The organism is Pantoea sp. LS15 (assembly GCF_012241585.1).
Taxonomy (GTDB): Bacteria; Pseudomonadota; Gammaproteobacteria; order Enterobacterales; family Enterobacteriaceae; genus Enterobacter.
Genome location: NZ_JAAVXA010000002.1, coordinates 402,315 through 459,985 on the forward strand (window position 1 = coordinate 402,315; position 57,671 = coordinate 459,985).

Sequence of the window (57,671 nt, forward strand, 5' to 3'; positions counted from 1 at the left end):
TTCAGAGGGTTTGTGGCACACTGCGCCTTTCGCACGGTTTGGCCGAGATCTTCCGGCGGTTATTGATGAGAGAGTATAACAACATGAAATGGCTATGTTCTGTAGGTGTTGCCGTCAGCCTGGCGCTGCAACCCGCGCTGGCAGAGGATTTGTTTGGCAATCATCCGCTTACGCCTGAAGCCCGGGACGCGTTTGTGACGGAATTGCTCAAGAAAATGACGGTCGATGAGAAAATCGGCCAGTTGCGTCTTATCAGCGTTGGCCCGGATAACCCGAAAGAGGCCATCCGTGAAATGATTAAGGATAGCCAGGTCGGGGCGATTTTTAATACCGTCACCCGTCAGGATATCCGCAAAATGCAGGACCAGGTGATGGAACTCAGTCGCCTGAAAATACCGCTGTTCTTCGCCTATGATGTGCTGCACGGTCAGCGCACCGTCTTCCCTATCAGCCTTGGTTTAGCCTCCTCCTTTAACCTCGACGCAGTGAAAACCGTGGGACGAGTTTCCGCGTATGAAGCGGCAGATGATGGCCTGAATATGACCTGGGCACCGATGGTCGACGTCTCCCGCGATCCGCGCTGGGGCCGTGCGTCCGAAGGCTTTGGTGAAGATACGTATTTAACCGCCACGATGGGTAAAACCATGGTGGAAGCGATGCAGGGCAAAAGCCCGGCAGACCGTTACTCTGTCATGACCAGCGTTAAGCATTTCGCCGCTTACGGTGCAGTGGAGGGCGGTAAAGAGTACAACACCGTCGATATGAGCCCGCAGCGCCTGTTCAATGACTATATGCCGCCTTACAAGGCTGGTCTGGATGCGGGCAGCGGTGCGGTGATGGTGGCGCTCAACTCGCTGAACGGCACACCTGCGACGTCTGATTCCTGGCTGCTGAAAGACGTATTGCGCGACCAGTGGGGCTTTAAGGGCATCACCGTTTCTGACCACGGCGCCATTAAAGAACTGATCAAACACGGTACCGCATCCGATCCGGAAGATGCCGTGCGCGTGGCGCTCAAGTCCGGCATTAACATGAGCATGAGCGACGAGTACTACAGCAAATACCTGCCGGGGCTGGTAAAGAGCGGCAAGGTAACGATGGCGGAGCTGGACGATGCCACGCGTCACGTGCTGAACGTGAAATATGACATGGGGCTGTTTAACGATCCGTACAGTCACCTGGGGCCAAAAGACTCTGACCCGGTAGATACCAACGCCGAAAGCCGCCTGCATCGTAAAGAAGCGCGTGAAGTCGCGCGTGAAAGCCTGGTGCTGCTGAAGAACCGCCTCGACACACTGCCGCTGAAAAAATCCGGTACCATTGCCGTGGTAGGCCCGCTGGCCGATAGCAAGCGCGACGTGATGGGGAGTTGGTCCGCAGCGGGCGTCGCTGAACAGTCCGTGACCGTGCTGACGGGTATTAAGAACGCGGTCGGTGAAAACGCCAGGGTGGTCTATGCCAAAGGGGCTAACGTCACTAACGATAAAGACATCGTGACGTTCCTCAACCAGTATGAGGAAGCGGTGAAGGTTGACCCGCGTACGCCGAAAGAGATGATCGACGAAGCGGTTAAGACGGCAAAACAGTCTGATGTCGTTGTGGCGGTTGTGGGAGAAGCGCAGGGGATGGCGCATGAAGCTTCCAGCCGTACCGATATCACCATTCCGCAAAGCCAGCGCGATTTGATCGCTGCCCTGAAAGCGACCGGCAAGCCGCTGGTGCTGGTACTAATGAATGGTCGTCCGCTGGCGCTGGTAAAAGAGGACCAGCAGGCTGACGCCATTCTGGAAACCTGGTTCGCCGGTACCGAAGGCGGTAACGCGATTGCCGACGTACTGTTTGGCGATTATAACCCGTCGGGCAAATTGCCGATGTCCTTCCCGCGCTCCGTTGGTCAGATCCCTGTTTACTACAGCCATCTGAACACCGGTCGTCCGTACAACGCCGACAAACCGAACAAGTACACGTCTCGTTACTTCGACGAAGCTAACGGCCCGCTGTATCCGTTTGGTTATGGCCTGAGCTACACCACCTTCAAGGTCTCTGACGTGAAAATGTCGTCCCCGAGCCTGAAGCGTGACGGTAAAGTGACAGCCAGCGTTGAGGTGACTAACACCGGTAAGCGCGAAGGGGCTACGGTGATCCAGATGTACGTCCAGGATGTGACGGCCTCCATGAGCCGTCCGGTGAAGCAGCTGCGTGGCTTTGAAAAGGTCAACCTGAAACCTGGCGAAACCAAAACCATCAGCTTCCCAATTGACGTGGACGCGCTGAAGTTCTGGAATCAGCAGATGAAATACGATGCTGAGCCTGGCAAATTCAACGTGTTTATCGGCGTGGATTCTGCCCGGGTGAATAAAGGCGAGTTCGAACTGCTGTAATGGTGTTTACCGTCCCTCTCCTCAATGGGGGGAGGGACGGAGGGACTTATCAGAGGAGTGGATCATCACCCGCTCTGGGAAAGAAATACTTAAAGAATGGGAAAAGTTGTACGGTACAGTACTGAAGCTGTGAAGCTGCTGAATATCATATAAAAAGAATAAGTATATGATATTCAGTGCAAAGCGAGGGTTAGTTATTGACGCTCAGTATACCAGGAGTCAGAATAGGAAACATTACCGGGTAAATAGTTAACTGTAATTTTGGTTGAGCGTAACCCAATAATTTCATTCATATTGGAATGAAGAGAGCCTGAAGTAAAAGAATGGCCAAATTTAAATGAACATATCCCAGCCTCTTCCATTTCAATATTAAATGTTTCCATTTCTATTCCTGCTGTTGAAACTTCATAATATTTAAATACAACTTTTTTGAAACGCCTGTTTTGACAAACAGAAATGAACATGTAAGGAGTTAGTTTATCAATTTCTTTTCGGAAAACAAATGGATCGTGCTGCCGTGTACCATTGTAACGACCTGTGAAGGAATCCATTGCCTGAAAAACACCAAATTGTGAGCTTGCTACTTCTGTAGAGCCAACTCTTCCTGTGGCGGTACAATCTCCTGGAATTAAAATTCCGTTTTCATCATATAAAAACATATAAGATGGTAATGACATAACAATCCTTATTTATCAGTGTAATGGCGTGAATAGATATTAGCGTGGCTATCAGTTATAAAATCTACTGTATATGGTTTATTATCCAAACGATAAAAAAGAGTGTAACCCATGAGTGATTCAACTTTTAATTTAAAACAATATGGCGTTTGTGACTGTATGAGTTTAGAGACCATCATAGTACTACCATCGTGCGGTGAACGAAGTTTTCTGGCTTCTACGCTGTAGAATGATAGATTTTTCCCCCTTGATGAAGAGATACAAACAGATTCATTTGAAATGTTGGCATCACCGGGATAAATTGCAATTTGCCGTTCCCAGCAACATGAAGAAAGCATAAGGCTACATAGCAATAGTAATATTTCATTTTTCAATTTGGGAAACTTCCTAGTATTCTTTCATATTCGGCTAATAATTTTGAGAGCGGTTTGTCAGGATTGGGTTTGAGTAATTTTAAACTTCCGGGATCATATGATGTATGGTTTTTAATAAGCCAGTAATCAGAGGTGATGGAAGCCTGTTGTTCCATCGAATAATCAGAGAGGCGATATTTATCCAGGCTGTAGTGATAGTTTGATATACCAGAGGTGACACCTCTCAACATAACATTCATCCCCCGTTCTCTTTGCCAGACATGCATCAATTCATGCATGAAAATATGCTGTAGACTGACATTGCCGATAGAAAAGTCATCAATATATAAATATTCTTCAAACCATATTTCTCCGGCGGGAGTCATTGCAGTATGGTTCTCCTGCATGTCAAAAGGAAGAAAACTACCGTGATGAATCCAGACTTTTCCATAATGAATACTGTTCCCGTATAATTGTTGCGCTAAAAGGATTTCACCCGCTCGCATTACGCGCAAGCCATTTCTGTCGATATGAGGGAACCTGATGGGTGAGAAGTCCAGAGGTTCAAATTGAAGTGGCATAAATATAAATTCCTTTTTTATTCATACAATGAATATTTGATTTCAATTTATTTATTAAAATACACTTCTCATGTGATTAAATATTGCTCTAAATCAAAATGAAAATAAAATAGTTCACACAGGTAAATTAAGTTACTGGCAACTTAATGCAACGGATAAAATGAACAAGTGGAAACATGATTTTTCTGCATACAGAAACCTGACTGGCATCATGCCGATATTTTGGCGGCAGTAAGTAAAAAAACAGAGCGTTTGCATGCCAGTAGTTTCATGCTGCTTCTCAGTGTCAGATACTGATTGAAGATCTCGCTGGTTATGGGGATGATTCTTACCTTATGCTAAAAAGTCATTTTGACGGTTAATCGCGCCGTTTTAAGCTACGCTTTTCTCTCAAGCCTCTGAAAAAGGCAGCAAAAAATATGAGGATAGCGGAATGACGATTGCAAAGGGGATGTTGGGATCTGCGGTGCTGCTGGCGGCACTAAGTCTGCCGTTACAGGCAGCGGAGCCGGTAAAAGTGGGCTCAAAGATAGATACCGAAGGCGCGCTGCTCGGCAATATCATTTTGCAGGTGCTCGAAAGCCACGGCGTCAAAACCGTCAATAAAGTCCAGTTGGGCACTACGCCTGTCGTGCGCGGCGCGATTACCTCCGGTGAGCTGGATATCTACCCGGAATACACCGGTAACGGGGCATTCTTCTTCAAAGATGAAAACGATCCGGCATGGAAAAACGCCAAAGCCGGATATGACAAAGTCAAAAAGCTCGATGCTGAACAGAACAAGCTGGTCTGGCTGACTCCGGCTCCGGCCAACAACACCTGGACTATCGCGGTGCGTAAAGACGTGGCGGAGAAAGGTAAGCTGACCTCGCTGGCGGATCTCAGCCGTTACCTGAAAGAGAAGGGCGACTTTAAGCTTGCGGCGTCGGCAGAATTTATCGAGCGTCCTGATGCGCTACCTGCGTTCGAAAAAGCCTATGGTTTCAAGCTTGACCAGGCGCAACTGCTCTCTCTGGCAGGCGGCGATACGGCGGTGACCATCAAAGCCGCAGCACAGCAAACCTCTGGTGTAAACGCGGCAATGGCCTACGGTACCGACGGTCCGGTGGCAGCGCTTGGTCTGCAAACCCTGGCCGATCCAAAAGGCGTGCAGCCGATTTATGCCCCGACGCCGGTGGTACGTGAGGCAGTGCTGAAAGCCTACCCGGAGATTGCCGACTGGCTCAAACCTGTTTTCGAAAAACTGGATGAAAAAACGCTGCAACAGTTGAATGCCAGCATTGCCGTCGAGGGGCTGGATGCCAAAAAAGTGGCCGCCGACTTCCTGAAACAACAAGGGCTTGTGAAGTAACGGGAAAAGCTGTGCCAATAAAATGTCATAACCGCGTACTGCTGTTGTTGGCCTGTGTGACCATCGCAGCGGTCGCGTTACCGTTTGTAAATGTTGCCCCTAATCGCCTGATGTCGGGGGAGGGGCGTGCTCTCTGGGAAGTCTGGTCGTTTACGCCGTGGTTGCTGGCGGTGGCGCCGGGGGTGTGGGTTGCGCTATCGCTCTGGCAAGGTCGTACAGCGCAATGGTTGACGTTACTGCTCTCTGAAGGGCTCTTTATCACCCTTTTCTGGGGAGCAGGGCTTGCGGCAACGCATATGGCGTCAGCGGAAAGTCCGCTGGCAAGAACGACGGTGGGGAGCGGCCTGTGGCTGTGGCTGGCGCTGTGCCTGCTCGCCTGCAGCGATGCTATACGTCGCCTCATCTCTGCGTCCGTCTGGCGCTGGGTACTTAATGCGCAGATATGGGTTATTCCATTGCTCCTGCTGTTTAGTGGCGAGCTGAACAATCTCTCGCTTTTAAAGGAGTACGCCAACCGTCAGGAGGTGTTTGATGATGCCCTGACGCAACATTTGACCATTCTCTTCGGTACGCTCTTCCCGGCTCTCCTGCTCGGGATCCCGCTGGGCATGTGGTGTTATCGCCATCCTTCACGTCAGGGGGGCGTTTTTGCCGTGCTGAACGTTATCCAGACTATCCCTTCCGTTGCGCTATTTGGTCTGCTGATTGCCCCCCTGGCCGGGCTGGTGAAGTCATTTCCTGTGTTGGGAACAATAGGTATAGCCGGAACGGGATTAACCCCCGCCCTGATCGCGCTGGTGTTGTATGCACTGTTGCCGCTGGTACGTGGCGTGGTTGCGGGCTTAAGCCAGGTCGCCCCGGATGTGCTGGAAAGCGCCCATGCGATGGGGATGAGCACGCGACAATGTTTCTGGCAGATACAGCTTCCGCTGGCACTGCCCCTGCTGCTGCGTAGCCTGCGGGTAGTGGCGGTTCAGACCGTCGGCATGGCGGTCATTGCGGCGCTGATTGGGGCGGGCGGTTTCGGCGCGCTGGTATTCCAGGGGCTGCTAAGTAGTGCCCTGGATCTGGTGCTATTAGGCGTGGTTCCGACGATTGCGCTGGCGGTTGTCGTCGACGCGCTGTTTGCCTTATGGCTCGCGCTACTCAGGAGAAGAGCCAATGATTGAATTTCATGATGTCAGTAAAACTTTTGCGGGACGCCCCGCGGCAAGCCACCTGAACCTGAACTTTGCCGAGGGTGCGTTTTCCGTACTGATTGGCACCTCGGGCTCGGGAAAATCCACCACCCTGAAGATGATCAATCGTCTGGTTGAGCATGATAGCGGTTTGATCCGCTTTGCAGGAGAGGAGATCCGCAGCCTGCCGGTGCTGGAATTGCGTCGCCGGATGGGATATGCCATTCAGTCGATAGGCCTGTTTCCTCACTGGACAGTGGCGCAGAACATTGCCACCGTGCTGCAACTGGAGAAGTGGTCGCGGGCAAAAATAGCTGACAGGGTTGATGAATTGATGTCTCTGCTGGGGTTAGAGCCCTCACTGCGTGACCGCTATCCGCACCAGCTTTCCGGAGGACAGCAGCAGCGGGTGGGGGTAGCGCGCGCACTGGCGGCCAACCCCCAGGTATTGTTGATGGATGAACCCTTTGGTGCGCTTGACCCGGTCACGCGCGGGGCGCTGCAGGCGGAAATGACCCGTATTCACCGCATTCTCGGACGCACGATCGTTCTCGTGACACACGATATTGATGAAGCCCTGCGCCTGGCGGACCATCTGGTGCTGATGGATCACGGCGAAGTGGTTCAGCAGGGGACCCCGCTCGAACTGTTAAGCCATCCGAAAAGTGATTTTGTGCGTGAGTTTTTTGGCCGTAGCGAACTGGGGGTCAGGCTGCTCTCCCTGCGGACGGTCAGCGACTATATGCGTCGGGAAGATGCGCCGGTGGGTGGTGAACCGTTGCAGGAGCAGATGAGCCTGCGGGATGCGCTCTCCGCGTTTGTTGCGGGTCAGTGTGAGGTGCTACCTGTTGCGGACGCCCGCGGTGCGCCGTGTGGTGCCTTGCATTTTCGCGATCTGCTGGCCGGGGAGGTGATACGTGAAGACACTGCGTGATCCGCTTCTCTGGCTGGTAGCCATCTTTGTCGCCTTACTGTTTCTGATGCCACACAGCGCGGCGCTGTTCAGTACCCTTTTTCCCGGGCTGCCACGACCAGTCTATCAGCAGGAGAGCTTTATTAATCTTGCCCTGGCACATCTCTGGCTGGTGGCCCTTTCAAGCGCTATCGCTGTTGTGCTGGGAGTGGGGGCTGGCATTGCGGTGACACGGCCAGCAGGCCGGGAATTTCGTCCGCTGGTTGAGACGATAGCGGCCATTGGTCAGACGTTTCCACCGGTGGCGGTGCTGGCGATAGCGGTTCCGGTCATGGGCTTTGGTCAGCAGCCGGCAATTATTGCGCTGATTTTATATGGCGTATTGCCCATTCTGCAGGGCACGCTGGCGGGTATCGCGGCAGTACCTGCGTCTGTATTGAGTGTGGCTGAAGGGATGGGGATGAGTCGTGGGCAGCAGCTACGTAAGGTTGAATTGCCATTAGCCGCGCCTGTGATTATTACCGGGATCCGCACGTCGGTGATTATCAACATCGGAACGGCAACAATTGCTTCGACGGTAGGAGCCAATACGCTGGGAACGCCGATTATTATCGGCTTAAGCGGGTTTAATACGGCCTATATTGTGCAGGGGGCGGTGCTGGTCGCGCTGGCGGCAATCGTCGTCGATCGCATTTTTGAGCGGCTGGCGCTGCACCTCAGCCGACACCGCCGCGAACAATAAACGAATATCCTGCCAGCATCACGCCGCCGATACCGCTTACGGCCATCAGGACAAAAAGGGTAATAATGGCCAGTTTGGTTGCCTTCATCATCTGCTCCTGTTGTTAACAGAACAATTATACGGTGAAGCGCAGCTGTTAATGAACCATTAAATGCCGTTACGGTTCATCCGGGCCAAGTGAGTAAACCGGGTAACCATGTTCACGCCATTCCGTCAGCAGCTGTTGCTGCGAGGCGGATGGCACTTCGCCACACCAGACCAGCAGAGTCTGGCCATCGAAAAATTCGGGCCGCAGCTGCGCCAGCGAATGCGCAAGGACATCCACGCGCCAGCCCTTTTGCGTTGCAATCCAGGCTTCCAGCCACAGGCGGGTGGTATCGTGCACATTCCAGCCGACCACCAGCGCATCTTTCCCGGCCTTGTTCTTCGCGGAGGCAAGGCAGACGGCAATGTAGTTGATAAGCACACCATCAAGCATACTGAGCAGCGCCTGCAGGGTGGACTGCTGGCACTGCAGACGACGGCGAAGCGGAATGAAAAGATGTGTGATCAGCGTTTGTGCCGGATAATCGCGCCCTTGCTCTTTTATCCATGCGCGCAGGCGCTGCAGGTTGCCTGCCTGCAGAAGTCTTAGCAGGGTTTCCCGTTGTTCGCGCCAGAGGTGCTGTGTGTCAGGATCGTCCTGGCAAAGCAGAGACTTTACTTTGCCAACCTGCACACCGTTGTCGATCCAGCTTTTAATCTCACGGATCCGGTCGATATCGGCATCGTTGAAAAGGCGATGTCCGCCATCTGTTCTTTGCGGCTTGAGTAATCCATACCGCCGTTGCCACGCCCGTAGAGTAACGGGATTGATATCACAAAGGAGTGCTACTTCACCTATTGTGTAAAGCGCCATATTCGCCCCCTGGCTCACGCTTTCCCAGTTTAAATGTAGACCCACTTTGCCGAACCAGGAAGGATTGATTGATTTTTGAACAAACAATGCGAAGCATGCGCGATATTCAGAAAAAGGTGTGATAACGAACACGATTTTGCGCTTTTTTGGGGTGCTTCAAAGAAAGTAACCCCTTATCAGTGTATGTTACGCGTTTTTAGCGTGTGCGGTTTTGAGTATGTACGAGTTTAATCTGGTGCTGTTGTTGCTTCAGCAGATGTGCGTGTTCCTTGTCATTGCCTGGCTGATGAGTAAAACGCGCCTTTTTATTCCGCTGATGCAAGTCACTGTCCGTCTGCCGCACAAATTCCTCTGCTACGTCGTATTTTCCATATTCTGCATTATGGGGACCTGGTTTGGCCTCCATATCGAAGACTCTATTGCTAATACACGCGCTATCGGCGCGGTGATGGGGGGATTGCTTGGCGGTCCCGTCGTCGGTGGTCTTGTCGGTTTAACGGGTGGCTTGCATCGCTATTCCATGGGCGGGATGACGGCACTCAGTTGCATGATCTCCACGATCGTAGAAGGGCTGCTCGGTGGCCTGGTGCATAGCTACCTGATCAAACGTGGCCGTCCGGATAAAGTCTTCAGCCCACTGACCGCAGGCGCGATTACCTTTGTCGCCGAAATGGCACAGATGGCGATCATTTTGCTGATCGCCCGCCCGTTTGAGGATGCACTTCATCTGGTGAACAGCATTGCCGCCCCGATGATGGTGACCAACACCGTGGGTGCGGCGCTGTTTATGCGTATTTTGCTCGATAAACGTGCCATGTTTGAGAAGTACACCTCGGCGTTTTCCGCAACAGCGCTGAAGGTTGCCGCGTCGACGGAAGGGATACTGCGCCAGGGCTTTAACGAAGAAAACAGCATGAAGGTTGCGCTGGTTCTCTATAAAGAGCTGGATATCGGTGCCGTGGCGATAACCGACCGTGAGCGGCTGCTGGCCTTTACCGGTACCGGAGACGATCACCATTTGCCTGGTAAACCCATCTCCTCAGCCTATACGTTGCGCGCCATTGAAACCGGCGAAGTGGTTTATGCCGACGGTAACGAAGTGCCTTATCGCTGTTCGCTGCATCCGCAGTGCAAACTGGGTTCTACGCTGGTCATTCCGTTGCGCGGAGAAAACCAGAGAGTGATGGGTACCATCAAACTGTATGAAGCGAAAAATCGCCTGTTCAGTTCAATCAACCGCACGCTGGGGGAGGGGATAGCCCAGTTGCTTTCCGCACAGATCCTGGCCGGGCAGTATGAGCGCCAGAAGGCGTTGTTGACCCAGTCAGAGATTAAACTCCTGCATGCCCAGGTGAACCCGCACTTCCTGTTTAATGCCCTTAATACGCTGAAAGCGGTTATCCGCCGCGACAGCGATCAGGCCGCGCAACTGGTGCAGTTTTTGTCGACCTTTTTCCGTAAGAACCTGAAGCGTCCCTCTGAGATCGTGACCCTGGCCGATGAGATTGAGCACGTTAATGCTTATCTGCAGATTGAACAGGCACGTTTCCAGTCGCGCCTACAGGTGTCGCTCTCCGTACCGGATGAGCTGGCCCATCAACATCTTCCTGCTTTTACCCTGCAGCCTATTGTAGAAAATGCCATCAAACACGGTACCTCACAGCTTCTGGGTATTGGGGAGGTCACTATTTCCGCCAGCCGTTTTAATCATCATCTGGTGCTCGATATCGAAGATAACGCCGGGCTTTACCAGCCTTCTGCCTCAGGGGGTTTAGGCATGAGTCTGGTGGATAAACGTCTGCGTGCCCATTTTGGCGATGACTGCGGCATCACCGTCGCCTGTGAGCCAGACCGATTCACCCGTATTACCGTACGACTGCCGCTGGAGGAAAACGCATGCTAAGAGTGCTGATTGTGGATGATGAGCCGCTGGCACGGGAAAACCTGCGCGTTCTGCTGCAGGAGCAGCCTGATATTGAGATTGTGGGTGAGTGTTCGAACGCCATTGAGGCTATTGGTGCTGTCCACAAACTGCGCCCGGACGTGTTGTTCCTCGACATTCAGATGCCCCGAATTAGCGGGCTGGAGATGGTCGGGATGCTTGATCCGGAGCATCGTCCCTACATCGTGTTTCTGACCGCGTTTGACGAATATGCCGTTAAAGCCTTTGAGGAGCACGCGTTTGATTATTTACTCAAGCCGATTGAAGAGAAGCGGCTGGAAAAGACCCTGACCCGATTACGCCAGGAGCGTACCGTTCAGGATGTCACGCTGTTGCCCGAGAACCAGCAGCCGCTGAAGTTTATTCCCTGTACCGGACACAGCCGGATTTATCTTTTGCAGATGGATGATGTGGCGTTTGTCAGCAGCCGTCTGAGCGGCGTATTTGTTACCAGTGCGGAAGGAAATGAAGGGTTTACCGAGCTGACCTTGCGGACGCTGGAGAGCCGCACGCCGCTCATTCGCTGCCATCGCCAGTATCTGGTGAACATGGCGCACCTGAAAGAGATCCGCCTGGAAGATAACGGTCAGGCAGAACTGGTACTGCGCGCAGGGCAAACGGTGCCCGTCAGTCGTCGCTACCTGAAAAGTTTGAAAGAGGCGATTGGCCTGTAAAGCTGGTACACTGCGCGCCATTGCATCATCGACATTCGAAGGCTCTATGCTCAGTAACGATATACTCCGTAGCCTGCGCTACACCCTGAAAGCGAATAATAACGACATGGTGCGCATTCTTGCGCTCTCCGACATGGAGTCCACGTCGTCTGGTTTTGATATCTGGATGACCAAAGAAGATGAAGAGGGGTTTGTCCGCTGCCCGGACATTATTCTGTCTGGCTTCCTGAACGGTCTGATCTATGACAAGCGCGGTAAAGATGAGTCTGCACCAGAGCTGGCACTGGAGCGTCGCGTAAACAACAATACGGTGCTGAAAAAGCTGCGTATTGCGTTTTCACTGAAGACTGACGATATCCTGGCGATCATGACCGAGCAGAAATTCCGCGTGTCGATGCCAGAGATAACAGCCATGATGCGCGCACCGGACCATAAGAACTATCGCGAGTGCGGCGACCAGTTTATGCGCTATTTCTTGCGTGGGCTGACGAATCGCATACACAGCGCGAAACCATAAAAAAAGCCGGAGATAATCTCCGGCTTTTTTGTTATTTCACCTGCTGACCCGGTTTTGCGCCTTCGTCAGGACTTAACAGGAAGATATCTTTCCCGCCAGGGCCTGCGGCCATCACCATCCCTTCAGAGATGCCGAAGCGCATTTTGCGTGGCGCCAGGTTAGCGACCATGACTGTCTGGCGGCCAATCAGCACCTGTGGGTCAGGATACGCGGAACGAATACCCGAGAAGACGTTACGTTTCTCGCCGCCCAGATCCAGTGTCAGACGCAGCAGTTTATCGGAGCCATCCACAAACTCTGCGTTTTCAATCAGCGCCACGCGCAGATCGACTTTCGCGAAGTCATCAAAAGTGATGGTGTCCTGAATCGGGTCGTCAGCCAGCGGGCCGGTGACTGGGGTCGCAGCGGCTTTCACTTCTTCTTTAGAGGCTTCAACCAGGGCTTCAACCTGTTTCATTTCAATGCGGTTATACAGCGCCTTGAAGGTGTTCACTTTATGGCTGAGCAGCGGCTGAGCAATCGCATCCCAGGTCAGTTCAGTGTTCAGGAACGTTTCTGCACGTGCAGCAAGCTGTGGCAGAACCGGCTTCAGGTACGTCATCAGCACGCGGAACAGGTTGATACCCATGGAGCAGATAGCCTGCAGATCGGCATCACGGCCTTCCTGTTTCGCCACCACCCATGGAGCCTGTTCATCCACGTAGCGGTTAGCCAGGTCTGCCAGCGCCATGATTTCACGCACGGCTTTACCGAACTCACGTGCTTCCCACGCTTCGCCAATAGTCGCTGCGGCATCGGTGAAGGTTTTGTACAGGGCAGGGTCAGCCAGTTCGGCTGCCATCACGCCGTCAAAACGCTTCGCGATAAAGCCCGCGTTACGGGATGCCAGGTTCACCACTTTGTTGACGATGTCGGCGTTCACGCGCTGTACGAAATCTTCCAGATTCAGGTCGATATCGTCGATACGGGAAGAGAGTTTCGCGGTGTAGTAGTAGCGCAGGCTGTCCGCATCGAAGTGGTTCAGCCAGGTGCTTGCTTTAATGAACGTCCCGCGGGACTTGGACATCTTCGCGCCGTTCACCGTCACATAGCCGTGTACGAACAGGTTAGTTGGCTTGCGGAAGTTGCTGCCTTCCAGCATCGCCGGCCAGAACAGACTGTGGAAGTAGACGATGTCTTTACCGATGAAGTGATACAGCTCGGCAGTGGAATCTTTCTTCCAGTATTCGTCGAAGCTGACGGTGTCGCCACGTTTGTCGCACAGGTTCTTGAAGGAGCCCATGTAGCCGATTGGCGCATCCAGCCAGACGTAGAAATATTTCCCCGGTGCATTCGGAATTTCGAAACCGAAGTACGGCGCATCACGGGAGATATCCCACTGCTGCAGACCGGACTCAAACCACTCCTGCATCTTGTTCGCCACCTGCTCCTGCAGCGCGCCGCTGCGGGTCCACGCCTGCAGCATTTCGCTGAAGGATGGCAGGTCGAAGAAGAAGTGTTCGGAGTCACGCATCACAGGTGTTGCGCCGGACACCACGGATTTCGGCTCGATAAGCTCGGTTGGGCTGTAGGTCGCGCCGCACACTTCGCAGTTATCGCCGTACTGATCCGGGGATTTACATTTTGGACAGGTGCCTTTGACGAAACGGTCCGGCAGGAACATGCCTTTTTCCGGGTCGTACAGCTGAGATATTGTGCGGTTTTTAATAAAACCGTTCTCTTTCAGACGTGTGTAGATCAGCTCCGACAGCTCACGGTTTTCGTCGCTGTGCGTGGAGTGATAGTTGTCGTAGCTGATGTCAAAGCCAGCAAAATCAGTCTGATGCTCCTGACTCATTTCGGCAATCATCTGCTCCGGGGAAATCCCCAGTTGCTGAGCTTTCAGCATGATCGGCGTGCCGTGGGCATCGTCCGCACAGATGAAATTAACCTCGTGGCCGCGCATTCGCTGGTAACGGACCCAGACATCAGCCTGGATATGCTCCAGCATGTGGCCGAGGTGGATTGAGCCGTTGGCGTACGGCAGTGCGCACGTTACCAGAATTTTCTTCGCGACTTGAGTCATAGTAGGCATTACTTCTTTTAACTGTGAAAAGGGTTTTTGATATTACCAAAAGGGGCATTATTAAGTAAGCACAAACCACGGCCTTTCAGGTAAACTTGTTCATCTAAGGTCTTATTCACAAGAACAAAGGAGTCGGGATGAGTTCTCAATCCCAGGCCAAATCACCGGAAGCCTTACGAGCAATGGTCGCCGGGACGCTGGCTAACTTTCAGCATCCAACCCTGAAACATAATCTTACGACGCTGAAAGCGTTGCACCACGTCGCCTGGCTGGACGATACCCTGCACATTGAGTTGCAGATGCCGTTCGTCTGGACCAGCGCATTTGACGCGTTGAAAGAGCAAACCAGCTCTGAACTGCTGCGCATTACCGGTGCAAAAGCGATTGACTGGAAGCTGACCCACAGCATCGCTACCCTGAAGCGGGTGAAAAACCAGCCGGGCGTGAACGGTGTGAAAAATATTATTGCCGTGAGTTCAGGCAAAGGCGGGGTAGGTAAATCCTCCACCGCGGTTAACCTGGCGCTGGCGCTGGCGGCAGAAGGGGCAAAGGTCGGTATTCTTGATGCCGATATCTACGGGCCTTCTATTCCAAACATGCTGGGGGCGGAAAACCAGCGTCCAACCTCGCCGGATGGCACTCACATGGCCCCCATCATGGCTCATGGTCTGGCGACCAACTCCATTGGGTATTTGGTCACCGATGATAACGCCATGGTCTGGCGTGGCCCGATGGCCAGCAAAGCGCTGATGCAGATGCTACAGGAGACGATGTGGCCGGATCTGGATTATCTGGTGCTGGATATGCCACCGGGTACCGGTGATATTCAGCTGACGCTGGCGCAAAACATTCCGGTCACGGGAGCGGTTGTGGTGACCACGCCGCAGGATATCGCGCTGATCGACGCCAAAAAAGGCATCGTGATGTTCGAGAAAGTGGAAGTGCCGGTGCTCGGTATTGTTGAGAACATGAGCATGCACATCTGCAGCAACTGCGGTCACCACGAACCGATCTTTGGTACGGGTGGGGCAGAAAAACTGGCCGCGAAATATCACACCCAACTGCTGGGTCAGATGCCGCTGCATATCACTCTGCGTGAGGATCTCGACAGCGGAAAACCGACGGTTGTCAGCCGTCCGGACAGCGAATTTGCTGAGATGTATCGCCAACTGGCGGGGCGCGTTGCAGCGCAGCTCTACTGGCAGGGTGAAGTGATACCGGGCGAAATCGCGTTCCGCGCGGTGTAAGTTCCCAGCTCTGAATTGCAGGGTGGCGGCTTCGCCTTTCCCGGCCTACGAAATACGGTTTTGTAGGTCAGGTAAGCGTAGCGCCACCTGACTTTACCCAGGCAGGTAATGCATCAGATAGTACTCTCCGTCCGGAGAATTTCCCTTCGACTCAATGTGCCAGCCGTGTCGCTGGTAAAACGCAATAGCCCGCGAATTCTTCTCCAGACACTTCAGCGCCCCTGTGCTGGTAAACGTCTTCTGCACCTGCTCAAGGAGCAAGTGTCCGACCCCAAAGCTCTGGTACTGCGGGTCAACAAACAGGTTGTGCAGAAAATTATCGTTCGTCCAGACCGAAGCAAAACCCAGACGATGACCGTTCTGAACGGCGACCCAAATCACTTCGTCGCGGGTTGCCGCATCAAAGTCTTCCAGCTGCCACTGAGAATTGTCCAGCCATGGCCAGGCTTCCCGGCGGGCATGCAGGTAGAGCGTGCGCAGGAAAGGGCGATCGCTCTCCTGCCACGGGCGAATCAGGATCGAATCAGCGATGATAGAAGATATCTCCGTTATAGGCTTTGTAGATCTTGCCATCAGCATCACCGATCAGGTCGTAATTCTCGCCCATATAGGTCCAGTGTGTACCGGCATCCGGTGCCGGGAGGTTACGCAACTGGTACTGTTTGATGGTGTACTCGGGCGTTTGATACTGCGCAGGTGCGGTGTCGCCAATTTTGAACTTCGTGAAATCAGCAATGAACTCTTGTTCTTCATAGGCCTTGATGCCGGATGGTGCTGCGAATGCAGATCCCGCCAGAGACAGTAAGACACCCAGAAGCAGCAATTTACGCTTAACCATTTTTTCTCCACTTAAACCGTTACTGATACTCTCAGTCTGCTGTTGTGATGACGATGTGGCAGACAGCCTATTTTAAGTATCCCAGCAGACCCTGTTAGAAAAAAAATGTAACAAAAGTGGACGGTTTTGTGTAGATCAAACGGTTAATACCATTTTGTTTATGAATGATATTTCCTAAGATTAATTCAGTGCAGCAATGTGTTTTTTAATTAATTCTGAAAATAGGAAATTGCTCTAAGTTTGTGAACTGGGAAACATGCATTTTCTTTAAAGGCAACTTAAACTTATGATAACGGAGCGGTTTAATTTTCATTTCAACTGCTTTCCGTTTCTTAAATTCATCCTGCGCATCATTAGATGATGTGTGTTTATACTTAATTGCATGAAAAACAGAGTGTTGATGAATCTGATGATTCTTCCTGAATTATTTTCTATATGTTTTTTGCGCTCATGAATGATTAATTAATTTTAATGAAAAATACAACCGCACTATTTGTAATATTCCTGGTGATAAGTCAGTTGACTGGCTGTGTATTTTCTCCCGGGCAAGCATTAAGCTCATCAGGGAAAAACATCATCATGACGGGTGATGAAAATAATAATGTTGATAAGCGTGTGGATCTTTATCCTCTTACCCCTTCTCTGATTGAAAAATTGCGTCCTGCGGTCGTGAAATCTCAGCCAAATCCTAAGCTGGATGAGCAACTCAGAAACTGGGAGTACCGCATTGGAGCAGGTGATATTTTGACTGTTACCGTTTGGGATCATCCTGAACTGACAACTCCGGCTGGGCAATACCGCAGTGCCAGTGATGCCGGTAACTGGGTGAACGCGGACGGTACACTCTTTTATCCCTATGTAGGAAAACTCACCGTCGCGGGAAAAACGGTCTCTGAAGTCAGAGAGGAGATCGCCACACGCCTGGAGAACGTGATCGAAAGCCCGCAGGTGGATGTCAGCGTGGCGGCCTTCCGCTCGCAAAAAGCGTATGTCACTGGCGAAGTTGCCAAATCTGGCCAGCAGGCTATCACCAATATTCCAGTCACAGTTATGGATGCCGTCAACGCGGCAGGGGGGCTTTCTGCTGACGCTGACTGGCGCAACGTGGTTCTCACTCACGAGGGGAAAGATTCACGCCTCTCTCTGTACGCACTGATGCAGCACGGCGACCTGACGCAAAATAAGCTGCTCTACCCGGGTGATATTCTTTTTGTTCCACGCAATGACGCACTGAAAGTCTTTGTAATGGGGGAAGTGATCAAGCAGAGCACGCTGAAGATGGACAGGAGTGGGATGACCCTCGCCGAAGCGCTGAGCAATGCGGGTGGGCTGAACCAGAACATGGCCGATGCGACGGGTATTTTTGTCATTCGCTCTATTGCTAAAGGCAATAATGCGGGAAAAATCGCCAACATTTATCAGCTTAATGCGCAGGATGCCTCTGCGATGGTGTTGGGCACCGAATTCCAGCTTGAACCCTACGACATTGTTTATGTCACTACGGCACCGCTGTCGCGCTGGAATCGCGTTATTACTCAGCTCGTGCCGACCATCAGTGGTGTTCATGATCTGACCGAAACGGTCCGTTATATCAGATCGTGGCCGCAATAATGTTCGATTCCATCTTAGTGGTCTGCACCGGCAATATTTGTCGATCACCAATTGGCGAGCGGTTGTTACGCCAGTTACTACCGGGAAAACAGATAACCTCGGCAGGCATATTTGGGCTGGAAGGAAGCCCGGCGGATATCAGCGCACAGGACGTGGCCGGGCGACATGGGCTCTCTCTCGATGAACATCGCGCGCGCAAATTAACTCCGCAGATTATGCGGGAATCGGATCTTATTCTGGTGATGGAACCTGCACATCTTCGCTTTATTTCTGCCATGGCCCCGGAAATTCGCGGTAAATCGCTGCTCTTTGGGCAATGGCTGGAGCCGCAGGACATCCCCGATCCCTATCGTAAAAGCCGTGAAGCATTCGACTATGTTTTCGGGCTGCTGGGCAAAGCCAGCCAGGAATGGGCTCATCGTTTGAGTCAACAAGGAATGAAGCGTTAATGTCGTCTTACACAACAGGCAGTTACGGTGCCACAACACCGGAAAATCATGAAATTGATCTCATTCGTCTACTCGGTGAAATGATCGATCATCGTGCAGTCATTTTATCGATGACTGTCATTTTTACCTTGCTGGCGGGGCTGTATGCTTTTTTGGCCACGCCCGTATACCGCGCGGATGCCTTAATTCAGGTGGAAGGAAAGCAGGATAATAGCCTGCTCAAAAATTTAAGACAGTTTGGTAATGAGATGTCTCCCGATGTGGAACCCGAAATACTCCTGCTTAAATCGCGCATGATCCTGGGCGCTACAGTTGATGAATTAGGTTTAACGCAGCACGTGACGTGGCGTACTTTCCCTGTCGTAGGGCAACTGTGGGCGCAGTTGCAGGGCCGTAAACCAGCGACGATCGCCCTTGGTTGGTTGCAACTGCCACTTATTGAAGGAAAACTCCGCTCCCTTGTACTCACGGTGCTGGAAAAAGGCGCATACCGACTGGAGGGCGACAATTTTTATGCGGAGGGTAGAGAGGGTAAGCCTTTTGAAAAGGAGGGAGTTTCCCTGCTGGTGGCGAAACTGAATGCCCCAACGGGCACGCAATTCACGCTACAAACCCGTTCCCGTCTGGAGGCAATCAATGCGCTGAGTAACCAGTTTAGCGTAGTTGAATCGGCGAAACAGAGTGGAGTGATGACGCTCACCCTGACCGGCAACGATCCTGATCGTATTGCCCATGTGCTCAACCGTATTGCCAACAATTACCTGCAGCAAAATATTGCCCGTCAGGAAGCGCAGGATTCACGAAGTCTTGCGTTTTTACAGCAGCAGTTACCGAAAATCAGAAGCGAACTCGATCAGGCCGAAGAGCGGCTGAATCAGTATCGCAAACAGCGTGACTCGGTCGATCTCTCTCTGGAAGCGAAATCGGTTCTTGAACAGATTGTTAATATCGAAAACCAGCTCAACGAGTTGACGTTTCGTGAGGCGGAGATTTCTCAACTCTTTAAGAAAGATCACCCGAATTACCGCGCATTGCGTGAAAAACGCCAGACGCTGGTACAGGAGAAAGTTCGCCTGAATCAGCGTGTCTCAGCCATGCCTTCGACTCAACAGGACATTTTGCGCCTCAGTCGGGATGTGGAGTCAGGTCGGACAATCTACCTGCAGCTACTCACACGTCAGCAAGAGCTGAACATCTCACGCTCCAGCGCCATCGGTAACGTGCGAATTATCGACAGCGCGGTGACGCAACCTGATCCTGTTAAACCGCGAAAGCCGCTGATTATTGTTTTTGGCACCCTGATGGGGCTGATATTCTCGATGGGTCTGGTGCTGATCCGCATTGCGCTCAGACGTGGTCTCAACACCTCCGAGCAACTGGAAGGGCTGGGAGTACAGGTGATGGCAACATTACCGCGTTCGATGTGGCTGTGGAAAAAAACGCACCTGCACAGGAAAAGAGTATTTGGCTCGCGCTGGGGTCACAAGATTACCGATGTGCCTTTCCTGCCTGTCGACCGACCCGCAGATATTTTTGTTGAGGCTGTGAGGGGGTTGCGCACCAGCTTGCATTTCACGTTGCAGGATGCCGCTAACCGAATCGTCATGATTTCTGGCCCCACGCAGGACTGCGGAAAAACGCTTGTCAGCACCTCACTGGCAGCCATTGAGGCACAGGCCGGGCTCAGGGTGTTATTCATTGACGCGGATATGCGTGAGGGGTATGTCCATAACGTATTCGGTTTAAAAAACCACACCGGACTTTCCGGGGTGCTCGATGGAAAATGTGCGTGTCAGGAGGCGATTCAGCGCTATGAAAAAGGCAATATTGATGTGCTGACCTGTGGGCCGGTTCCATCGCGGCCTTCAGAACTGCTGATGAGTGATCGCTTCAGCGTGCTAATGACATGGGCAGATGAGCATTATGACCTTGTGATCCTCGATACCCCGCCGGTGCTGGCTGTGACTGATGCCGCTGTGGCAGTCAGGGTGGCAGCAACGTCATTGCTGGTCGCACGCTTTGGCAAGACCAGCCTGAAAGAGATGGAGAACAGCATCAAGCGCCTGCAACAAATGGGTGCGCGGATCAAAGGTACCGTGCTGAACGACGTCGTGAAGTCAGCAGCTCTGTATTACCATTCAGGCTATGGGCAATACGAGTATGGTCATAGCACGACACAGCAACCGCGCAAGGATTAATGTTTTAACAGCGTGGCAAAATAGTACACTCGCGACACTTCTTTACAGCGAAACGACGCATAGCTCGCTAAGATGACCTTCGTTAAATCACGAGGTCATAATGGAAAACCGCAAATTCAGCAAACTGCGCCGCTGGGCGCGGGAAGGGATCATACTCGTTCTGCTGGCGCTGGCTGTGATGTGGGGTGTGGATCAGTACCGCAAGCCGACATTACCAGCCACGTTTAGTGCAACTCCGATGCAGGGTATTGATGGCACGATGCACGACATTGCGGCGCTCAGCCAGGACCGGCCGCTGCTGATTTACGTCTGGGCCACCTGGTGCAGCATCTGCCGTTATACCACGCCTTCAGTCAATAAGCTGGCAGAAGAGGGTGGCAATGTGGTGAGTATTGCCATGCGTTCCGGTGATGACGCAAAGCTTGCACGCTGGGTTGAAAAGAAACAGCTGAAAATGCCGGTGGTAAATGATGAGAACGGTGCGCTGTCGCAGGCATGGCAGGTGAGCGTAACGCCGACGCTGGTCATTGTGTCGAAGGGGGACGTTGTCAGCACGACTACGGGGTGGACGAGTTACTGGGGATTAAAAGCCAGAATGTGGTGGGCTGGGGTATAAAAATAACCCCTCTCCTTGCGGAAGAGGGGTTTTGTATTACTTCGCCAGAACTTCCTGCGCGGTGCGCTCAACCAGAGACAGCAGGATTTTAATATCTTCCAGCGTCACGGTTGGGTTCAACAACGTCAGCTTCAGGCAAGTGACACTGTTATGCTCAGTCACGCCGACGTTTGCACGGCCGGATTCCAGCAGCGCATCACCAATTTTCTGGTTCAGCAGGGCAATACCCGCATCATCTGCCTGCACGTCGCCACGGAAGCGGAACAGTACGCTTGCCAGCTGCGGTTGCATAACCAGTTCCAGAGCAGGCTGCTCTTGCACATAAGCTGCAACCTGCTGTGCCAGCGTCACGCCGTGATCGATGATCGCTGCGTATTGCTCCTGACCCAGCGCTTCCAGGCTCATCCACAGTTTCAGCGCGTCGAAACGGCGCGTGGTCTGCAGCGATTTGGACACCAGGTTAGGCACGCCTGCTTCTTCGTCGAACTCAGAGTTCAGGTAAGCCGCCTGATAGCGCATCAGTTCATAGTGGCGTGCTTCTTTCAGCAGGAATGCACCGCAACTGATGGTCTGGAAGAACTGTTTGTGGAAGTCCAGAGTAACGGAATCCACCAGTTCAATACCGTCCAGGTAGTGACGATACTGCTCAGACATCAGGAGCGCGCCGCCCCATGCCGCATCAACGTGTACCCAGATATTCTGCTTCGCCGCCAGCTCAGCAATGGCACGCAGAGGGTCAATAGCACCGGCATCGGTGGTCCCTGCTGTCGCGACAATCGCCAGGATCTGTTCGCCGTTCGCGTTGCACTGTTCGATTTTCGCCGCCAGATCGGTGAGATCCATGCGTGAGAATTCGTCCGTTTTCACCTGCACCACGGACTGGTAACCCAGACCCATCAGCGCCATGTTTTTCTGCACGGAGAAGTGCGCGTTTTCTGAGCACAGTACGCGGATCTTACGCAGATCGCCCGTCAGACCATCCTGCTGAACGGAGTGACCCTGACGCGCAAAGAACGCATCACGAGCCAGCATCAGACCCATCAGGTTGCTCTGGGTGCCACCGCTGGTGAAGACACCTGCGTCGCCAGCCTGATAACCCACGCGGGTACGCAGCCATTCGATCAGTTTGATCTCAATGATGGTTGCGGACGGGCTTTGATCCCAGGAGTCCATACTCTGGTTAGTGGCGTTGATCAGCACTTCTGCCGCCTGGCTTACTACCAGGCTTGGGCAGTGCAGGTGCGCCACACACTGTGGGTGATGAACGGACAAACTGTCTTTCAGGAAGAACTCTACAGCGCGTTCAATCGCTGCTTCATTGCCCAGCCCTTTCGGGTTGAAATCCAGCTTAATACGGTCGCGCAGTTCCGCGACCGTTTTGCCCTGGTACATCTCAGGCTGTTTCAGCCACTGCATCACAGCCTGAGTGCTTTGTTCAATCGCCTGCTGGTAAGCTTCAATGCTCTGTGCAGAGGAGAACAAAATTGGGTTTGAATCTGACATCGTGTTCAACTACTCCGGTTACGCCGGGCGAACGCCCGCTGCAAGCAGTGCCTGCTCGAATTTATCCAGGAAGATTTTCAGCTCTTCATCGCTGATCAGCAGAGAAGGCAGCAGACGCAGAACGATACCGTTGCGACCACCACGCTCCAGAATCAGACCGGCTTCGAAGCACTTCTTCTGAATCAGGGCAGACAGCTCGCCATCACCCGGGAAGCAACCCATGTGGTCAGCGGCTTCGTTTGGCTTAACGATCTCAATACCGATCATCATGCCCAGACCGCGAACGTGGCCGATAACCGGATAGCGTTTCGCCATCTCTTTCAGCTGGCCTTTCAGCCATTCGCCCTGTGCAGCCACTTTGCCTGCGATGTTCTGATCTTTCAGGATTTTCAGCGTGGTCAGACCGGTTGCCATCGCCAGCTGGTTGCCGCGGAAGGTACCGGTGTGGTGACCTGGAGCCCATGCATCGAACTGCTTTTTGATACCGAGCACAGCCAGTGGCAGACCGCCACCTACAGCTTTAGACATCACGATGATGTCTGGCTCAATGCCAGCGTGTTCGAAGGCGAAGAATTTACCGGTACGCGCAAAGCCAGCCTGCACTTCGTCGAGGATCAGCAGAATGCCGTGTTCCTGAGTCACTTTGCGGATACGCTGCAGCCACTCAACCGGAGCCGGGTTCACACCGCCTTCACCCTGAACGGCTTCCAGAATGACGGCTGCAGGTTTGCGTACGCCACTTTCCACGTCGTTAATCAGGTTTTCGAAGTAGTAGGTCAGTGCTTTCACGCCAGCCTCACCGCCGATACCCAGCGGGCAACGGTACTGGTGTGGGTAAGGCATGAACTGCACTTCTGGCATCATACCGTCAACAGCTTCTTTCGGAGACAGGTTGCCGGTCACGGACAGTGCGCCGTGGGTCATACCGTGGTAACCACCAGAGAAGCTGATGATACCGCTACGGCCGGTGACTTTTTTCGCCAGTTTCAGCGCCGCTTCCACGGCGTCAGCACCGGATGGACCGGTGAACTGCAGGCAGTACTCTTTGCCCTGACCTGGCAGCAGAGAGAGCAGGTATTCTGAAAACGCGTCTTTCAGAGGCGTTGTCAGATCCAGGGTATGTAACGGCAAGCCGCTGGTAATGACATTTTGGATGCTTTTCAGCACATCAGGATGGTTATGGCCAAGCGCAAGGGTCCCTGCGCCTGCTAAACAGTCAAGGTATTCTTTATTATCTGCATCGGTGATCCATACGCCGTCTGCTTTAGTGATTGCTAAAGGCAGTTTGCGCGGATAACTCCTGACGTTAGATTCAAACTCGGCCTGACGGGCCAGATAGGTTTCGTTGCTTTTGTGGGCATCTACGGTGTCAATACGGACTTTATCCGTCATCATATCACTCCTACAACCGCCGCTTCGTTATGAGCCACGATTGAATAAAAAGTTAAAAAACAGATGGGGGCCTGAAAAAAACGCCGCCAATATAGAGCCTTTTGCCACGGGGCTCAATGGTTAATTTGTTTACTGTTTTGTGACATGGGGCACAGGGGAAGGAATATCCCTCTTTTTTGAAAGAAAATTGCGCTTAATTACAAAGTAAAACAGCCGGTTATGTGTAGTCGGCCTGGAGTGTAAAAGCAGAAAAAAGAGTGTGACAAATCGTGCCATTGGCTGACATAAAAGAAGGTATACGACCTCCTTACTACCATGACAGGTAAAAATCCCTGGTCTCTATACATGCGCAACGGAATCACGCATTAAAAATGGACTCTCAACACGCGTCGTTTCCCGATGGTTTTCACCGTTAATAATATGCAGGGCACTCAGACGTCCAATTTCATAATGTGGCAGTTGAACCGTTGAAAGAGGGGGGAGAAAGAGTTCTCCAATGCCCACCATATTGTCATAACCGATAACCGCAATATCTTGTGGGATGCGAAGCCCTTGAGCCAGTAGCGTCTGGTACACCATCAATGCGATACGATCGTTGCCGCAGATAACGGAGTCGAACCGGGGGATGCCATTCTGAATGTGCGCCCGCAAAACTGATGGAATGTCGCGATAGTGCTCGTCCCCGAACGCCATATAGCTATGTTCCAGACTGTTCGGGTCGAGCCCAGCTTCACGGCATGCACGTTCCAGCCCCTGACGGCGTCGGGTTGTGGCCAGATGGTCCACGGGTAAATGCAGGCACAGGGGCTGTCGATAACCCTCGGCGAGTAACGCTTTCACGGCGTCGTACTGCCCCTGTTCATCATCAGGAATGTAGCTGGCTACTTTTTCATCGATACTTTCGCAGTTAGCCAGCACGCAGGGGAGAGTGAGGAGTTTGGCTGGAAGAGGAACCTGACGTAATCCCATTGTGGTGTAAATAATGCCGTCCGGGCGGTGGGAGAGCAGCAGATCGACAATCGCATCAGGGTTGTCATCGGTAAACATATTCATTACGAAGCTGTTCCAGCCGTGCATCCGTGCCGTCTCTTCAATGGACAGCGTAATCTCTACCGAGAAAGGTGTCGTCACCGTATCGAGCGCCAGCACGCCTATGGTTTTTGGCGAGGCATGTGCGCCACGTATTTTTTTGGCGGAAAGATCGGGTACGTAGTTGGTCTGATCGATAGCCTGCTGTACGCGCGCCAGCGTTTCCGGCTTAAGGCGCTCCGGGGTGTTAAGCGCACGTGAGACGGTCATCAGCGAGACGTTAGCCAGCTTTGCGACGTCCTTCAGGGAAGCCATTTTCTTACTCCGTCAATGCTATATGTTAGAGAGTATACAACTAAGTAACTGATGTAAAAGGAAAGAGTGTTCATTGATTATGTCAGGGCATCATGATTGATGAATAGTCGATCGCGATCTCATTCCTGCTATGTTAACGTTAACTTTCGTGATTAACATCATAAATTTGAACCAAACCGTATGAGCAAGGAGTAATGTTAACGTTACCATTATTTCATTACTCCAACATGAGAATGTCATGATGAAAACGCATCACTCTCACAGCTATCCATTACTGAGCGCATTACTGTTTTTCTTTTTTGTCACCTGGTCCTCTTCCGGTTCTTTGCTCTCCATCTGGCTTCACCAGGATGTAGGCTTAAAAGCAGGCGATACTGGCGTTATCTATGCCGTGCTTTCTGTCTCCGCGCTTTTTGCTCAAATCTGCTATGGATTCATTCAGGACAAACTCGGTCTGCGCAAAAACCTGCTCTGGTTTCTGACCTGCCTGCTCATTCTTTCTGGTCCGGCTTTTTTGCTGTTCGGCTATCTGCTGCAGATTAACGTTTTACTCGGCAGCATTTTCGGCGGGATTTATATCGGCCTGACGTTTAACGGCGGGATAGGGGTACTGGAGTCCTATACCGAGCGCGTGGCCAGACAGAGCCAGTTTGAGTTTGGCAAGGCGAGAATGTGGGGATCGCTTGGCTGGGCGGTGGCAACCTTTTTTGCGGGGCTCCTGTTTAACATTAATCCGAAGCTGAACTTCGCTGTTGCCAGCTGTGCGGGCCTGGTGTTTTTTGTTTTGCTGGTACGTCTCAGGGTCTCATCCGCTCCACACGCCATGCAGGAAGCGGTGTCCGGAGGAAAGATCACACTGGAAGATGCGTTGCGCTTGCTGACGCTGCCACGTTTCTGGGCACTGGTGTTTTTCGTTATTGGTACCTGTATTTATGGTGTTTATGACCAGCAGTTCCCGGTCTATTTCTCCTCCCAGTTCCCGACGTTGCAGGAAGGGAACGCCATGTACGGCTATCTCAACTCCTTCCAGGTGTTCCTTGAAGCGGCTGGTATGTTTTGTGCCCCATGGCTGGTGAATCGCCTTGGCGCGAAGAATGGTCTGATTTTCGCCGGAATGGTAATGGCGATGCGTATGGTGGCATCGGGTCTGGTTGAGGGGCCGGTATTGATCTCCATTACCAAGCTATTACACGCCGTTGAACTGCCCGTCTTGCTGGTTTCAATCTTTAAATACAATAGCTTGCATTTTGATAAGCGGCTCTCTTCCACCCTCTATCTGGTGGGCTTTGCCTGTACAAGCTCGGTGATTGCCTCGGTCTTGTCGCCACTGGCAGGCTACAGCTATGAGAAATACGGCTTTGCCCAATCCTATCTCATTATGGGGCTATTAGTTTTCAGCACCACGTTTATATCCATCTTCCTGTTGCGCTCGGGTAAGTCCACTTCTGACCCGCTAATGCCACAATCTTCCACTATCTGATCGAAAGAGTAGAGAAATGACGTATTCAATTACTAAAGCTGAGCGGGAACTACAGTCCAGGCGCGAAGGGCTTAACCTGCGCTGGTATCCGCGTTACCACCTCGCAGCGCGAGCTGGCTGGATGAACGACCCAAATGGCCTGGTCTGGTTTGACGGCTGGTATCACGCTTTTTATCAACATCATCCGTACTCGACCCAATGGGGTCCGATGCACTGGGGCCATGCGCGCAGCAAGGATTTAGTTCACTGGGAGCATCTCCCGGTTGCACTGGCGCCGGAAGGACCCGAAGACAAGGATGGCTGTTTTTCCGGATCGGCGGTAGTGGATGGCGATACGCTGGCGCTGATTTACACCGGACACAAATTCCACGGCGATCCTGACGAGGCTAATCTCTACCAGGTGCAGTGTCTGGCAACCAGCCGTGATGGTGTCCATTTTGAGCGACAGGGAATGGTAGTTGATACGCCACCTGGCCTGCATCACTTCCGCGATCCGAAAGTGTGGCGTGAAGGGGAGAGCTGGTACATGGTTGTCGGTGCGCGGGATGGCGAGACGGGTCAGGTACGCGTTTATCGTTCTGCTGATCTGCGCGAGTGGCTGGATATGGGCGTACTTGCGGTGGCGGAAAAAGAGATGGGCTATATGTGGGAATGCCCGGACTTTTTCACGCTCAATGGTAAGCGCGTGCTGATGTTTTCGCCTCAGGGGCTGGTGGCTGAAGGCTACAAAAATCGTAATCTTTTCCAGAGCGGCTATCTGTTGGGCGAGTGGCAGCCTGGTCAGCCTTTTGTGCGTGAAGGTGAGTTTGTGGAGATGGATCGCGGTCATGATTTCTATGCACCACAAAGTTTCCTGACACCTGATGGCCGCCGCATTGTAATTGGTTGGCTGGATATGTGGGAATCCCCGCTGCCGGAACAGGTGGATGGTTGGGCTGGCATGCTCTCTCTACCGCGCGAGCTGACGCTCAGTACGGATAACCGTCTGCAAATGCGGCCGGCCAGAGAGGTCGAAGACCTCCGGGGAGCGTGGTTTCCCTGGCCGGTAAGTGCGCTTAAAAATCAGCAGATGACTCTGGTGGAACACTGCGACGCGATGGAGGTTATTCTGCAGTGGGATTGCGCTAACAGCAGCGCGGAGCAATACGGCATTCGGCTTGGCGACGGGTTACGCCTCTATATTGACGCGCAGATGCAGCGTCTGGTGCTGGAGCGACACTATCCACAGTATGGCCTGTGCGGTACCCGAAGCGTCGCGCTTAACCTGAACGATTCGCTCAGTCTGCGCTTGTTCTTTGACTGCTCTTCCGTGGAAGTGTTTGTCAATGAGGGAGAGGCATGCCTCAGCAGCCGCATTTACCCCGATGCAGGGGATCGCGAGCTGGCATTGTTTGCCTGGACCGGGACAGCATCACTTATTGATGCCGGGGCATGGCAATTAGATTAACACGGGCGACGTCAGGGTAGGGGCTTACAGCGGTCCTGGCGTCCATATTGTGTAATGCCTGTAATTAAAAAAGGCGATCGACGTCGCCTTTTTTATCTGTTTAATTTTCTCAGCGTAGTCTGATCCCACGACAGAAGATGAACTGAGTCCATAAATGACTCAGAGGTGTCTGTTAAACCTGTGGCGATTCACTTGAATCGCGCTTACCAACCTACAGACAAGCCCGCGCCATAACCTACATTGTCTGCTGTATCATCGCTCACAGTGGCCTTAATAACGACAGAATCACCTAAGCGAGCAGAAGCACCGACAGCGACAGCGTTTTCGCCATCATAGCCGCCAACGCCAGCACCTATTGCAACACGTTGATTGTTCATTACTTGTGGAATATTAGCTTGTGCCATAGCACCAGAGATACCAGCATTAGCCTCTTTATGGTTGTCATTCACTTCATCTTTCAATGAAGCAAAAGAGTTATTCATTTTGCTAATCGCCTGGCTGTTATCTTGAATAGCTCGTGAATTACTGGTTACTTTTGTTTGTGTTGCTGTATCAAGCTTTGTAATTGTGGTTGTAACGCCGTCATTCCCATTTTTACCATCAACACCATTTTTAACGTGAGATTGAAGGTAATCAATCATTGCCTGATCTTTTGCATTCTGGCGATCTGCATCTGTAGCGTTACTATCCAGATGAATACTCTGATCAATTGACGGTTTAGCCGTGGCGGTGATGTGCTCAGGTTGTGAATGTTGCCCGTCGAGGTGTGAAGAGTTATCTACAATAGGTTGCGTAGCGTCTGTAAGAGTGATTGCCTGATTATGAATACCGTCGGCATGAGGAGTTACAAAGCCGGGTTTAAAATCACTAAAGAAGTTTGTGCCATGATCTTGAGAGTATTTTATTGCGGCTTCTTGTTGCTCTTTATCTAGGCTATTCCAGATAGCTTGTTGTTCGCTAAAGTTGATATTGCCATTTACAGTGTCATTATAAAAGTCACTGATAACATCAGCTCTGGTTGATGTAGTAATAACTAATGCACCAAATGCAATGCTTGCAACTAAAGATTTCATTTCGCTTTCACCATAAACAATAAAGTCAGTATTCCAATGTATTTTTTAAACATTGATAACGGCCGCGAACTATCTCGGATTGTGATTTTATGGGCTTTGATTTAGATCAAAATCAGCATTAATTGCTTAATAGCGCCAATGAGATAATTTAAGTTAGAATATCAATAAAAACAATCATTTAATTTATTTGTGATTTGCCGATGTAAATTCAGTGGATAATTTCAATGCATAAGAGTTTCTTAACTATTTTGAGGCGAGACTTCGGAAAATATCCAGAATTCTTCATGTGAATTTATAGATTTCGTTTAATGTATTGCTTTTGAATAGTTTCGCCCTTTCAAATGAAATGAATTTTTATGCTATATACAGTGTGAAATAAGGAATAGAAAATATTTATGTTGAAAGTTGAAGCGAGAAATGTATTAGGTCAGATTTCAATATATGAGTTAGAAACTTGTTACGACAAATGATATAAAACCCGTCTACTATTGTATAAACATTTGTTTAAGCCGATAAGAAAGGAATAATTTACAAGGGGAATATGTTAGGGTTTCGAATGAAATATTCTGTTTGGATTTTTGACCTTAATCAAGATTAGTGAATCCATCAAAATAATTAATTCGCTTTGATAAATTATCGTGATGTATGTTTGTCACGGGTTAAAACTCGTTTAATAATAGTTGTTGTTAATGGTGATAGCATATGAAAGTTAAAATATTGTTTGCATATGTGGCTGTATCTCTTTTGCTTGCTGGTTGTACTTCACAGGCTCAAAAACAGGCTATAGGAAATGCTCATGCTCTTTATCCAGTGCAGAAAGCCCAAAGCGCTAAGAAGGGTAAGCAGTGGGAAGGAATGAAACTTGTAATCACCTCAACAGGGCTTAACGTTGACGGAAAACCAGCGGCAGTAGTAGAGAAAACAGCAGACGCTACCGTATACCAGCAAGGCCTGTATAACTACATTGTTTATAAGAATGGCAAGATCGCAGTAACAAACACTTCAGGCATATTCAAAGGTTATGCTGAATGAACAAAGAAGGGTATAAACGAGACTACTTCGTTTTCTTTATCCGTTCACGCTTCAGCACCTGGAATAAATTTTCTGCAACTGCGTTGTCGTGACAATTACCGCGTCGGCTAATAATGTCCTCCGGTCAGTGTGATTTAAGGAACAACTGCCACTCATGGCCTGTGTACTGACAACCTTGATCAGAATGAACCCGTACCTGTTTTGGGGATTACGTCACCACACGGCCATTAGAAGCTTCCATACCACCGTATCTGGATTTCCAGTTGAAGTCAGTCGCCTCAGAAATACCGGCCTCCCGGGCAAACATCCTTAACAGTTCGTCTTGCTTCGACGGACTTAATCACGGCGATGATCTGGTGCTCAGTAAAACGGGCTTTACGCATGGTGATCTCCTTCGTTGGCAGATTGAGTATGCCGGAAGACCGCTAAATGTGAATGGCACGATTATGCGGATACTTACAGTAGAGTCTTCCACATAGTTTCGGCTGGATTGCGGTAAAGTTCATAAGTATGATTGCTAGCACAATCAGTGATTGGGGACAATCTTTTGAGAGATAAAGGACGATATATATGAAAGTTACTGATGAAGCTTTGTTACGTTCTGGTTTTACACCATCGGATTTGCAGAAGATAAAAAACAACGTTGAAAGCTATGGTGGAACGTTGGGGAATGCCATCAGGGACCTGGCCAGGCGTTTTATTCTTGCTGTGTGCGTTGTATCCGGTTGCCTTGCTGTATTCGTTTTTCTGGTGATATTCGCATCTGAAGAGAGTGTTTTCTCTGGTGCCATTGGCCTTTCTTGTGGAGCAGCGGTTGCAATATTTATACAACCGCCTGTGCTTGCTTATAAATCCTGGCGATTCTGTAGGGCGAACAAATCTTAATCATTACTGTGATCAGTCGCCAGAAGATCAAAAATCACTTTCGCTTTAACACCATATCCAGCGATTTTCATAGTTAGCCTGGGCTTACTCATTGTGTCAACTTTTCGGTAGTAATCACGCGGCAGCCAGCGAAATAATCGCCAGGCTCCCGGCTTCCTTGCTAATCCGAAGATGCTAAAAACATTAGCCCCCAGAGTCACCGTATTATAAAAAGCTAACCCATTTTTTGGGCTAAACCCCAAAAATTGTGCAGTATCCATCACGCCATCAGCAAAAATGCCTTCCGATTTGGATTGTTGACCATAGCGAAGATGGCTTGCTTCTTTTGTTATCCCGTTAATACCATCAACGAATAAAACTGCGCCTGCAAGAACTCCGACAGGGGTCATAGTGGACATCATAACCATTCCACCGAATAGTGCTGCTCCGGATACCACTATATGGATTGCCGAAATCACATATCCGACGATTTTATTATTTTCCCTGACAAACTCGACCTTTGCATAAAGTTGTGCGGCTCTGGTTCTTAATAGTCGTTCTTGTTCGTGCAAATTATCCGTTTCTGCACGCAGATTTTCGATGCATACAATGCATTCTTCGTCTGTTTTAGCTCGCCGTGCTGCCTCGAACTCCTTTTCTACGACCTGTTTTATCTCTTCGATAAACTTGATACGGGTTAGACCATCTTGCAAATAGAATGCTGACAGCCGGTTTGCTGTTTCGACGAGTTTCCGGGCTTCCAGATTCACCATGGTATCTGACCAGGTTCTGTTCCAGCCCCTGTTGAGCAGCGCGATATCCATAAAGCCTCCTTTCCTTAAGGTGTCTGGTCATTTTACGTGCTATACGTTCAGGGGCAACAGGAAATGCTTTCCCGGAGTATGATTTTGCCGGAACAAAAACATGAGCAAACTCTGAGACTTCACACGGTAATGGGTTTTATTGACCCTGGTTTTGACCTGCTACAGCGTGCCATCGCCTAATCTTACCTCGGCGCTTTTGTGGGAGTTAGGCAATAACTCACTACACTTGCTTAAGCGAACAACTTCCCCTAATCTGGCAAAAAATATAGAGATTCAATCTTCATGACTCGGGGTGCCCTTCTTAAATGAAGGCTGAGAAATACCCGTATTACCTGATCTGGATAATGCCAGCGTAGGGAAGTCAGATGCCTTCCCGGTCATCGCTTCTTCACGCAAGGCAGGAGCGAACCCATGCAGCCTGACCTGCTCGATTTACGCGTTTTACATCAGTTCCGAACCCGTTCCCCGCTTACGCATTGTATGACTAACGACGTTGTACAGACCTTTACTGCCAACGCTCTGCTGGCGCTTGGTGCCTCTCCAGCGATGGTGATTGAGGCCGAAGAAGCTGAGCAGTTTGCCGCGATCGCCGATGCATTGCTGATTAACGTTGGCACACTGACCTTGCCGCGAGCGCAGGCGATGCGTCAGGCGATTGAGAGTGCGGTAGCCGCAGGTAAACCCTGGACGCTGGACCCGGTTGCCGTGGGCGCTCTGACGTTTCGCACCCGCTTTTGTCATCAAATCCTTGCCCTGAAACCCGCAGCCATTCGCGGTAATGCTTCGGAAATCCTCGCTCTTGCCGGGATGAGCGCAGGTGGGCGCGGCGTCGATACGACTGACTCCACAGCCAGCGCGTTACCTGCGGCACAGGCGCTGGCTCGCCAGACCAATGCCATTGTGGTGGTCACCGGTGAAGTGGATTGCATCACGGATGGACAACGAACCCGAACGGTAATCGGCGGTGATCCCTTGATGACGCGCGTGGTGGGCACAGGGTGCGCACTCTCTGCCGTCGTGGCGGCGAGTTGCTCACTGCCGGGCGACAGGCTGGATAACGTCTCCGCCGCGTGCGGATTTATGAAGCGAGCCGGAACGGTCGCCGCTGCACAGTCTCGTGGCCCAGGCAGTTTTGCCAGCACGTTCCTGGATGCGCTCTACACCCTGGAGGAACTGGCATGAAACGTATTAACGCTCTGACCATTGCCGGCACCGATCCCAGTGGTGGTGCGGGTATCCAGGCCGACCTGAAGACCTTCTCCGCCCTTGGCGCGTACGGTTGCTCAGTCATTACCGCACTGGTGGCGCAAAACACGCGCGGCGTGCAGTCGGTTTACCGTATTGAACCGGATTTTGTTGCCTCGCAGCTGGATTCCGTATTCAGCGATGTGCGAATTGATACCACCAAGATCGGTATGCTGGCAGAGACAGATATTGTTGAAGCGGTGGCTGAACGCCTTAAACGTTATCAGGTGCAAAACGTGGTGCTGGATACCGTGATGCTGGCAAAAAGTGGCGACCCATTGCTCTCCGCCTCCGCTGTTGAAACACTGCGCAAAAAGCTGCTGCCGCAGGTGGCGCTCATCACACCCAATTTGCCGGAGGCCGCTGCACTGTTGGGGGCAACACACGCGCAAAATGAATGGGAAATGAAAGAGCAGGGGAATGCGCTGCTGGCGATGGGCTGCGGGGCCGTGCTGATGAAAGGTGGTCATCTTGACGATGCCGAAAGCCCGGACTGGCTCTTCACCCGGGACGGCGAGCGGCGTTTCACGGCACCACGCGTACACACTAAAAACACCCATGGTACTGGCTGTACGCTCTCTGCTGCGCTGGCGGCATTACGTCCACGGCATGATAACTGGGCCGATACAGTGAGCGAAGCGAAAACCTGGCTCTCAGCCGCGCTGGCTAAAGCCGATACTCTGGAAGTGGGTCACGGTATTGGGCCGGTACACCATTTTCATGCCTGGTGGTAAGCCGTATACTGGCAGGAAACACCACGCCTGAGAAAAACAGAGATGGAACAAGCGCATACCCGGTTAATCGATCAACTGAATGAACGGATCGCCGCGCCCGACAATACACCGCTGTATCTGAAATTTGCCGAAACGGTAAAAAACGCGGTGCGCAGCGGGGTGCTGGAGCATGGCAATATCCTGCCCGGGGAGCGTGACCTGAGCCAGTTAACCGGTGTGTCGCGCATTACTGTGCGCAAAGCGATGCAGGCGCTGGAATCCGAAGGGGTGGTGACGCGTGCCCGGGGCTACGGGACGCAAATTAACAACATCTTTGAATATTCGCTCAAAGAAGCGCGCGGTTTCTCTCAGCAGGTGGTGTTACGCGGTAAAAAACCCAACACGCTGTGGGTGAATAAACGCGTGGTGAAGTGTCCGGAAGAGGTAGCCAGCCAGTTGTCGGTGGAACCGGATAGCGAGGTCTTTCTGCTTAAGCGTATTCGCTATGTTGACGATGATGCGGTGTCGATTGAAGAGTCGTGGGTTCCGGTGGGGCTGATTCACGATCCGGATGCCATTGGCATCTCGCTGTATGACTATTTTCGCAGCCAGAACATCTTCCCGCAGCGTACCCGTTCACGGGTTAGCGCCCGCATGCCGGACAGCGAATTTCAGGCACATATAAAGATGGATGACAAAATTCCGGTGCTGGTGATCAAGCAGGTTGCACTTGATCAGCAGCACCGGCCGATTGAGTACAGCATCAGCTACTGTCGCAGCGACCTATATGTCTTTGTGTGCGAGGAGTAATTCCTCGCGAGTGGGGGCACAATCACCGCCACGGTGGCTGACTACCCAGGCGGCTACCGCATTACCCAGCAGAACAGAATCTGCAAGACTCCACCCTGTAGCCAGCCCGGCAAGCGTTCCGCCTGCATGACTGTCGCCTGCGCCGATTGTGTCGACCACGGTGGCGGGAAACGCCGGAACAGAACCTGAGGCGTCATCGTCATACCAGGCCGCGCCGTCTTTGTCGTGGCGAATGATTAGCGCCGAGCCAAAACGCTGTTGCCACTGTGTTCCTAAGCATGCAGGCGTCATATCAAATCGTTCAGCAGCAATCTGCGCTTCCTGGCGATTAAGCGAGACGAGCGGTTTACAGGCCATAATTCGCGCCATTAGTGCGTCAGGAATATCGGCGATGCGGGGGCCAAAATCAATAAAGGCGGTGATCGCCTGTAACCCTTCCAGCCAGGCCGTCAGGAGCTCGCCGCACGGCGATGCCAGTTGATAGCCGGAGAGATATACCAGGCTTGCTGGCGGCACGTGAAGTGCATCCAGCCAGTGCTGTTGCCACTGATTCTCCACACCGCTAAACGACATAAAAGTGCGTTCGCCATCCGGTTCTACCAGCGCCAGACACCAGCCGTTATCGCCGGTTTCGGCGTCCACGGCGCTGTGCAGATCCTGTTTTGCCATGGCGTTACGGATAATATCCGCCCACACGCCATGGCCGACGGGAAGTGCATTTTGCGACGCGATGCCGAGCCGTTTAAGGGCTATGGCAATGTTTAGCGCACAGCCGCCGATATTGACGCCCTGCTGTTTAAGCTCGATATCGCACCCGCGCCAGGGCAGGGCGTAGGCATCGGCGATAACGTCAATGACCGCTGCACCCAGCACCGTCACCGGTCGTGTCGCGTGCAATGTTTTAAGGTGTTGGGCAAACGAATTCATACGCCCTCCCTTTGCTCCCGGAAGTGCAGCAGTTTCTCGCAATAGCGACCAAAATCGAGCTGGTTTACAGCGTCGAGTTCCGCTTTCAGCTGCGGGTCAATAGCCTGCACGCCGTGCAGTGCGCCGCAGATGGCCGTCGCCATTGCGCCAATGGTGTCCGTATCACCGCCCAGGTTGGCACATAAAATGGCGCAACGGTTTGGGTCGGTTTCCGCCAGTTCAACCATCGCAATGGCCGCCGGAACGGACTCAATGGTGCTGGTTCCTGCGCCAACGAGCTGATAAATCTGCTCGCTGGCGGAGTCGATACCATTGGCTTCACGTACGGTCTTAAGCGCCAGCTCAATACGTGCCGCGAGCGATGCGCTGAAGGTGGTGGTTTTCGCCTCCTGTGCATAACGAGCGATGCCCGGCAGGGCATCGACGATGTTCTGCCAGCGTTCACCGTCGATGGCGCGCGAAACCGCCCAGGCAATCACCACCGCGCCGGCAATCGCGAGATCCGATTTATGGGTCGGGCTGGAAGCCAGCGCCACCTGTTCTACAAAATGCTCAAGGCGCGTGGCGGGTAACAGACAACCCAACGGGGAGGCACGCATAGCTGCCCCATTGGTAACACCATTGTTTTCCAGTTCGCTCACGGGCTTCCCGTCGCGGATGGCGTTAAGCGCTATTTTTGATGTCGGGCCGAGCACGTTTTTATTAAACGCGTCGAAATCGAGCGCCCAGTGCAGAATATGTTTGCCGATAACGTCTGCGTTAATCTCCCCATCACATTCGATAATCGCATCCGCCAGACATAGTGCCATGGAGGTGTCATCGGTGAACTCGGCCTGCTTAAAATAACAGGCCGCATTATTCTCCGCCGGACCAGGTAAGAAGCGGTCTATCCAGCCAAAGTGCGCTTTGACGCGCTTTCTCGGCCACAGCTCCGACGGCATGCCCATTGCATCCCCTAACGCCTGCCCATAAAGGGCACCGAGAACACGTTCTTGTTTCATTTTACTTCCCCTTGTGTCAGCGCGGCATCGCCATCAACCACCTCAATTGCGGTGATCTCTTTATCCGATTCGCGGAAAAACAGCATAAACAGCACGGCGATCACGGCAATCATGATCCCTCCGAATGCCCACATTCCGGCCCAGTTGAAGGTCAGCCCATTCACCGGCTCTTTGTATGCGAACATTTTTTCCATCATCACGCCGCCAAGGCGGTAACCCAGCAGGCTACCAAACCCCTGACAGCACAGCGTAATCAGGCCTTGCGCGGCGGTGCGCATATGAACCGGCGCTTTTTTATCCACGTAGATATACGCGGTTACGTAGTAGAAGTCGTAGCTCACGCCGTGCAGCAGAATGCCGAGGAACAGCAGGGCATAAGTGAAGTACTGTTCCGCACCGCCGTAAACGAAGAAACCATAGCGGATAGCGGCGGTGATCAGACCCAACAGTAAGACCTTCTTAATACCAAAGCGTTTGGTGAAGAACGGCAGCGCCAGCATAAAGAAGATTTCGGAGAACTGACCGAGCGTCATCCAGCCAGTGGCGTTTTTCATCCCCACTTCGGTGAGATAGCCGTTAGCGAAGATGTAATAGAAGGCCAGCGGCATGGCGAACAGGAACGAGCAGAAGAAGAACACCAGGAAGTTTTTGTCGCGCAGCAGGATCAGCGCATCCAGCCCCAGCATCACTTTGAAATCCAGCTTGCCGGTACTTTTCGGCGGCGTGTTCGGCAGGAACAGAGCGAATACGCCGAGCAGGGCGGAGCTGGCTGCGGTCATCAACAGCGGAATATTGGTATCGGAAATATCGCTAAAGCCCAGCATCTGCGGCAAGAACCCGCATGCCAGACCGGAGGCAATCCAGCCGATCGTCCCCATCACGCGGATACGCGGGAAATCGGCCTCGACGTCGTCCACGTTGGCGAAGGCAATACTGTTAGTCAATGCGATAGTGGGCATATAGGTCAGAGAGTAAACCAGCAGCAGTGGGAAGAAGGTGCTGAACTGGGTTTGCTGTGCGGCGAAGTACATCAGAATAGCACCGGCAAACATCAGCACCGCCAGTACTTTCTGCGCGGCGAAGAAACGGTCTGTCAACGAGCCGACAAGAATCGGTGAGAGGATGGCCGCGATGGCGGTACAGGCATAAGACCAGCCAATTTCTCCGGCGGTAAAACCGCTTTTGCTCAGCCACAGCCACAGCGGCACAAACCACGCGCCCCAGATAAACCATTCAATAAACATCATGAATGACAGTTGGACTTTCGTTTTCATTTTTTAATCCTGCATGTCAGAGAGGGTACGCCTTTAACATACCATTCAGTGATACCTTTTAAATACCTTTGTGGCGATTGTTTGATCAGTGTAACAGTTTTGTTGTACGCGAAACGAGCCAGCAGATTGCGCTGAAAAAAAATGCAAAAGGTGGAAAATCTGTTAAGTCGGTACCAGGCTTAGTCTGCCCGCAAATATGTGGGAATGGATTACATTCACCGACATGACGTCGGACTTACGGGAGTATCACATGACTGATATTGCGCAGTTGCTTGGCAAAGACGCCGACAGCCTTTTACAGCATCGTTGTATGACCATTCCAGCCGACCAGCTTTATCTGCCTGGTCACGACTATGTTGACCGCGTAATGGTTGATAACAACCGTCCGCCTGCGGTCCTGAGAAATATGCAGACGCTCTACAACACCGGGAGACTCGGCGGCACCGGGTATCTCTCTATCCTTCCGGTAGATCAGGGGGTTGAACATTCAGCCGGTGCATCTTTTGCGGCGAATCCGCTCTATTTCGATCCTAAGAACATTGTTGAGCTGGCGATTGAAGCGGGCTGTAACTGTGTGGCGTCGACCTACGGCGTGCTGGCCTCCGTTTCGCGTCGCTATGCCCACCGAATTCCGTTCCTCGTGAAGCTGAACCATAACGAAACCCTCAGCTACCCGACAGAATATGACCAGACCCTCTACGCCAGCGTCGAGCAGGCGTTCAATATGGGCGCGGTAGCCGTCGGGGCGACCATCTACTTCGGTTCAGAGCAGTCTCGCCGTCAGATTGAAGAAATCTCCGCAGCCTTTGAACGCGCGCATGATCTTGGGTTGGTGACCGTGCTGTGGGCGTACCTGCGTAATTCGGCGTTCAAAAAAGACGGGGTGGATTACCACGTATCCGCAGACCTGACCGGACAGGCGAATCATCTGGCGGCGACTATTGGCGCAGATATCGTGAAGCAGAAAATGGCCGAGAATAACGGCGGATACAAAGCGGTAAACTTTGGTTACACCGATGACCGTGTCTACAGCAAGCTGACCAGCGATAACCCTATCGACCTGGTGCGCTACCAACTGGCGAACTGCTATATGGGACGCGCGGGGCTTATCAACTCCGGTGGTGCGGCGGGTGGTGATACCGACTTGTCCGACGCGGTGCGTACGGCCGTGATCAATAAACGCGCTGGCGGTATGGGGCTGATCCTGGGCCGTAAAGCGTTTAAGAAATCAATGGCCGATGGGGTAAAACTGATCAATGCCGTTCAGGATGTGTATCTGGACAGCAAAGTAACGATTGCCTGACGCCTCCATCTCCCTCTCCCCGGTGGGAGAGGGTTGGGGGGAGGGCATCATCGTGCACTGTGTAAAACATCAGCGCAGAAGCGCACAATCCGGCGGTAATCTGCATTGTAGCGCGCCGGGCAAAACTTCTATGCGGAAATGCTTCCCGCTCAATGGCTCTCCGTCCAGATTAAACGTCATCCCGTGCGGAGCATTCACTTCAAACCATGCTGACTTCCCGTCAATAATATTCGGGCTCTCCTCCGGACGGGTCAATGTGGTAAACAGTGCGGGCAGCAGCCCATCACCCGTGAAAATACGCAGCTGCAACTGACCGTCATTAATCAGCGCTTCCGGGCAAAGCTGCTGCCCACCGCCTGCCTGACGACCATTACCGATACCAATCACCAGCGCGTCACCTTGCCACTGAAAATCTTCACCGCGAATTTCACAGCGGTCTGGCTTCAGGGTGTCCATCCGCATCAGTCCATGGATCAGGTATGAAACACCGCCCAGCGCCGCTTTTAGTTTTTCCGGCGTTTCGCTGGTGATGCGCGTGCCGAATCCACCGGTCGCCATATTGATAAAGCAGGTTTTGTCATTCACCTGGGCAATATCCACGGCGGTGGCTTTACCGAGGATCGCCAACTGGAGTGCTTTCTCTAAATCTGCCGGGATCCCAACGCTGGTGGCAAAATCATTGGCGGTGCCGAGCGGTAAAATGCCCATCACCGGGCGGTTGGTCTGGCTTAAATCAAACAGGGCAGACGCGATCTCATTGATGGTGCCATCACCGCCGCCGGAAATAATGGTTTTGACACCCAAGCCGAGCGCTTCATTGATATAACGTGCCGCGTCGCCTTTTTCCCATGTCACTCGCACGTGGATATGCGCACCGTCTTTACGCAAACCCTGAATTGCCTGACGCAACAGATCGTTGCCTGCACTTTTGCCATTGAGAATCAATAAACTGTCTGGATAGGTTGCCATCCGCGCTGCTCCCTTTTTTAGCGTTAGTAAGAGTGTATAGCAGGGAGGAAAAAAGCGCGTAAGAACAGGATGAAAGGAACAAACCAGGCGCGAAATCGAGTTACACTCCAGCGCTGATATTAATGTAATCGCAGGAAAGTGATGATGAATAAAATTCTGGTAAGCGCTTGCCTGATGGGCTTCCGGGTCCGCTATAACGGACGTGAAAAAGCGCGAATGAGTGAGCAACTTGCTCACTGGCAACAGGAACAACGTCTGGTTATCCACTGCCCTGAGCTTGCTGCTGGGTTGCCTGTACCTCGTCCTCCGGCAGAGATTATGTCCGCTGATGGTAATGACGTGATGCGCGGGCAAGCCAGAATTATTGAAAATACCGGGCAGGATGTGACTGAGCATTATCAGCTCGCAGCCTGGCTCGCGCTACGCACTGCTCAGGCGTCGGGGTGTCGCGCTGCATTGTTAACCGATGGCAGTCCAACGTGTGGCAGTCAGTTTATCTACGACGGATCGTTTCGCGGCATACATAAAGCGGGGATGGGGGTTGCGGCATCGCTGCTGGCAGAGCACGGGATAGCTGTGTTCACAGAGTGGCAAATCGACGAGCTTATTGCCTGGGTTGAGGAGAGAGAAGGAAAAAAATAAGCCCGCGTAAGGGAGATTACGCAGGCTAAGGAGGTGGTTCCTGGTACAGCTAGCATTTATGGGTTATGTTTTTCAGCGCTGAGGATAATACCCGTATTGAACGAAGCGGTATGTGATCCGATTCTAAGAATTATCCCAGCGTGAAAAAATTCCCCTGATTAACTATTTGCTGTGTGGGTTTCGAGTGCTTTCGCCATCGAAATTACGCATCAGCAGGGCGAACTTCAGCTCCACCTCTTCCGGAACCGGCAGCCAGACGGTATGACCGTCACCCGGTGCAACTTCAATCGCTTCACCTTTGCCGTTTTCCAGGTGTTCCAGCGTAAAGTTCATGTTGCCCTGCGGGGTCATCAGCTCCAGGCTGTCGCCTTTGGTGAACTTGTTTTTTACCGCCACGGCAGCCAGTGCGCCTTTGCGCTCGCCGGTGAAGTCGCCGACAAACTGCTGGCGCTCGGATACGGAGTAGCCGTGCTCGTAGTTCTGGTAGTCGTCGTGGGTGTGACGACGCAGGAAGCCTTCGGTATAGCCGCGGTGCGCCAGGCCTTCCAGGGTTTCCAGCAGGCTGGTATCGAACGGTTTACCGGCGGCGGCATCGTCGATGGCCTTGCGGTAGACCTGGGCGGTACGCGCGCAGTAGTAATAGGATTTGGTGCGACCCTCAATTTTCAGAGAGTGCACGCCCATCTGGGTCAGACGCTCAACGTGGGCGATAGCGCGCAGATCTTTCGAGTTCATGATGTAGGTGCCGTGCTCGTCTTCAAAAGCGGTCATGTACTCGCCCGGACGTTTGGCTTCTTCAATCATAAACACGCTGTCGGTTGGCGCGCCGATGCCCAGCGTCGGCTCAACGTTGGTTACCGGGATCGGCTCATGCTTGTGAACGATGTTGCCGATGTCATCTTCTTTGCCTTCCTGGACGTTATACTCCCAGCGGCAGGCGTTGGTGCAGGTACCCTGGTTCGGGTCACGCTTGTTGATATAGCCTGAGAGCAGGCAGCGGCCGGAGTAAGCCATGCACAGCGCGCCGTGAACAAAGATTTCGATTTCCATATCCGGCACCTGGGTGCGGATCTCTTCGATCTCTTCCAGAGAGAGTTCTCGCGACAGAATGACGCGGGTCAGTCCCATCTGCTTCCAGAACTTCACCGTCGCCCAGTTGACGGCGTTAGCCTGTACGGAGAGGTGAATGTCCATCTCCGGGAAGTTCTCCCGAACCAGCATGATTAAACCCGGGTCCGACATAATTAGCGCGTCCGGCCCCATATCCACCACCGGCTTCAGGTCACGGATGAACGTTTTCAGCTTGGCGTTGTGCGGTGCGATGTTCACCACCACGTAGAATTTTTTACCCAGGGCATGCGCTTCGTTGATGCCAAGCTGGAGGTTCTCGTGGTTGAATTCGTTGTTGCGCACGCGCAGCGAGTAGCGCGGTTGGCCCGCGTAAACAGCATCGGCACCATAAGCGAAAGCGTAACGCATATTTTGCAGCGTTCCCGCCGGGGAAAGGAGTTCCGGTTTAAACATGTTTGTTCTCGTTCTGATGACAGGTCAGATCCGCGTGCACCTGGTGCAGCGGTAAGGGGAGATCCCCCACTTTAAGGGCGGGCATTGTAGCGCTGCGGGACGGGGAGGTAAAGCGCCGGGGCGTTACGCCACTAACCCGGCGAGTTTAAACTGTGTCAGGTGTTGTCTTTTACGGTCAGGCTCGGACCATTAGTTTTCACTGATGCAATGCCCTTATCCCGCGATTGCTCAGATGCGTACATCTGGCTGCTGCCAATCACCTGATGATTGCCCGCTTTGAGGTTGAAATAAAATTTGCCGTTAGAGGCTGTTTTCTTCTCATAACGTTCCTCCAACGGGCTGTTTGAGCGCACGGAGGCAATACCGTTTTCAGCGGCACTTTTGGTGGTGTAAAGCTCACTGGTAAGAATGGTTTCTGCGTTCCCTGCTTTAAGAACGAACCTGAACTGACCATCACTACTTTTGCTTAATTCGAACCAACCAGACATAAGAACTCCTTGATCGAAAGTGAATTTATCAGTGCCGATGATAAATAAACGCATCGGTAAAGAGAGTATGGTTGATTATCGTGTGGATTCCAGAAATGAAAAACCCGCCGGTGGCGGGTTTGATAGCGAAAATGTCACGCAATCCTGCATGCATCTGCTTCCCAGCGATACCCCACACCATACACCGCGCGAATAAATGACTGCTCGGCATCCAGCGCTTCCAGCTTACGGCGCAGGTTCTTGATATGGCTGTCGATGGTGCGGTCAGTCACCACGCGGTAATCGTCATACAGACGGTTCAGCAACTGCTCGCGGGAGAAGACTTTCCCCGGCTCGTGGGAGAGGGTTTTCAGCAGGCGGAATTCAGCAGGGGTCAGGTCCAGCATCTTGTTGCGCCAACTTGCCTGAAAACGGCTTTCATCCACAACCAGCGGACTTTCTGCGTCCAGCACCTGCAGTTCGCGATGTGGCTTGCAGCGGCGCAGAATGGTTTTCACGCGGGCGACGACTTCACGTGGGCTGTAGGGTTTACAGATGTAATCATCAGCACCAATTTCGAGGCCCAGCAGGCGGTCAATCTCTTCAATTTTGGCGGTGACCATGACGATGGGCACGTCGGAGAAGCGACGAATTTCCCTGCACAGCGTCAGGCCGTCGGTACCGGGGAGCATCAGGTCCAGCAGGATCAGGTCCGGCGGCGTCTGGCGTACGTACGGCAGTACCTGGTCGCCATGATTAATCAGCGACGGGGCATAGCTTGCCGCGCGTAAATAGTCGATCAGTAACTGCCCAAGTTTCGGCTCATCTTCCACAATCAAAATGCGTGGCGTGTTTTCGTCAATCGGTAACTCGGTCATGCTTCTCTCGATAAATCCCGTTCCAGAGGTAACTCTACTGTAATGCTAACCCCACCAAAAGGCGAATGGGCGGCGCGGATCGTGCCATTATGCGCCTCAACGATGTTAACGCAAATCGCCAGTCCCAGGCCGGAACCGCCGCTGGCACGGTTGCGGGAACCTTCAGTACGGTAGAAACGCTCAAACAGTTTTTCCAGCTGTGTGTCCTGCACGCCGGGGGCGGAATCGGCAAAGGTCAGGGCAAAGTTCCCGTTTTCCTGTTTGCCAGAGATATGCAGCCCGCCACCGCTGTCGGTGTAGCGCAGGCTGTTTTCCAGCAGGTTGTTGAATAGCTGCATCAGCCGGTCTTTGTCACCAAACACCACCGCGCTGTCTGGCAAGGAGAGATCAATTTTCAGATTGCGGCTGGCAAAACGTTCCCGGAAAGCGCCGGTGGTGACTTCCAGGACGTTAATCACGTCGACGGGCGCTTTCTGGTAGGCCAGCGCCCCTTCATCTGACATAGAGAGCTGGTGGAGGTCATCCACCAGTTTGGTGAGCGTGCCCACTTCGGCCTGCAATGAGGCCACCGATTCAGGCGTGAACTGGCGTACACCGTCCTGAATGGCTTCCAGCTCGCCGCGCAGCACCGCCAGGGGGGTGCGCAGCTCGTGCGAAATGTCGGCCATAAAATCGCGGCGCATCTGCTGGTTTTTCTCCAGGGTACTGGCGAGCTGGTTAAAGTCCTGAGCCAGCTTACCCAGTTCATCCTGGCTGCGGGTATCTACGCGGGTCGTGAAATCCCCGGCGGCCAGCTTGTGCGTGCCCTCCACCAGCCGTTTCACCGGGGCGAGCAGACCGCGTGCCATCGGGAAGGTAGCAAGCGCGGCGAGCAGAGTGGAGAAGGCGACAATCAGCCAGCTTGTCCGACGCTGTTGACGGTCAAAGTTAATATCGGTATTGCGCGTCAGGCGCTCCACCGGCGAGGCGATAACCCACCCGACGGTCGCGTTATTCACTTTGATCGCACGACGGGTGCCGTCAGGCGGAATCGGCGCACGCGGGCCAACCAGCGTGCGCATTTCCTGATCGATTACCCAAAACTGAGTGCGCCAGCCGTGCGGCGGCATGCCTGGCCCAGGGCGATCGTCGCCAGTGTCGTGCTCCAGCGAGCGCAGGATCTGGAAAATGAATCGGTCATTATTGCGCAGAAAACGCCAGTTGCCGTGCTGGGCGTACTGCTCGCCCAGCGCATCGCTTAACCCCTGCAAACGTTGCTCATTGCCATGCTTGATGTAATCAATAAATCCACGTTCAAAACTGACCCGCACGGCCCAGTGCATGCTGATCAGCAGGACAATACAGGTGGTAAATATCGCGACAAAGAGCTTACCGGTAATGCCCGGTCGCCAGAATTTCATGATTCACTCCTTTTACTGCGCCGGATAACGACATTCTTGCTGGTATCATCCGGCACTCTGGCGAAGATGAAAGCGGGCAGGGCGATGATGACCGCCATGCTGAGATAAGTGTATAAAAAGACCTGATGCGCGACCGGGGTATCAACGCTGAGATGGTGTTGTCCGTACATACCGAGCAGTAAACCCGCCACGGTGACGCCCACGCTCATGGACAGTTGCATAACCATCGACAGCAGGCTGTTGCCGCTACTTGCCAGATCGTCCGGCAGATCTTTCAGCGTCAGCGTGTTCATCGACGAGAAGCGCATGGAGTTGATAATCCCCTGGCAGAACAGCACCAGCGGCAGGACGTAGTACCAGCCCATCAGCGCCACGGCCATAAACAGCAGGCTGACCAGCGCCAGCCCCAGCGTGGCGGTCACCAGCACGTGACGATAACCAAAGCGGTTTACCACCTGCACCACGATGCGCTTCATTCCCATGCTACCCAGCACCATCGGGATCATCATTAAGCCCGCATGAAACGGTGAAAACCCCATCCCAATCTGCAAAAACACAGGGGTCATAAACGGCAACATACCGCTGCCGATGCGCCCGGCAAAGCTGCCGAACAGGCCCAGGCGATAGGTGGCGTTTTTAAACAGTGAGAGACTGAACAGTGCTTTATCGTTACCTCTGGCATGCCACAAATACCAGAGGATGGCCGTGAAACCGAGGGCAACCAGAATACCCAGCGTCAGGGACGAAATCCCCAGACCTTTTTGTCCGTCGAGTGCCAGCGTCAGCGTTGCCATTCCTCCTGCCAGCAGGATAAAACCAAAGAAATCGAAGCGTCGGGTTTGCATGGTGTAGTTGGGCATCAACGCCAGAGTGGCAATGGCACCGATGATGCCGACAGGAAGGTTGATTAAGAAGATCCAGTGCCATGACGCGTATTCCACCAGCATACCGCCCAGCGCCGGGCCCAGCAGCGGCCCCACCTGACCGGGAAGGGTGACAAAGGTCATTGCCGCCATGTATTGCTCACGTGGAACAATCTTCATAACTGTTAACCGCCCGACGGGCACCATCATCGCCCCGCCAACGCCCTGCAACACCCGCGCCATGATTAGCTGGTCGAGGGTGTTGGCCTGAGCGCAAAACAGCGAACCCGTGGTAAACAACACGATCGCGGTAAAGAAGATATTCCGCACGCCGACTTTGTCGGCCAGCCAACCGCTGGCAGGCAGCATCACCGCAACCGTCAGTACGTAGGAGACAATTACCATATGCATATGCAGCGGACTCTCCCCCAGACTTTTCGCCATCGAGGGGAGGGCGGTATTGACGATGGTTGTATCCAGCGACTGCATAAAGAAGCCGAAGGCGACTATCCATAATTGCCAGCGAACATTAGCGGGGAGGTCGGTCATTTATTCGGTCACCGTGGTTCTGTTTTTCCGCGAAAAACGCAGTCGCAGACGGTCAAAGAAGAGATAGACCACCGGCGTGGTATACAGCGTCAGCAACTGGCTCATGACCAGCCCACCGACAATCGTGATCCCCAGCGGCTGGCGCAGCTCTGAACCGTCGCCACCCGAGATAACTAACGGCAGCGCGCCAAACAGCGCCGCCAGAGTGGTCATCATGATCGGACGAAAACGCAGCAGACAGGCCTGGAAAATCGCCTCTTCTGGCGACAGATTGCCGTTACGCTGAGCATCCAGCGCGAAGTCCACCATCATAATGGCATTTTTCTTCACAATACCGATTAATAGCATGATCCCGATGAGCGCGATAAGGCTGAATGGCGCACCAAACAACTCCAGCGCCAGCAATGCCCCGACGCCCGCCGATGGCAGCGTCGAGAGGATCGTCAGCGGATGAACGTAACTCTCATACAGTATGCCAAGCACAATATAGACCGTGGCAATGGCGGCCAGGATCAAAATCACCTGCGAGTTCATTGTGTCCTGAAATACCTGGGCGGTTCCGGCAAAGCTACCGCGTACGGTAGACGGCACGCCAAGCTGCGTCATCGCGCGGTTGATCGCATCGCTGGCCTCGGAAAGTGATGAACCGGCTGGCAGGTTAAAGGAGATGGTCGATGCTGCCGACAGCCCTTGATGGTTCACCGACAGCGGCGCGTTGGCAGGCCGCCAGCTGGCGAAGTACGAGAGCGGTATCGCCTTGCCGTCGCTGTTGATCACAAACATTTTGTCCAGGGCACTGATGTCCTGGGTGTAACGCGGATCAACTTCCATCACCACCTTATACTGGTTCATCGGCTGATAGATGGTGGAGATCTCGCGCTGACCGAAGGCATTGTTCAGCAGACTGTTGGCTGCTTCAACGTTAATACCCAGACGCGACATGGTCTCGCGGTCGTAGGTCAGCGCCATTTCAGCACCGTTATCCTGCTGATCAGAGTTCACGTCCGCCAGCTCCGGCAGGGCGGCCAGCGCCTTGCGGATCTTCGGCTCCCACTCGCGCAGGGCTGCTAAATCATCAGAGAGCAGCGTGTACTGATAGCTGGCATTCGCCTGACGCCCGCCAACGCGGATATCCTGAACGGCCATCAAAAACAGATTGGCACCGGGCTCTTTAGCGAGTTTCACCCTAAGACGGTCAATCACCTGCTGGGCGGTTTCGTTGCGCTCGCCGCGCGGTTTCAGAGTAATAAACATCATCCCGCTGTTGACGCGTGACCCACCCGTAAAGCCGGTCACGTTATCTACCGCTTTATCTTCCCGGATAATCTTCATAAAGTCCTGCAGCTTGCCGCGCATGGCCTGGAACGAAATGCTCTGGTCAGCCTGAATACCGCCCATCAGCACCCCGGTATCCTGCTCCGGGAAGAAGGTTTTCGGGATGGTGATGTACATCCAGACGTTGAGCACAATGGTTCCGATCAGCACCAGGCCGACAAGCCGGGTATGGTTCAGCACCCATTTCAGCGATTTGCCGTAGCGCTCCTGTATGGCCATCAGGATACGACCAAAGCCTTTACGGCGCGGCTGCGAGTGTGGTTTGCTGCGCTTGAGCATCCAGCCGCACATCATTGGCGTGAGCGTAAGGGAGATGATCAGCGAAATACCGATAGCGACGGAGAGGGTGACGGCAAACTCCCGCAGCAACCGGCCCGGCAACCCGCCCATCAGCAGCAGTGGCAGGAACACCGCCACCAGCGACAGGCTCATGGAGAGCACCGTAAAGCCCACTTCGCGCGTCCCCTGAAGCGCCGCCTGTAGCGGTTTAACACCTGCTTCCAGATGGCGGGATATGTTTTCCAGCACCACGATGGCGTCATCGACCACAAATCCTGTTGCGATGGTCAAGGCCATCAGCGACAGGTTGTTGAGGCTAAAGCCACACAGAAACATGGCGGCAAAGGTACCAATCAGCGACACCGGAACGGCGACTGCCGGGATCAGCGTCGCGCGGCCTGAACGCAGGAACAGGAATACCACCAGGATCACCAGCGCAACGGAGATAACCAGCGTTTGCTCCACCTCTTCAAGTGAGGCGCGAATAGTCGGGGAGCGATCCTGGGCAATCTGCAAATCGATCTCAGCCGGGATCGTCTCCTGCAACACCGGAAGACGCGCGCGGATGCTGTTCACCGTCTCAATAATGTTGGCTTCCGGCAGCTTGCGGATCATCAGCAAAATCGCCGGTTTGGCGTTGGTCATCCCGGCGTTACGCACGTCCTGCACCGAGTCGGTGACGCTGGCGACGTCACTTAAACGCACCGCCGCACCGTTGTTATAGTGGATGATCAGTGGCTGATATTCGGCGGCAGTTTTTAGCTCGTCATTCGTCTGGATCTGCCAGCGGTGACTCTTGTCCTCAACCGCCCCCTGCGGTTTACGCACATTGGCATTGCTGATAGCGGAGCGCACATCATCCAGTGACACGCCCTGATTAAACAGCGCCTGCGGGTTTAAGCCCACACGGACAGCGGGCAGGGAACTTCCGCCGACGCTCACGTCGCCGACGCCATTGATTTGTGAGATCGTTTGCGCCAGTTGGGTAGAGGCAAAGTCGTACAATTGCCCTTGCGAGTAGGTATCCGAGGTCAGTGTCAGGATCATGATCGGCGCATCGGACGGGTTAGCCTTGCGGTAGGTCGGGCGGCTCGGCATCCCGCTCGGGAGCAGGCTTTGCGCGGCGTTAATGGCAGCCTGCACGTCGCGTGCCGCACCGTTAATATCGCGATCGAAGCTGAACTCCAGAATGATACGCGTGCTGCCCAGCGAGCTGCTGGAGGTCATCTCGTTAATTCCGGCAATCCGCCCGAGCGAACGTTCCAGCGGCGTGGCGACCGACGAGGCCATCGTTTCCGGCGATGCGCCAGGCAGCGAGGCACTGACCATGATCACCGGGAAATCTACCTGCGGCAGGGGAGCCACCGGCAGCAGCCGGAAACCCAGCACGCCGCACAGGGTGATGGCGAGCGAGATTAAAATCGTCGCCACCGGGCGATAAATGAAGAGGGCGAAAAACTTCACTTATGCCTCCTCTTCACGTTTCGGGAAGCGGCTTTTGGTCCACAGCGCCAGGCGGTCAAACAGCAGGTAGACCACCGGCGTGGTGAAGAGGGTCAGCACCTGGCTCACCAGCAGACCACCCACCATCCCGATCCCCAGCGGACGACGCAATTCCGCGCCGACGCCAGTACTGAGCATCAGCGGCAGCGCACCCAGCAAGGCGGCCAGGGTGGTCATCAGGATCGGACGAAAACGCAGCAGACAGGCCTGGAAAATCGCATCGCGCGGGTTCATCCCCTGCTCGCGCTCGGCAGCTAGGGCAAAGTCGATCATCATGATGGCGTTTTTCTTCACGATCCCGATAAGCAGGATGATGCCGATGATCGCAATCACATCCAGTTCGCTCCCCGCCAGCATCAATGCCAGCAGTGCCCCGACACCTGCCGTCGGCAGGGTAGAGAGGATGGTGATCGGATGGATAAAGCTTTCATACAGCACACCGAGCACGATATACATTGCGACCACCGCCGCGACAATCAGCCAGATGGTGTTGCCGAGTGCCGCCTGGAATGCCAGCGTACTGCCCTGGAACTGGGTCTGAATATCGGACGGGAAGCTCAGCGTTTTCTCAGCGGCCAGAATCGCTTCCACGGCTTCGCCAAGTGAATAGTTATCCGGTACGTTGAAAGAAATGGTGGTGGACGGGAACTGATCCAGATGGTTAATCGACAGCGGGGTATAGCGCTCTTCCACGGTCGAGATGGCGCTTAACGGCACAATACCCCCGTCTTTGCTGGTCAGGCGTACCGAGTCCAGCCCCGCCAGGCCAGGCGTGTGCTCGGTGTTGTGCTCCAGCACCACGCGATACTGATTCGCCTGGGTGTAAATCGTGGAGATCAGTCGCTGCCCAAAGGCGTTATACAGCGCGTTATCAACGTCTGCCATGGTGATGCCCAGTCGGCTGGCGGTGTCACGATTCACATTCACATACGCTGCCAGACCTTTGTCCTGCCAGTCGCTGCTGACGTCAGAGAGCTGCGGCAGGGTTTTTAGCTTATCTACCAGTTGCGGCACCCAGGTGCTGAGAGCGTCCAGTGTGGTGGCCTGTAGCGTGAACTGGTACTGGGTACGGCTGACCTGGGTATCAATGGTCAAATCCTGAATCGGCTGCAGATAAAGTTCCACGCCAGGCACGCGCGCCACGGACTCTTGCAGACGTTCAATCACCGCGTTTACGCGATCGTCGCGCTGACTCAATGGCTTAAGGTTGATTTGCAGACGTGCGCTGTTCAGAGAGGGGTTTGTGCCATCCACGCCGACATAGGAGGTCAGGCTTTCCACCGCCGGATCTTTCATGATGATCTCAGACACCTGCTGCTGCCGCTGTGCCATGTTAGCGAAGGAGACCGACTGCGGTGCCTGAAGCGTGCCCTGAATAATGCCGTTATCCTGAATCGGGAAAAAGCCCTTCGGAATAACGATCCACAACAGGACGCTGAGCGCCAGTGTACCGAGTGCCACGCCGAGCGTTGCCCACGGATGGTTGAGCACTTTCGCCAGCAAACGTCCGTACGCCGCGATAATGCGTTCGAATATTCGTTCGGAGGCGCGGGAGAAACGGTTTTGCTTGCGCAGGGACTCGTGGCTTAGCATGCGGGCGCACATCATCGGCGTCAGTGTCAGTGAAACAACCGCAGAAATCAAAATGGCGACTGCCAGGGTCACGGCAAACTCACGGAACAGACGTCCGACGATATCGCCCATAAACAGCAGCGGGATCAACACCGCGATCAGCGAGAAGGTCAGCGAGATGATGGTAAAGCCGATCTCGCCCGCACCTTTCAGCGCGGCCGCCAGCGGTTTTTCGCCTTTCTCGATATAGCGCGAGATGTTCTCGATGACCACGATGGCGTCATCCACCACGAATCCGGTAGCGATGGTGAGCGCCATCAGCGTCAGGTTGTTGATCGAGAAATCGAGGAACACCATCACGGCAAATGTCCCCACCAGCGAGAGCGGGACGGCGACGGCGGGAATGATGGTTGCCGGAACGTTGCGCAGGAACAGATAGATAATCATCACCACCAGCGCAATCGCCAGCATCAGCTCGAACTGGGTGTCGGCGACCGACGCGCGAATATTCGTGGTGCGGTCAGAAAGCACTTTTACGCTGACCGATTTCGGCAGGCTTTCAATCAACTGTGGCAGCATAGTGCGAATACTGTCGGCGGTTTCAATGATGTTTGCGCCCGGCTGACGCTGAACGTTCATCACGATCGCCTGTTGTTTGTTCGCCCAGGCACCCAGCCAGCTGTTTTCCGCCCCTTGTTCGACTGTCGCGACATCGCCAAGACGCACCGGCGCACCGTTCTGGTAAGCAATAATCAACTGACGGTATTCATCGGCGGACTGCATCTGGTCGTTCGCGGAGAGCGTGACGGCACGCGTTGGACCGTCCAGTGAGCCTTTTGCCGAGTTGACGTTAGCATTGCTGATGGCGCTGCGAATGGTTTCGCTGGTCAGCCCCAGTGCGGCAATCGCCTGGGCGTTGAGCTTCACACGCACCGCCGGGCGTTGCCCGCCTGCCAGTGTGACAAGGCCGACACCGGATACCTGAGAAATTTTCTGCGCCACGCGGGTTTCGACCATATCTTCCACCTGCGTCATCGGCATGGCGGAAGAGGTGACGGCAAGCGTCATGATCGGCGGATCCGCCGGGTTCACTTTGCTGTAGATCGGTGGATTAGGTAGGTCTGACGGCAGCAGGTTGGTGGCCGCGTTGATGGCGGCCTGTACCTCCTGCTCCGCGACATCCAGTGACAGCGTCAGCTGGAACTGGAGCGTCACGACGGATGCCCCGCCGGAACTCTGGGAGGACATCTGTTTCAGGCCAGACATCTGACCGAACTGGCGCTCCAGCGGTGCGGTAATGGCTGACGTCACCACGTCCGGGCTGGCGCCAGGATAAAGCGTCACCACCTGAATGGTTGGGTAATCCACCTCCGGGAGCGCCGAAACGGGCAGGAAGCGATAGCCGATAATCCCGGCCAGCAGGATTGCCACCATCAACAGCGTGGTAGCAACAGGACGTAAAATGAACAGGCGTGACGGCCCACCTGTAGAATCTGGAGGCATCACCTGCATCAGGCTTTCTCCCCCTGTTTCGCAGGTTCAACCACTTCCACTTTCGCCCCTTCGGTCAGACGGTCAATGCCGTCCGTGACCACGCGGTCGCCCGCGGAAAGCCCGGCGCTGATGACCACCATCTGGCTGTCCTGAATCCCGGTTTTCACCAGATGCTTGCTGACTTTATTGTCGCTGTTCAGTACCCAGACAAAGTTCCCCTCATTACCCATCTGCAGTGCTGCTGATGGGATCACCACTGCGTTTCCTTCAGTCGCAACCAGCATCCGCGCATTGACGAACTGGTTCGGGAAGAGGGCGTCGTCCTGGTTATTAAACCGTGCTTTGAGCTTGATGGTGCCGGTGGTGGTGTCGATCTGGTTGTCCAGACTGAGCAGGGAACCTTCGCTGAGTTTCTGCTTGTTGGTACGATCCCATGCTTCCACTACCAACCCCTTTCCAGCTTTTTGCGCCTGCACCACCGTCGCAATTTCACTTTCCGGCAGGGTAAAGACTAAATCGATCGGATGGGTTTGGGTGATCACTACGATGCCTGTGGTGTCGCCACTTGAGATTTGGTTGCCGATATCGACCTGCTTCAGGCCGACGCGCCCGTCAATCGGCGAGGTGATGCGGCTCCAGTCCAGTTGCAGTTGTGCGCTGGCTACGGCGGCTTCATCGGCTTTAATGGTGCCCTGCGTTTCGCTGACCAGCGACTGCTGGGTATCCAGCTCCTGACGCGATACCAGGTTGGTTTTCACCAGTTGCTGGTAGCGTGCTAAATCGCGCCGGGCGTTGGCGAGCGTGGCGTTGTCTTTCGCGAGTTGTCCCTGCGCCTGGGCCAGCGCCACCTTGAACTGGCTCGGGTCGATTTCTGCCAACAGATCGCCTGCTTTGACCTGCTGACCTTCCTGGAAGTGAATGGCCATCAGTTGGCCATCGACACGGCTGCGTACTGTTACGGTGTTGGCGGCGGTAATCGTCCCAAGACCCGTAAGATAGCGCGGAACGGCTTTATTCACCGCCGTAGCCGCCTGTACAGGTGCCAGCGCACCGCCGCGCATACCGTGACGCCCTCCACCCGTTGGGCGTTGTGGCTGGCTGGTGGCGCCCGCGGGGGCTGCGGAGTTTGCGGATTGACTGTGCCAGTACCAGGCGGCGGCAAGGGCCACCACAATGATGCCAGCGGCGATTGCCCAGCGGGATTTATTACGGCCTTTCATCGTTATACGTTCTCATCCTGAATACTTCGGGGAATGATACTAGTTTAGTCAGGCAACATAGCGGAAAAATGGAGGAAATATGGAAGACTGTCAGGAATGGTCTGAGAGTATCGCCGCGGTTTTTTCCCTCTCCCGGTGGGAGAGGGCACCAGCCCGCACTGCAACAACACTAGCTAAACATCACCTGCGCCCAGCGCGCCAGACCGGCTGTAACGGAACCAAAGTCATCGCCACCCGCAATCGGAATGCCTGGCAACTGTTCGGCCAGCGCTTTCTTAATCAGCGGTGAACGCGCGCTACCCCCGGTGAGGTAAATCACGTCAGGCTTTTCTTTACCGTTCTCCAGTGCCAGCTGCACCTGCTCCAGAATACGCTGTAGCGGCTGAGCGAGCGCTGCCTCCAGCCCGTCCTGTGAAATCGCGGTGGCCAGATCGTCGCTGATAAACGGCAAGGAGACCGCATGCTCAGCGCGGTCGGAAAGGGCAATTTTGCTCTCTTCAGCAGTACGCACCACACGGTAGCTCAGGCGCTGACGCCACACTTTATACAGCAGGGCAACTTTATCTGCGTCCTGTGCATCGCGCACCAGGTCGTTCAGGAAACGGCCATTTGCCGTGCTGTAAAAATCACTCTGCGCCGGGACGTCGTTAATCGCGATAGCGTTCCACCATGGCAGGATTGGCAGAGCGATCCCTTTTTCAGTTTGTCCGCCCATGCCAAGCAGTGGCATCAGGCTCTTGAATGCCAGGGCAATATCGAGATCGTTACCGCCGATGCGGCAACCACTGTGCCCCAGCAAGCTGTTTTCGCGGTCACGACGGTTATGCCATTGCGGCCCCATCAGCAGCAACGAGCAGTCCGTCGTACCGCCGCCGATATCCACGACTAATACGCGTTTCTCTTCCGTCAGCGTGGCTTCAAAATCCAGTCCCGCTGCAACGGGCTCATACTGGAACACTACGTCACGGAAGCCAGCACGGTGCGCCGCACGTTCAAGGATACCCTGTGCCTGCTGGTTAGCGTCATCTCCCCCCAGTCCCTGGAAGTTGATCGGACGGCCAATCACCGCCTGGGTGATCGCTTCCGACACCTGGGTTTGCGCCTGATTGCGAATGTGCAGCATCATGGCGCAGACCAGATCTTCAAACATCGCTACCTGCTGTGGCTTCAGACCGCTGGCCCCCAGGAAGGATTTTGGTGATTTAACGAAGTAAACCTCTTCGGGATCTTCGATGTACTGCCCGAGCGAAGAGAGGCCGAATTGCACGCTGGAAGGCGTAACGTCGATATCTTCCTCGCGGTTAAAACTGACCGCCCGGCGCAGCAGGGCCTGGGTCTCCGCCGCTGTGGCCGGAACCTGATGATGGCGGAACAGCCATTCGCTGACTGCTTCGCGGGTAGGTGCGCAGAGCATTGATGGCAGTAGCGTGCTCTCTTTTTCCATTTTCAGGAGCTGTGGCTGTCCGTCTTGCATAATTGCAACTGAGCAGTTTGCCGTACCGTAGTCAAATCCAATAAACACGAATAATCCCCATGCCAGTGAGAAGGGGCGAGACTTTAACGAAATGTCTGCATCGCGACAACAGGAATATGAAAGCAAGGCGAAACAAGGTCTTTCGGTTTATGCTGAGGGGAACAAAAAAGGAGCGACAATGTATACCCTGACCTGGCAACCCCCTTATGACTGGCAATGGATGTTTGGCTTTCTTGGCGCGCGTGCGGTAGAGGGTGTCGAGACCGTCACTGACCACTATTACGAGCGCAGTTTCGCCTGTGAGGGGCACCAGGGGATCTTTCGCGTCACACCGGATAACCTGACCCACAGGCTACAGGTGACACTGAGCCCCGGGTTAATCCCGGTTGCGCAAACCTGTCTTGAGCGTATTGGGCGTCTGTTCGATCTGGCCTGTGATCCGCATGAAATTCACAAGACACTTGGCGATCTCGGCGTTGCACGGCCTGGTTTACGTTTGCCGGGAGCAATGGATGCTTACGAACAGGGCGTGCGGGCCATTCTCGGGCAACTGGTCAGTGTGGCAATGGCGGCAAAACTGGCTTCACGCGTTGTCGCACTGTGTGGTGAACCGGTAAACGATTCGCCAGGTTATGTCTGCTTCCCCACACCACAAGCGCTGGCCGCAACGGACCCGCTGGCGCTGAAAGCGCTCGGGATGCCAGTCAAACGCGCTGAGTCGTTGATTCATCTGGCGCAATCGGTGATTGACGGCACATTTCCGCTGACGCCACCCGAGGACGTGGAGGCAGGTATGAAGGCGTTACAGCAGCGGCCTGGAATAGGGCGCTGGACGGCAAACTATCTGGCTCTGCGCGGCTGGCAGGCGAAGGATGTTTTTCTGCCGGATGATTATCTGATTAAGCAACGCTTCGCCGGGATGACGCCAGCGCAAATTCGTCGCTATGCTCAGCGCTGGCAGCCCTGGCGCTCTTACGCGCTGCTGCACATCTGGTATACCGACGGCTGGGCGCCGTCAGTTGATAGCGAAATAACTGGTATTGAGCAGTAGATCCAGCGGCTGTGGCTCGGCAATCGTGTCACCATAAATAAAATCGAGCCCGATGCCAGAGAGTGTATCCATCATGATCGGCTGATTACAGGGACCTGCGATGGTTTTCATCCCCAGACGCTGGGCATGGCCCTGGATGATAGTTACCATCATCTCATCCATCAGATTGCCATAAACGTTGGTCACCACTTCCGCGTCCAGCATCAGATAGTCGGCCATATTCGCGCTCAGGTGGGTAAAGACGTTCATGTCACGCCCCACCTGACTGAAGATCACACGGCAGCCCGCCTGACGAAGCTTTTGCAGCCCGCGTTGCAGGTTTTCATCCGGGTTGCACACCACATCGGCAGGGATGATCAGATGCAGAAGACGGCCCGGCAGTGGGCTTTTATCCAGCAGGTCGAGAAGTTCATCGACCAGCGTCATGCTAGCCAAACCGACCTCAGAAAGCGGCAGTGCGACCCCCATACCTTTACTCGCGACTTGTGCGGCAGAGGTACGGAAAAACTCACTAAAGATCCGTCTGTCGAGAGCGTGCAACAGCTCAGGTTCCGCCAGGCCAGATCGGAAGGCGTGTTCTTCCTGTACTTCGCCCTGGCTGGTCCACAGGCGTAACGAAATGAGCCAGAAGTTACAGCTTTCCGGTATGCGTGGTGAGGCAACACTGCGGGCTATCATCATCAGATGATTGTCTTTAATCATGTGCCACTGTTCATCCAGTGACATCATGCTGCGTGCGCTGTGATCCCGCTCCTGCTGAGGTTCGTAAACCGTGACTATGCCGCGCCCACTGTTTTTCGAGGCATAACAGGCGATATCAGCCTGCGACATGATCTCTGATGCCTGATGATTATTTTCATCAATCAACGTGATACCTGCGCTGGCGCCAATTCTGTGCAGGCGACCTTCCCACATAAAGTGATAGCCATTAATGGTATCGATCAGGCGACTGGCGATATAACGTGCGCTCTCTATGTTGCAGTCCGGT

49 protein-coding genes, 2 pseudogenes and 1 riboswitch (1 of these 52 only partly in view) are annotated in these 57,671 nt (G+C 53.5%); of the genes and pseudogenes, 23 read left to right on the plus strand and 28 right to left on the minus strand.

Annotated elements, in window-relative coordinates:
• The first annotated feature begins 83 nt into the window (after window positions 1–83).
• Entirely contained in the window at window positions 84–2,381 is a 2,298-nt protein-coding gene (bglX, locus tag HED65_RS05330; RefSeq protein WP_114977820.1) for a beta-glucosidase BglX, read from the plus strand.
• Window positions 2,382–2,575: 194 nt separating this feature from the next.
• Here bglX and HED65_RS05335 read toward each other — a convergent pair whose 3' ends face one another.
• On the minus strand, window positions 2,576–3,058 hold the full coding sequence (locus HED65_RS05335; protein ID WP_114977719.1) for an Hcp family type VI secretion system effector: 483 nt from the start codon (window positions 3,056–3,058) through the stop codon (window positions 2,576–2,578).
• 370 nt (window positions 3,059–3,428) lie between these two features.
• Window positions 3,429–3,992 (minus strand): type IV secretion protein Rhs, encoded by a 564-nt coding sequence (locus HED65_RS05340; protein ID WP_114977720.1) that lies wholly within the window; start codon window positions 3,990–3,992, stop codon window positions 3,429–3,431.
• Between the two features lie 433 nt (window positions 3,993–4,425).
• On the opposite strand from HED65_RS05340, the gene osmF reads away from it, so the two are divergent.
• Genes osmF through HED65_RS05360 form a run of 4 tightly spaced genes read left to right on the plus strand, consistent with a single transcriptional unit; the run spans window position 4,426 to window position 8,176 of the window.
• The gene (osmF, locus tag HED65_RS05345; protein ID WP_114977721.1) at window positions 4,426–5,343 is read left to right on the plus strand and encodes a glycine betaine ABC transporter substrate-binding protein OsmF; all 918 of its coding nucleotides are present in this window, start codon (window positions 4,426–4,428) and stop codon (window positions 5,341–5,343) included.
• Window positions 5,344–5,354: 11 nt separating this feature from the next.
• Window positions 5,355–6,512: an ABC transporter permease gene (locus HED65_RS05350; RefSeq protein ID WP_114977722.1), complete on the plus strand. Its 1,158-nt coding sequence runs from the start codon at window positions 5,355–5,357 to the stop codon at window positions 6,510–6,512.
• Window positions 6,505–7,455, plus strand: coding sequence for an ABC transporter ATP-binding protein (locus HED65_RS05355; protein WP_114977723.1), 951 nt, complete (start codon window positions 6,505–6,507; stop codon window positions 7,453–7,455). Before HED65_RS05350 ends, HED65_RS05355 begins: the two co-directional genes overlap by 8 nt.
• Window positions 7,439–8,176, plus strand: coding sequence for an ABC transporter permease (locus HED65_RS05360; RefSeq protein WP_114977724.1), 738 nt, complete (start codon window positions 7,439–7,441; stop codon window positions 8,174–8,176). Before HED65_RS05355 ends, HED65_RS05360 begins: the two co-directional genes overlap by 17 nt.
• Here HED65_RS05360 and HED65_RS05365 read toward each other — a convergent pair.
• A complete protein-coding gene (locus tag HED65_RS05365) occupies window positions 8,151–8,264 on the minus strand; it encodes a protein YohO (RefSeq protein WP_008500895.1) in 114 nt (37 codons plus the stop codon). The genes HED65_RS05360 and HED65_RS05365 overlap by 26 nt on opposite strands.
• A gap of 69 nt (window positions 8,265–8,333) precedes the next feature.
• A complete protein-coding gene (mlrA, locus tag HED65_RS05370) occupies window positions 8,334–9,074 on the minus strand; it encodes an HTH-type transcriptional regulator MlrA (protein ID WP_114977725.1) in 741 nt (246 codons plus the stop codon).
• 217 nt (window positions 9,075–9,291) lie between these two features.
• On the opposite strand from mlrA, the gene HED65_RS05375 reads away from it, so the two are divergent.
• The 3 genes from HED65_RS05375 to HED65_RS05385 are packed head-to-tail and all read left to right on the plus strand — an operon-like array spanning window position 9,292 to window position 12,207.
• Entirely contained in the window at window positions 9,292–10,977 is a 1,686-nt protein-coding gene (locus HED65_RS05375) for a sensor histidine kinase (RefSeq protein ID WP_114977726.1), read from the plus strand.
• Window positions 10,971–11,690 carry a two-component system response regulator BtsR gene (gene btsR / locus HED65_RS05380; RefSeq protein WP_114977727.1) on the plus strand — a complete coding sequence of 240 codons (720 nt, stop codon included), beginning with the start codon at window positions 10,971–10,973 and terminating at the stop codon, window positions 11,688–11,690. Before HED65_RS05375 ends, btsR begins: the two co-directional genes overlap by 7 nt.
• A 46-nt stretch (window positions 11,691–11,736) precedes the next feature.
• On the plus strand, window positions 11,737–12,207 hold the full coding sequence (locus HED65_RS05385) for a YehS family protein (RefSeq protein WP_114977728.1): 471 nt from the start codon (window positions 11,737–11,739) through the stop codon (window positions 12,205–12,207).
• Between the two features lie 31 nt (window positions 12,208–12,238).
• Here the strand turns inward: HED65_RS05385 and metG are convergent, their stop codons facing one another.
• Entirely contained in the window at window positions 12,239–14,272 is a 2,034-nt protein-coding gene (metG, locus tag HED65_RS05390) for a methionine--tRNA ligase (RefSeq protein WP_114977729.1), read from the minus strand.
• A 137-nt stretch (window positions 14,273–14,409) separates the two neighbouring features.
• Between metG and apbC the strand changes: the two genes are divergently transcribed.
• Window positions 14,410–15,519, plus strand: a complete 1,110-nt coding sequence (gene apbC, locus HED65_RS05395; protein ID WP_114977730.1) for an iron-sulfur cluster carrier protein ApbC — start codon at window positions 14,410–14,412, stop codon at window positions 15,517–15,519.
• Window positions 15,520–15,612: 93 nt separating this feature from the next.
• On the opposite strand, the gene HED65_RS05400 is transcribed toward apbC, so the two are convergent.
• Window positions 15,613–16,092 (minus strand): GNAT family N-acetyltransferase, encoded by a 480-nt coding sequence (locus tag HED65_RS05400; protein WP_114977821.1) that lies wholly within the window; start codon window positions 16,090–16,092, stop codon window positions 15,613–15,615.
• Window positions 16,043–16,357 carry an RcnB family protein gene (locus HED65_RS05405; protein ID WP_114977731.1) on the minus strand — a complete coding sequence of 105 codons (315 nt, stop codon included), beginning with the start codon at window positions 16,355–16,357 and terminating at the stop codon, window positions 16,043–16,045. Before HED65_RS05405 ends, HED65_RS05400 begins: the two co-directional genes overlap by 50 nt.
• Before the next feature lie 471 nt (window positions 16,358–16,828).
• Here HED65_RS05405 and HED65_RS05410 point away from each other — a divergent pair, with 471 nt between their 5' ends.
• From HED65_RS05410 to HED65_RS05425, 4 genes are all read left to right on the plus strand, one after another.
• Window positions 16,829–17,968, plus strand: coding sequence for a polysaccharide export protein (locus HED65_RS05410; protein ID WP_114977732.1), 1,140 nt, complete (start codon window positions 16,829–16,831; stop codon window positions 17,966–17,968).
• The gene (locus HED65_RS05415) at window positions 17,968–18,417 is read left to right on the plus strand and encodes an arsenate reductase/protein-tyrosine-phosphatase family protein (protein ID WP_114977733.1); all 450 of its coding nucleotides are present in this window, start codon (window positions 17,968–17,970) and stop codon (window positions 18,415–18,417) included. Before HED65_RS05410 ends, HED65_RS05415 begins: the two co-directional genes overlap by 1 nt.
• Window positions 18,417–20,615 (plus strand): tyrosine-protein kinase, encoded by a 2,199-nt coding sequence (gene etk / locus HED65_RS05420; protein WP_114977734.1) that lies wholly within the window; start codon window positions 18,417–18,419, stop codon window positions 20,613–20,615. The genes HED65_RS05415 and etk overlap by 1 nt, the downstream gene beginning before the upstream one ends.
• A gap of 100 nt (window positions 20,616–20,715) precedes the next feature.
• Entirely contained in the window at window positions 20,716–21,231 is a 516-nt protein-coding gene (locus tag HED65_RS05425) for a protein disulfide oxidoreductase (protein ID WP_114977735.1), read from the plus strand.
• A gap of 36 nt (window positions 21,232–21,267) precedes the next feature.
• Here the strand turns inward: HED65_RS05425 and HED65_RS05430 are convergent, their stop codons facing one another.
• The 3 genes from HED65_RS05430 to HED65_RS05440 all read right to left on the minus strand — a co-directional run bounded on the left by HED65_RS05430 (window position 21,268) and on the right by HED65_RS05440 (window position 25,470).
• The gene (locus tag HED65_RS05430) at window positions 21,268–22,734 is read right to left on the minus strand and encodes a pyridoxal phosphate-dependent decarboxylase family protein (RefSeq protein ID WP_114977736.1); all 1,467 of its coding nucleotides are present in this window, start codon (window positions 22,732–22,734) and stop codon (window positions 21,268–21,270) included.
• A gap of 18 nt (window positions 22,735–22,752) precedes the next feature.
• The gene (locus HED65_RS05435) at window positions 22,753–24,129 is read right to left on the minus strand and encodes a diaminobutyrate--2-oxoglutarate transaminase (RefSeq protein WP_114977737.1); all 1,377 of its coding nucleotides are present in this window, start codon (window positions 24,127–24,129) and stop codon (window positions 22,753–22,755) included.
• A 336-nt stretch (window positions 24,130–24,465) separates the two neighbouring features.
• The gene (locus tag HED65_RS05440) at window positions 24,466–25,470 is read right to left on the minus strand and encodes a LacI family DNA-binding transcriptional regulator (protein WP_114977738.1); all 1,005 of its coding nucleotides are present in this window, start codon (window positions 25,468–25,470) and stop codon (window positions 24,466–24,468) included.
• 238 nt (window positions 25,471–25,708) lie between these two features.
• On the opposite strand from HED65_RS05440, the gene HED65_RS05445 reads away from it, so the two are divergent.
• Together HED65_RS05445 and HED65_RS05450 are read left to right on the plus strand one after the other, a co-directional pair.
• Window positions 25,709–26,950 carry an MFS transporter gene (locus HED65_RS05445; protein ID WP_114977739.1) on the plus strand — a complete coding sequence of 414 codons (1,242 nt, stop codon included), beginning with the start codon at window positions 25,709–25,711 and terminating at the stop codon, window positions 26,948–26,950.
• Between the two features lie 16 nt (window positions 26,951–26,966).
• Window positions 26,967–28,397 carry a glycoside hydrolase family 32 protein gene (locus HED65_RS05450; protein ID WP_114977740.1) on the plus strand — a complete coding sequence of 477 codons (1,431 nt, stop codon included), beginning with the start codon at window positions 26,967–26,969 and terminating at the stop codon, window positions 28,395–28,397.
• 203 nt (window positions 28,398–28,600) lie between these two features.
• On the opposite strand, the gene HED65_RS05455 is transcribed toward HED65_RS05450, so the two are convergent.
• Window positions 28,601–29,470 carry a YadA C-terminal domain-containing protein gene (locus tag HED65_RS05455; protein ID WP_114977741.1) on the minus strand — a complete coding sequence of 290 codons (870 nt, stop codon included), beginning with the start codon at window positions 29,468–29,470 and terminating at the stop codon, window positions 28,601–28,603.
• A gap of 702 nt (window positions 29,471–30,172) precedes the next feature.
• On the opposite strand from HED65_RS05455, the gene HED65_RS05460 reads away from it, so the two are divergent.
• Window positions 30,173–30,502, plus strand: a complete 330-nt coding sequence (locus HED65_RS05460) for a hypothetical protein (protein WP_114977742.1) — start codon at window positions 30,173–30,175, stop codon at window positions 30,500–30,502.
• 31 nt (window positions 30,503–30,533) lie between these two features.
• Here the strand turns inward: HED65_RS05460 and HED65_RS05465 are convergent.
• A pseudogene (locus tag HED65_RS05465) lies at window positions 30,534–30,701 on the minus strand (IS3 family transposase); the annotation flags it as partial.
• 27 nt (window positions 30,702–30,728) lie between these two features.
• A pseudogene (locus HED65_RS22630) lies at window positions 30,729–30,885 on the minus strand (transposase); the annotation flags it as partial.
• A gap of 187 nt (window positions 30,886–31,072) precedes the next feature.
• On the opposite strand from HED65_RS22630, the gene HED65_RS05470 reads away from it, so the two are divergent.
• Entirely contained in the window at window positions 31,073–31,387 is a 315-nt protein-coding gene (locus HED65_RS05470) for a hypothetical protein (RefSeq protein ID WP_114977743.1), read from the plus strand.
• Here HED65_RS05470 and HED65_RS05475 read toward each other — a convergent pair.
• A complete protein-coding gene (locus HED65_RS05475; protein WP_114977744.1) occupies window positions 31,384–32,190 on the minus strand; it encodes a DUF4225 domain-containing protein in 807 nt (268 codons plus the stop codon). The two genes, HED65_RS05470 and HED65_RS05475, sit on opposite strands and share 4 nt — an antisense overlap.
• 278 nt (window positions 32,191–32,468) lie before the next feature.
• Window positions 32,469–32,566: riboswitch (TPP riboswitch) on the plus strand.
• A 35-nt stretch (window positions 32,567–32,601) separates the two neighbouring features.
• On the opposite strand from HED65_RS05475, the gene thiM reads away from it, so the two are divergent.
• From thiM to HED65_RS05490, 3 genes are read left to right on the plus strand one after another with little or no spacing between them, the layout of a single operon-like run.
• Complete coding sequence (thiM, locus tag HED65_RS05480; RefSeq protein WP_114977745.1) at window positions 32,602–33,372, plus strand: hydroxyethylthiazole kinase; 771 nt, start codon at window positions 32,602–32,604, stop codon at window positions 33,370–33,372.
• A complete protein-coding gene (gene thiD / locus HED65_RS05485) occupies window positions 33,369–34,169 on the plus strand; it encodes a bifunctional hydroxymethylpyrimidine kinase/phosphomethylpyrimidine kinase (protein ID WP_114977746.1) in 801 nt (266 codons plus the stop codon). The genes thiM and thiD overlap by 4 nt, the downstream gene beginning before the upstream one ends.
• 42 nt (window positions 34,170–34,211) lie before the next feature.
• On the plus strand, window positions 34,212–34,958 hold the full coding sequence (locus HED65_RS05490; RefSeq protein WP_114977747.1) for a GntR family transcriptional regulator: 747 nt from the start codon (window positions 34,212–34,214) through the stop codon (window positions 34,956–34,958).
• On the opposite strand, the gene HED65_RS05495 is transcribed toward HED65_RS05490, so the two are convergent.
• Genes HED65_RS05495 through HED65_RS05505 form a run of 3 tightly spaced genes read right to left on the minus strand, consistent with a single transcriptional unit; the run spans window position 34,932 to window position 38,160 of the window.
• Entirely contained in the window at window positions 34,932–35,885 is a 954-nt protein-coding gene (locus tag HED65_RS05495; RefSeq protein ID WP_114977748.1) for a PfkB family carbohydrate kinase, read from the minus strand. The genes HED65_RS05490 and HED65_RS05495 overlap by 27 nt on opposite strands.
• Window positions 35,882–36,886 (minus strand): ADP-ribosylglycohydrolase family protein, encoded by a 1,005-nt coding sequence (locus tag HED65_RS05500; protein WP_114977749.1) that lies wholly within the window; start codon window positions 36,884–36,886, stop codon window positions 35,882–35,884. Before HED65_RS05500 ends, HED65_RS05495 begins: the two co-directional genes overlap by 4 nt.
• A complete protein-coding gene (locus HED65_RS05505) occupies window positions 36,883–38,160 on the minus strand; it encodes a nucleoside permease (RefSeq protein ID WP_114977750.1) in 1,278 nt (425 codons plus the stop codon). Before HED65_RS05505 ends, HED65_RS05500 begins: the two co-directional genes overlap by 4 nt.
• A 250-nt stretch (window positions 38,161–38,410) precedes the next feature.
• Here HED65_RS05505 and fbaB point away from each other — a divergent pair, with 250 nt between their 5' ends.
• Entirely contained in the window at window positions 38,411–39,463 is a 1,053-nt protein-coding gene (gene fbaB, locus HED65_RS05510) for a class I fructose-bisphosphate aldolase (protein ID WP_114977751.1), read from the plus strand.
• Window positions 39,464–39,532: 69 nt separating this feature from the next.
• Here fbaB and yegS read toward each other — a convergent pair whose 3' ends face one another.
• The gene (gene yegS, locus HED65_RS05515) at window positions 39,533–40,432 is read right to left on the minus strand and encodes a lipid kinase YegS (RefSeq protein ID WP_114977752.1); all 900 of its coding nucleotides are present in this window, start codon (window positions 40,430–40,432) and stop codon (window positions 39,533–39,535) included.
• A gap of 141 nt (window positions 40,433–40,573) precedes the next feature.
• Here yegS and HED65_RS05520 point away from each other — a divergent pair, with 141 nt between their 5' ends.
• Window positions 40,574–41,074, plus strand: a complete 501-nt coding sequence (locus HED65_RS05520) for a 2-thiouracil desulfurase family protein (protein WP_114977753.1) — start codon at window positions 40,574–40,576, stop codon at window positions 41,072–41,074.
• Between the two features lie 162 nt (window positions 41,075–41,236).
• Here the strand turns inward: HED65_RS05520 and trhP are convergent, their stop codons facing one another.
• The 9 genes from trhP to yegD form a co-directional block, all read right to left on the minus strand.
• Window positions 41,237–42,598, minus strand: a complete 1,362-nt coding sequence (gene trhP / locus HED65_RS05525) for a prephenate-dependent tRNA uridine(34) hydroxylase TrhP (RefSeq protein WP_049008242.1) — start codon at window positions 42,596–42,598, stop codon at window positions 41,237–41,239.
• A gap of 155 nt (window positions 42,599–42,753) precedes the next feature.
• Window positions 42,754–43,086, minus strand: coding sequence for a YegP family protein (locus tag HED65_RS05530; RefSeq protein WP_114977754.1), 333 nt, complete (start codon window positions 43,084–43,086; stop codon window positions 42,754–42,756).
• 134 nt (window positions 43,087–43,220) lie between these two features.
• Entirely contained in the window at window positions 43,221–43,943 is a 723-nt protein-coding gene (gene baeR / locus HED65_RS05535) for an envelope stress response regulator BaeR (RefSeq protein WP_114977755.1), read from the minus strand.
• Window positions 43,940–45,343, minus strand: a complete 1,404-nt coding sequence (gene baeS, locus HED65_RS05540; RefSeq protein WP_114977756.1) for an envelope stress sensor histidine kinase BaeS — start codon at window positions 45,341–45,343, stop codon at window positions 43,940–43,942. Before baeS ends, baeR begins: the two co-directional genes overlap by 4 nt.
• Complete coding sequence (locus tag HED65_RS05545; RefSeq protein ID WP_114977757.1) at window positions 45,340–46,755, minus strand: MFS transporter; 1,416 nt, start codon at window positions 46,753–46,755, stop codon at window positions 45,340–45,342. The genes baeS and HED65_RS05545 overlap by 4 nt, the downstream gene beginning before the upstream one ends.
• Entirely contained in the window at window positions 46,756–49,833 is a 3,078-nt protein-coding gene (gene mdtC / locus HED65_RS05550) for a multidrug efflux RND transporter permease subunit MdtC (RefSeq protein ID WP_114977758.1), read from the minus strand.
• Window positions 49,834–52,956: an MdtB/MuxB family multidrug efflux RND transporter permease subunit gene (locus tag HED65_RS05555; RefSeq protein WP_114977759.1), complete on the minus strand. Its 3,123-nt coding sequence runs from the start codon at window positions 52,954–52,956 to the stop codon at window positions 49,834–49,836.
• Complete coding sequence (locus tag HED65_RS05560; protein ID WP_114977760.1) at window positions 52,956–54,158, minus strand: MdtA/MuxA family multidrug efflux RND transporter periplasmic adaptor subunit; 1,203 nt, start codon at window positions 54,156–54,158, stop codon at window positions 52,956–52,958. The genes HED65_RS05555 and HED65_RS05560 overlap by 1 nt, the downstream gene beginning before the upstream one ends.
• 169 nt (window positions 54,159–54,327) lie before the next feature.
• Window positions 54,328–55,680: a molecular chaperone gene (yegD, locus tag HED65_RS05565; protein ID WP_114977761.1), complete on the minus strand. Its 1,353-nt coding sequence runs from the start codon at window positions 55,678–55,680 to the stop codon at window positions 54,328–54,330.
• 130 nt (window positions 55,681–55,810) lie between these two features.
• Between yegD and alkA the strand changes: the two genes are divergently transcribed.
• Window positions 55,811–56,683, plus strand: coding sequence for a DNA-3-methyladenine glycosylase 2 (gene alkA, locus HED65_RS05570; RefSeq protein ID WP_114977762.1), 873 nt, complete (start codon window positions 55,811–55,813; stop codon window positions 56,681–56,683).
• Here the strand turns inward: alkA and HED65_RS05575 are convergent.
• Window positions 56,648–57,671, minus strand: partial view of a diguanylate cyclase gene (locus tag HED65_RS05575; RefSeq protein ID WP_114977822.1) — the end only. The gene runs 2,306 nt beyond the window's last position; the window shows 1,024 of its 3,330 coding nt (coding positions 2,307–3,330); the start codon falls outside the window, past its right edge; the stop codon is at window positions 56,648–56,650. The two genes, alkA and HED65_RS05575, sit on opposite strands and share 36 nt — an antisense overlap.

Excerpts from the sequence above, each read along its gene's own strand:
- HED65_RS05365 (WP_008500895.1), bottom strand. The coding sequence starts at position 8,264 with ATGAAGGCAACCAAACTGGCCATTATTACCCTTTTTGTCCTGATGGCC.
- HED65_RS05475 (WP_114977744.1), bottom strand. The coding sequence starts at position 32,190 with ATGGATATCGCGCTGCTCAACAGGGGCTGGAACAGAACCTGGTCAGAT.
- HED65_RS05505 (WP_114977750.1), bottom strand. The coding sequence starts at position 38,160 with ATGAAAACGAAAGTCCAACTGTCATTCATGATGTTTATTGAATGGTTT.
- HED65_RS05545 (WP_114977757.1), bottom strand. The coding sequence starts at position 46,755 with ATGACCGACCTCCCCGCTAATGTTCGCTGGCAATTATGGATAGTCGCC.
- HED65_RS05450 (WP_114977740.1), top strand. The coding sequence starts at position 26,967 with ATGACGTATTCAATTACTAAAGCTGAGCGGGAACTACAGTCCAGGCGC.
- HED65_RS05440 (WP_114977738.1), bottom strand. The coding sequence starts at position 25,470 with ATGGCTTCCCTGAAGGACGTCGCAAAGCTGGCTAACGTCTCGCTGATG.
- HED65_RS05500 (WP_114977749.1), bottom strand. The coding sequence starts at position 36,886 with ATGAAACAAGAACGTGTTCTCGGTGCCCTTTATGGGCAGGCGTTAGGG.
- mlrA (WP_114977725.1), bottom strand. The coding sequence starts at position 9,074 with ATGGCGCTTTACACAATAGGTGAAGTAGCACTCCTTTGTGATATCAAT.
- HED65_RS05470 (WP_114977743.1), top strand. The coding sequence starts at position 31,073 with ATGAAAGTTACTGATGAAGCTTTGTTACGTTCTGGTTTTACACCATCG.
- osmF (WP_114977721.1), top strand. The coding sequence starts at position 4,426 with ATGACGATTGCAAAGGGGATGTTGGGATCTGCGGTGCTGCTGGCGGCA.
- HED65_RS05335 (WP_114977719.1), bottom strand. The coding sequence starts at position 3,058 with ATGTCATTACCATCTTATATGTTTTTATATGATGAAAACGGAATTTTA.
- thiM (WP_114977745.1), top strand. The coding sequence starts at position 32,602 with ATGCAGCCTGACCTGCTCGATTTACGCGTTTTACATCAGTTCCGAACC.
- HED65_RS05560 (WP_114977760.1), bottom strand. The coding sequence starts at position 54,158 with ATGAAAGGCCGTAATAAATCCCGCTGGGCAATCGCCGCTGGCATCATT.
- btsR (WP_114977727.1), top strand. The coding sequence starts at position 10,971 with ATGCTAAGAGTGCTGATTGTGGATGATGAGCCGCTGGCACGGGAAAAC.
- HED65_RS05405 (WP_114977731.1), bottom strand. The coding sequence starts at position 16,357 with ATGGTTAAGCGTAAATTGCTGCTTCTGGGTGTCTTACTGTCTCTGGCG.
- trhP (WP_049008242.1), bottom strand. The coding sequence starts at position 42,598 with ATGTTTAAACCGGAACTCCTTTCCCCGGCGGGAACGCTGCAAAATATG.
- alkA (WP_114977762.1), top strand. The coding sequence starts at position 55,811 with ATGTATACCCTGACCTGGCAACCCCCTTATGACTGGCAATGGATGTTT.
- HED65_RS05340 (WP_114977720.1), bottom strand. The coding sequence starts at position 3,992 with ATGCCACTTCAATTTGAACCTCTGGACTTCTCACCCATCAGGTTCCCT.
- HED65_RS05410 (WP_114977732.1), top strand. The coding sequence starts at position 16,829 with ATGAAAAATACAACCGCACTATTTGTAATATTCCTGGTGATAAGTCAG.
- bglX (WP_114977820.1), top strand. The coding sequence starts at position 84 with ATGAAATGGCTATGTTCTGTAGGTGTTGCCGTCAGCCTGGCGCTGCAA.
- HED65_RS05445 (WP_114977739.1), top strand. The coding sequence starts at position 25,709 with ATGATGAAAACGCATCACTCTCACAGCTATCCATTACTGAGCGCATTA.
- metG (WP_114977729.1), bottom strand. The coding sequence starts at position 14,272 with ATGACTCAAGTCGCGAAGAAAATTCTGGTAACGTGCGCACTGCCGTAC.
- HED65_RS05400 (WP_114977821.1), bottom strand. The coding sequence starts at position 16,092 with ATGGCAAGATCTACAAAGCCTATAACGGAGATATCTTCTATCATCGCT.
- HED65_RS05425 (WP_114977735.1), top strand. The coding sequence starts at position 20,716 with ATGGAAAACCGCAAATTCAGCAAACTGCGCCGCTGGGCGCGGGAAGGG.
- HED65_RS05435 (WP_114977737.1), bottom strand. The coding sequence starts at position 24,129 with ATGATGACGGATAAAGTCCGTATTGACACCGTAGATGCCCACAAAAGC.
- etk (WP_114977734.1), top strand. The coding sequence starts at position 18,417 with ATGTCGTCTTACACAACAGGCAGTTACGGTGCCACAACACCGGAAAAT.
- baeS (WP_114977756.1), bottom strand. The coding sequence starts at position 45,343 with ATGAAATTCTGGCGACCGGGCATTACCGGTAAGCTCTTTGTCGCGATA.
- HED65_RS05495 (WP_114977748.1), bottom strand. The coding sequence starts at position 35,885 with ATGAATTCGTTTGCCCAACACCTTAAAACATTGCACGCGACACGACCG.
- fbaB (WP_114977751.1), top strand. The coding sequence starts at position 38,411 with ATGACTGATATTGCGCAGTTGCTTGGCAAAGACGCCGACAGCCTTTTA.
- HED65_RS05430 (WP_114977736.1), bottom strand. The coding sequence starts at position 22,734 with ATGTCAGATTCAAACCCAATTTTGTTCTCCTCTGCACAGAGCATTGAA.
- HED65_RS05460 (WP_114977742.1), top strand. The coding sequence starts at position 30,173 with ATGAAAGTTAAAATATTGTTTGCATATGTGGCTGTATCTCTTTTGCTT.
- yegS (WP_114977752.1), bottom strand. The coding sequence starts at position 40,432 with ATGGCAACCTATCCAGACAGTTTATTGATTCTCAATGGCAAAAGTGCA.
- HED65_RS05530 (WP_114977754.1), bottom strand. The coding sequence starts at position 43,086 with ATGTCTGGTTGGTTCGAATTAAGCAAAAGTAGTGATGGTCAGTTCAGG.
- apbC (WP_114977730.1), top strand. The coding sequence starts at position 14,410 with ATGAGTTCTCAATCCCAGGCCAAATCACCGGAAGCCTTACGAGCAATG.
- HED65_RS05490 (WP_114977747.1), top strand. The coding sequence starts at position 34,212 with ATGGAACAAGCGCATACCCGGTTAATCGATCAACTGAATGAACGGATC.
- HED65_RS05520 (WP_114977753.1), top strand. The coding sequence starts at position 40,574 with ATGATGAATAAAATTCTGGTAAGCGCTTGCCTGATGGGCTTCCGGGTC.
- baeR (WP_114977755.1), bottom strand. The coding sequence starts at position 43,943 with ATGACCGAGTTACCGATTGACGAAAACACGCCACGCATTTTGATTGTG.
- HED65_RS05355 (WP_114977723.1), top strand. The coding sequence starts at position 6,505 with ATGATTGAATTTCATGATGTCAGTAAAACTTTTGCGGGACGCCCCGCG.
- HED65_RS05385 (WP_114977728.1), top strand. The coding sequence starts at position 11,737 with ATGCTCAGTAACGATATACTCCGTAGCCTGCGCTACACCCTGAAAGCG.
- thiD (WP_114977746.1), top strand. The coding sequence starts at position 33,369 with ATGAAACGTATTAACGCTCTGACCATTGCCGGCACCGATCCCAGTGGT.
- HED65_RS05375 (WP_114977726.1), top strand. The coding sequence starts at position 9,292 with ATGTACGAGTTTAATCTGGTGCTGTTGTTGCTTCAGCAGATGTGCGTG.
- HED65_RS05415 (WP_114977733.1), top strand. The coding sequence starts at position 17,968 with ATGTTCGATTCCATCTTAGTGGTCTGCACCGGCAATATTTGTCGATCA.
- HED65_RS05455 (WP_114977741.1), bottom strand. The coding sequence starts at position 29,470 with ATGAAATCTTTAGTTGCAAGCATTGCATTTGGTGCATTAGTTATTACT.
- HED65_RS05555 (WP_114977759.1), bottom strand. The coding sequence starts at position 52,956 with ATGCAGGTGATGCCTCCAGATTCTACAGGTGGGCCGTCACGCCTGTTC.